Source organism: Arcobacter sp. F155 (assembly GCF_004116455.1).
Taxonomy (GTDB): Bacteria; Campylobacterota; Campylobacteria; order Campylobacterales; family Arcobacteraceae; genus Halarcobacter.
In genome coordinates this window covers 1-57,671 of the sequence record NZ_PDJU01000003.1, presented here as the reverse complement: position 1 = coordinate 57,671, position 57,671 = coordinate 1, and the positions used below count along the sequence as shown (strand labels likewise).

The window sequence follows — 57,671 nt, the reverse complement described above, 5'->3', positions numbered from 1 at the left end:
AATGGCATTTCTTCTCTGTAATTATACTTCTAGGAGTTGCTTATACTCTAAAAGAAGATGGTCACGTAAGAGTTGACTTAGTATATGATAGATTTAGCCCACAAAGAAAGGCAATGGTTAATATGGTAGGTGCTGTATTATTCATTTTACCAATTGCTATTTTAGTAGGACTTAGTTCAATTAACAATGCTTATGAAGCATATTTATCAATGGAGCAAAGTGGCGATCCAGGTGGTCTTCCATATAGATGGATTGTAAAAGGGCTTATTCCTTTATCTTTCTTTTTATTGATTATTACAACAATTGGATTCTTTATTAGAAATCTAAATATTTATAAAGGGTTACACCCAATGGATGAATATAATTTAAAAGGTGAGATTGAAAATCTAAAATGTGATTTAAGTGAGAAAAAACATCATGTTGTAGATATTGACCCTTTTGAGAATGAGGACAAAAAAGGAGATTCTAAATGATTGGTATAGTAATGTTCTTTACTGCACTGTTTATGCTAATTATTGGATTTCCAGTAGCATTTACATTTGCAGCAGTTTCAGTATTTTTTGGTATCTTCGCAGGGTTCTATGAAATCTTTGCTTATGCAGAAGAAGGTACAGCTATAGCGCAACTTATCTCTGAGGGATGGGTTGAAGGTATAGCAATGTTTGATTATATGCCTTTTAGAATCTACTCTATTCAGCAAAGTACTATTTTAATGGCAATTCCAATGTTCATCTTTATGGGAATTGTTTTACAAAAAACAGGACTTGCAGAAAAATTATTAGAATCTATGGGATTCTTATTTGGAGAGATTAGAGGTGGTGTTGCTATCTCTACAGTATTAGTTGGTACTTTACTTGCAGCTTCAACAGGTGTTGTTGGTGCTTCAGTTGTTGCGATGGGTGTTATTTCCCTTCCTGTAATGCTTAAGTATAAATATAATACAGAATTAGCTACAGGTACAATCTGTGCCTCAGGTACACTTGGACAGATTATTCCTCCTTCAATTGTATTAATTATTTTAGGGGATGTATTCCAAGTTCCAGTTGGTGACCTGTTTAAAGCAGCAGTTGGTCCTGGACTTACTTTAGTAGCAGCATATATTCTATTTATTCTTGTAGTTTCATATGTGAAAAAAGATTTTGCTCCTGCAATTCCAGCAGACCCAAGTAGAGGGGATAAGAAAAAACAAGTTGTAAGAGCTTTAATTGATATTATTCCATCATTAACTCTTATTATCTTAGTTCTTGGTTCTATTTTTGCAGGTATTGCAACTCCTACTGAATCAGCAGCTGTTGGATGTATTGGTGCAATTTTACTTGCAGTTTTATATAGAACATTTGCAGTTAGTATGGTAAAAGAAGCAGCTTTAGAGTCTGTTAAAGTAACTTCAATGGTATTTGGTATCTTAATTGGTGCAACAGCATTCTCTATGGTATTCTCTTATACTGGTGGAGAAGAGATTGTTGAGCATGTAATGATGAGTTTACCAGGTGATGGAAAATGGGGATTCATTATCTTTACAATGTTAGCAATCTTAGTTTTAGGATTCTTCATTGACTTTATTGAGATTTCTTATATTATTGTTCCAATTCTACTTCCAGTAGCAATGGCACTTGATATTAACCCTGTATGGTTCGCAATTTTAATTGCAATGAACTTACAAACATCGTTCTTAACACCACCATTTGGGTTCTCTCTGTTCTACTTAAAAGGGTGTGCACCAGCATCAGTTAGAACAGCACAAATCTACAGAGGGGTGTTACCATTTATTGTTATACAGGTAATTGTTCTATGTATCGTAGCATTCTATCCAGAATTCTTTGGAATGTCTGCAGATATGTAGTATAATACTATTTAAAAAAGGAGTACATCATGTCAAGCTTTTTAAAGCTATTAACTAATCTAGTTTTTAAAACAAAAGATAGGATGTACTCTTTTATTGATGACCCACAACAAAGAATATATACTGTCCCACGCCTTGAATAGCATTTAATTATAAATTTAACAAAGAAAAATTTATAAGGAAACAAAAATGTTAGAAGGAAAATACCAAGATTTTTATAATGAAGTATCAAAAGTAATTGATGCTAAAAACCTATTTACAGATAAGTTACATACATTAGCATATGGAACGGATGCCTCTTTTTATAGATTAATTCCAAAAATTGTAATCAAAACAGATAATGCAAAAGAAGTTGAAGAGATACTAAAACTATCAAATGCTATGGAATTAAGTGTTACTTTTAGAGCAGCAGGAACTTCACTTTCAGGTCAGGCTATCAGTGATTCTATTTTAATTGTTACATCAAGAAACTTTAGGGATTTTAGAATCTCTGATGATAAAAGTGCTATTACTTTACAACCTGCACTTACTGGACAAGAAGTAAACAATCTACTAGCTCCTTATGGTAAAAAGATTGGACCAGATCCTGCAAGTATCAATGCCGCTATGATTGGTGGAATTGCTGCAAATAATGCTTCAGGTATGTGTTGTGGAATTTCACAAAACTCATATAAAACTTTAAAATCAATGAAGTTAATCTTTGCAGATGGTACAAAACTAGATACAGCTTGCGAAGAATCAAAACAAGCCTTTAGAGTTTCTCACAAAGATTTAGTAGAAGGTTTAGAAAAAATTGCCAATGAAACAAAAAGTGATGAAGAGTTATCTGCTTTAATTGCAAAAAAGTTTAAAATCAAAAATACATGTGGTTACTCAATAAATGCATTAATTGATTTTGATGATGTATTTGAAATTTTAGAGCACTTAATCATTGGAAGTGAAGGAACTTTAGCCTTTATTGAAGAGATTACTTATGAAACAGTTGAAGATTTAAAAGATAAAGCAAGTGCACTTATTTATTTTAAAGATGTAAAAGAAGCATGTAATGCGGTTACTAAAATCAAACTTGCACGTGAAGCAAAAACTATTACTGTAGATGCGGTTGAGCTTATGGATAGAGCTGGACTTGCAAGTATTGAAAATGACCCAGCTATGCCAGAATATATCAAAGATTTTGATGAGAATGTAACTGCACTTTTAATTGAGACAAGAGCAATAAATGATGAGTCATTAAATGTTCAAATTAAAGAGCTTGAAGAACTTCTTGAAGAGTTCTCGGTTGTTAGAGGTATTTACTTTACAAAAGATGTAGCGGAATACACTCTTTACTGGAAGATTAGAAAAGGTCTTTTCCCAGCAGTTGGAGCTGTAAGGGAAGTTGGAACAACTGTTATTATTGAAGATGTTGCATATCCTATTGAAGTATTAGCTGAAGCTACATTGGAACTACAAGCACTATTTAAAAAACATGGTTATAGTGAAGCTTTAATCTTTGGTCATGCTTTAGAAGGAAACTTTCACTTTGTATTTACTCAAGACTTCTCAATTGAATCTGAAGTTAAAAGATATGATGAGTTTATGAATGATGTTGTTTCTTCTGTTGCAGTTAAGTATCAAGGAAGTTTAAAAGCTGAGCATGGTACAGGTAGAAATATGGCTGCATTTATTGAAGTAGAGTGGGGTAAAACTGCTTATTCTATGATGAAAAGAATTAAAGAAGTATTTGACCCAAAAGGACTTTTAAATCCAGGTGTTATCATAAATGATGATGCAGAAGCACACTTAAAAAACCTAAAAGCAATGCCTGCAACAAATGAGTTAGTTGATACTTGTATTGAGTGTGGATTCTGTGAGCCTACTTGTCCTTCAAATGATATTACTTTAACTCCTAGACAAAGAATTGTAATAAACAGAGAGATTTCAAAGCTCGAAAGAGAAGGAAATCATGAAGAAGCAAAAGAGTATAAAGACCTTTATCAATATGATGGAATAGAGACTTGTGCAACTTGTTCTTTATGTTCTACTGCATGTCCCGTTAAGATTGATACGGGAAGTTTAACTAAGTATTTAAGAACAGAGCAGTTGAGTCCAAGGGCTGATAAAATTGCTTCTTTTGTAGCAAATAATTTCTCTACAACCTTAAAGGGGATGAAGTTTGGATTAGGTGGAGCAAATCTACTTCATAAGATGATTGGAACACCAAGTATGGAAGGTTTCACTTCTTCTATGAGAGACTTAACAAAAGGAAACTTACCAAAATGGAGTGCAAGTCTGCCAAGACCAACTTCAATAGATACTAACTTTGAACAAAAACTTGTAGATAAAAAAGTTGTATATTTCCCTTCTTGTATAAATAGAACAATGGGAAGAGATAGTAAAACAACAGTTGAAGAAGAACTATTTGATGTAACAGTTAGGCTACTTCAAAAAGCTGGATACCAAATACTATTCCCTGAAAATATGGATGGTTTATGTTGTGGTATGCCATTCTCTTCAAAAGGTTTCAATAAACAAGCAAAACTAAAAAGTGATGAGCTAGAGCATGCTTTACAAGAAGTTAGTAACTTTGGAGAGTATCCAGTTCTTTGTGATACTAGTCCTTGTACAAAAAAGATGCTTGAGAGTTTTGATGGAAAAATGAAAATTTATGAGCCAATAGAATTTACTTTAGATGTACTAAAAGAGAATCTTGATTTTACTCAAATGGATGAACCAATAACTATTCATACTACTTGTTCTTCAAGAAAAATGGGATTACATGAAAAGTTTATAGAACTAGCAAAAATGTGTTCAACAAATGTAATAGTTCCAGAAAATGTTAAGTGTTGTGGTTTTGCAGGAGATAGAGGATTTAACTTCCCTGAACTTAACCAATCTGCACTTAGATTTTTAAAAGATGATGTAAAAGAGGCAAAATATGCTTTCTCTACTTCTAAAACTTGTGAAATAGGACTTAGTGAAACATCAGGTTTAGATTATAACTCTATTTTCTATTTAATTGATAAGTGTACTATTTCAAAAAATAAATAATCTTCTTTTATAACAAAACAGATATTTACTATTAATTTGGTAAAATATCTGTTTTTATATCAAATAAAAGTTTGATAGTTACAAAAAGGATTAAAATTATGACTAAACTACTTCTTGTTTTCTTAACGTTAACTACAATGTCTTTTGCTCAACTAGTAGACGCAATTGCATTAACTGTGAATGATGAACCAATTACTCTTTATGATATTGAAAAGAGAAAAGCTCAAGCTAACCTTCCTAAAGATAAAGCTGTAGCGCAACTTATTGATGAGGTTTTATTTGATCAATTAGTTGAAGAACACAATATCACAGCAGATATTTTTGATGTAAACAACTACTTAGAAAAGATTGCAGCATCAAATGGTATGGATTTATATACTTTTAAATCTTTAATTAAACAAAAATACCAAGACTATAATGCATATGAAGAGCAAACTAGACAGCAAATTATTAGACAAAAACTTACAAGAAAACTTGTTAGAGGAAATATTAAAATTGCAAATGAAGATGATTTAAGAATTTTTTATGATAACAATAAAAATCTTTTTTCTACAGCTTCAACTGTAAGAGCAGTTCAATACTCTTCAGTAGATAATGCAGCTTTAAAAAAGGCTATTAGCAACCCAATGGTAAATGTAAAAGATGTTAAAAAAGCAGCTATTGAATTAAACCAAGCTAATTTAAACCCTCAGTTAAAGTATATTTTAAACGAGACAAAAGTTAATCAATTTACTCCTGTTTTCACATCAAATAAGCAATATATTTCTTTATTAATTAAAGATAAGGGAAATCAACAAACTTTAGCTTTTGAAGATGTAAAAGATAGAATTTTTAACATGATTATGCAAGATAGAGAAAAGAAATATTTAAAAGACTATTTTGAGAAATTAAAACTATCTGCAGATATTAAAATAGTAAGATAAAAGGAAATAGATGTTTGAAGTAATTATTGGATTAGAAGTACACGTTCAATTAAATACAAATAGTAAACTGTTTTGTTCTTGTGCAACAAGCTTTGGAGAAGAACCAAATACAAACGTATGTCCAACTTGTTTAGGACTTCCAGGAGCTCTTCCTGTATTAAATAAAGAAGCAGTGCATAAAGCAATTATGCTAGGAACTGCTTTAAAATCACAAATAAATAAAAAATCTATATTTAATAGAAAAAATTACTTCTACCCAGACTTACCAAATGGATACCAAATTTCTCAATTCGAAGTTCCTGTTGTAGGACTTGGTGAATTAGTAATTGACTTTGAAGATGGAACAAGTAAAACTATTGGTGTAACAAGAGCTCACTTAGAGAATGATGCAGGGAAAAGTATCCATGCAGGAAGTGTTTCTCATGTGGATTTAAATAGAGCTGGAACACCACTTCTTGAAATCGTTTCTGAACCAGATATGAGAACATCTGAAGAAGCAATTTTATATCTTAAAAAGCTTCACTCAATTGTAAGATATCTTGGAATTTCAGATGCAAATATGCAAGAAGGTTCATTTAGAGCAGATGTTAACGTATCTATTAGACCAAAGGGTGATGATAAGTTATATACAAGATGTGAAATCAAAAATATGAACTCATTTAAATTCATTGAAAAAGCAATTAAATATGAAGTAAATAGACATATTGAAGCTTGGGAAGATGGAGTTCACGATACAGAGATTGTTCAAGAAACAAGACTATTTGACCCAGAAAAAGGTGAAACTAGATCTATGAGAGGTAAAGAAGATGCTGCTGATTATAGATATTTCCCAGACCCAGACCTTTTACCAGTAGTTATTACTGATGAAATGATGGAAAAATATTCACAAATCCCAGAACTTCCAGATGAGAAAAAACAAAGATTTGTAAATGACTTTGGTATCAAAGAGTATGATGCTTCAGTTATTACTGCAAATTTAGAGACTGCAAACTTCTTTGATGAGATGATGAAAGAAGGAATTACAGGTAAAAATGCAGCAACATGGTTAACTGTTGAATTACCAGCAAGATTTACTGAAGGAATGACTTTAGAAAATTCACCAGTAGATGCTAAGAAACTTGCAGGTGTTGTAAAAGCTATTGAAGATGGAACTATCTCTGGAAAAGCTGCAAAAGAAGTACTTGATTTTTTAATGGAAAAACCTGAAAGTGAAATTGATGCAGTTATTGATGAACTTGGATTAAAACAAGTATCTGATGATGGTGCTATTTTAGAAATCATTGATGGAATATTAGCAGCAAATGAAGATAAAGTAGAGCAGTACAGAGGTGGAAAAGAGAAACTATTTGGATTCTTTGTTGGTCAAACAATGAAAGCATCTAAAGGTAGTGCAAATCCACAAAAAGTAAATGAACTTTTAAAACAAAGATTAGGGTAATAAATGGCTGAAAAATCTATTGCAGTAATTGGAGCAGGTAAGTGGGGACAAGCTCTTCACTTCGCTCTTAGTCAAAACCAAAAATGCTTAATAACTTCAAGAACAAAAAGAGATATTGACAATTTTGTAGATTTACAAACTGCACTAGAGTGTGAATACTTAGTTATTGCTATTCCTGCTCAAGAAGTAAGAGAGTGGTTACAAGAAAACTTTGTATTCTCTGGGCAAAAAATACTTGTAGCAGCTAAAGGTATTGAAGCTAGTACCGGAGAGTTTTTAAATGAAATCTATGAAGAGTTTGTACCAAGTAAAAATATAGGTTTTATCTCTGGTCCATCTTTTGCTAGTGAAGTTATACAAGCTTTACCAGCAGCTATTGTAATAAACTCAAAATCAAAAAAACTTTATGAAAAGTTTGCTCCTATGTTCCCAAGATTTTTAAAGACTTATTACTCAGAAGATGTAATAGGTGCTGAAATTTGTGGAGCATATAAAAATGTACTTGCAATAGCAAGTGGGATTTGTCAAGGTTTAAAACTTGGAAATAATGCTAGAGCTTCACTTATCTCAAGAGGTCTTGTGGAGATGCAAAGATTTGGAAAAGAGTTTGGAGCTAAAAAAGATAGTTTCCTTGGTCTTAGTGGAGCAGGTGACCTATTTTTAACAGCAAGTAGTGAACTAAGTAGAAATTTCCGTGTAGGTCTTGGTCTAGCAAGCGGTAAAAGCTTAGAAACTATTTTAGAAGAGCTTGGAGAAGTAGCAGAGGGTGTTAAAACAGCGGAGGCTGTATTTAAACTTTCAAAGAAAAATAAAATATATACTCCAATTGCAAATGAGGTAAAACTTATTCTTGATGGTAAGAATCCTCACGAAAGTCTAAAGGACTTATTAAGAAGTTAGAAAATGAGTACAATTTCATTTTTTAACTTATCCCTTTCATTTATTCCCTTAGTTTTTGTATGGTACTTTTACTATAAATGGACAAAAGATAAATCTGATATTTTAGTTGCTAGTATAAGGATGATTATTCAGCTTATAACTATTGGATATCTTCTTGTTTTTATCTTCAAATCAGATGACTTAAACGTAGGTATATTTATAGTTTTATTTATGATTGTAGTTGCTTCTTGGATTACTCTTAGAAATACTAACGATAAAACTTTTAAACACTATTTTCAGATACTTTTAGCAGTGAGTGCTTCAGGTTTAATCAATCTTTTCTTAATAGTTGGATTCGTATTAGAGTTAGAAAAATTATACGAACCACGGTATGTAATACCACTTGCAGGAATGGTTTTTGCAAATACTATGAATGCTCTTTCTTTGGCTGTTGAACGCTTTGAAAAAGAGATAGAAAGAACAAACTTCATTGAGGCTAGACAAATAGCTTTTAAAGCCTGTATGATACCTCAAATAAACTCACTATTAGCAGTTGGATTAGTTGCTCTTCCTGGAATGATGACAGGACAAATCTTATCAGGGGTTGACCCTTTAATTGCTGTTAGATATCAAATAATGATTATGGCAATGACACTTTCAAGTGCAGGAATAAGTGCGGTAGTTTATTTTTTATTAAAAGCAAAACTATTTAATAGGTAGTTTTAGTATAAATTTTGCTCCTAAAGAAGTGTTTATAGCTAAGATTTTACCTTCAAGTTTTTTCTCTGTAATTATTTTTGCAAGTGATAAACCTACACCACTTCCTTGATGTAATTTTGTTGAGTAACTAGAGCTAAAAATTGTTTCTACACAATTTACACCATTTCCAGAGTCTTCAATCTCTATATAAATTAGACCACTTATAGTTTTAATAGATATTTTGATAAACCTTTGTTTATCAAGGTTTTTTAGTTCATAAATTGCATTTTCAAGTATTACCATAATAACATTAGATAAAGAACCTTTATAGGTTTTTATTTCAATATCTTCAAACTCTTTTTTAACTTCAATATTATGTTTTAGTAAATAATCACTCAATAAAGAGATCAAAACATTTAATTGCTTAGATAGGGAAAAACTTTCTTTTCCATGAGGATTTAAAAATAGGGTATCTACACTATGGTTTACTTCATTTATATATTCAAGAGTTGTTTTTATCTTTGGTAGAGTTTCTTCTATAGTTGAAGGAAGGTTTTTTTTATCAAGCATTGATGTTGCTTCAATCAAATTTATTTGGCTACCTAATTGAGAGATAGGTCTTTTAATTTGATGAATTATATATGAGATAGTTCTTCCTGCATTTGTAAATCTTGATTGCTCTAAAAGTTGTTGTTCTATTTCTACTTTTTCATTTTCAACCATATTCATTTTTGCATTAAGAGCTAAAGAGATAAAAATCACTTCTAATAGAAGTCCTATTGGTAATATAATCCAAGAGTATTGATATGATTCTATTGTTCCTATTACTTCTAAAGTATAGTAATTAAAACATACAATATATATGGCTTGACCTATAAGAAAATACAAGGAATAGTTTTTCTCTTTTTTAAACTCAAATATTGAGATTAAAAAGATAAAAAGAAAAGACAATAGAGCAAATGTATCTATTCTTGATGTAGTATAGTGGTATGTATTGTCATAAAAGCCAATACTTAAAAGAGACAATGAAAATATCTGAAATAAAATCAAGGCTCTAACTAGTCTATAAAGTCTTGAGTCTTTTCTTTCATTAAAAAACTTGATAATAAATAGTAGAATAAAAATTATATAAAGGTAAGCAAAATACCAAGTTGAAATAGTAACTAAATATAGATTTATACCTAAGTCTAATTGATATATAACTCCATTTAATGTTAAAAGATAAAGTCCAGAAAATAGAGTGGATAATACATAAAATAAAAAAGCACTATTTTTTGTCATAAAGTATAAAATACTGTTGTAAATCATTAGAGAAATAAAGATTCCGTAAATAATACCCCAAATCATAGACTCTATGGTTTCTACTCTGAAAAAGTTATGGGGAGTAAATATTTCCCATTGATTTGTAACTGCCCCTATACTTTGATACTTTATATATATTTCATAAGAAGAGTTTTTTTCAAAATTAAAATTAAAGATACTTTTTCTAGATAGAACTCTTTTTTCATTATAAGGTATTAAGTCACCTAAAAAAAAGCTATCTAGTACTTTTTTATTTTTTATTATATAGACATCAATATAATCTATTCCAGGTCTTAAATTTCTAAAAAATAGCTCTTTATTTCTATTGGTATTATTTACTAAATTAAATTTTGTCCATATATAGTTTGGAGTTTTTGCAAAATTTGATTTTTTTGTATTGGAAAATTCCTTTTTTTGTACACTCTTTATAGATAAGTTTTCAGGAGTGGAAAATACTTTTTTTGTACTTTTATATAAGGTCTTTTCAAAGTCATTATTTATGACAATTGTATCTGAAAAAGAAAACTGAATAAGACAAGATAGAACTATTATAAATCTAATCATATATTTATGGAATAACCTAAATTCCGATGTGCAGTAATCAAGTCAATAGGAAGTTTCTTTCTTAATCTATAGACAATATTTTTGACACTATTTTTAGAGATTTCTTCATTTTTATTACTTAGAAAGCCTATGATAGTATCAAACTCTATGATTTGGTTTTTATAATCACATAGAAGTTCAAGTAATTTTGATTCATATAGACTTAATTCAAGTTTATTATTATCAATTAATAAGCACTTTTTCTTTTTACAATATGTGATTGTTTCTGTAATTTTAAATTTTAGTCTATTTGTTTTTTCAAGCTTTTCTATTGAAATATTTATTTGTTCTAAGAGTTTATCAAAGGCAATAGGTTTTTCTAAAAAGTTTGTAAGCTCTAAAGGAATACATTTTTGTAGTTTTTCGATATCCATAAAACTTGAAAGTATAATTATTGGAATATCGTCTTTTTCTTCTCTTATTTTTTTACTTAACTCATAACCATCCATATTAGGCATTACATAGTCACTGATGATTATATCAACTTCGAGTTCTTTATAGTTTTTTAATGCTTCTACACCATCATTTGCTATAAATACTTGATTAAAGAGTAAGGATAGAGTTTTTTTTAGATTATTTTGTATCTCAATATCATCTTCAACAATTAAAATATTTAAATATTTCGTAATCTCTTTCAACTCTATCCTTTTTTAGCTGTGAAAATTTATCTTAAATTTAGTAAATACTCTATTAAAACACCCACCCAGCTTGAAGTAAGAATCTATTAGAGTAGTCTCTTTGAGAAGTAACATCATGCTTGATATTCTGAGCTAAATGAGCATTAACAAACATATCTTTAAATGAACCATAATATCCTAAACCAAATGATTGTAAAGTTCTAGGAGCATCATTTGTAGTATCTTGACTCATAAATGCTCTACCTACATCATAAAACACAGATACAGAAGAGTTTAACTCTTTATAGTTAGGAAGCGTATAAAACAGTTCTGTATTAAATATAAATCCATTCTCAGCACTCTCTTCACCATCAGGATAATATTTAACTCCATAAGCTCCACCAAGACTTAAATCTTGACTTCCATCTAAGTTTTTATCTCCTAGTGCATATTGAGCTTGGAAAGAGTTTTCCCATCTAATTTTAGGAGTTAATTCAAAGTCTTGACCTAACTCTAAATTTAACTTTGTAAATCTACCATTTGTATTAGCACCATTTTCATCACTTTTTCTATCTTCATCACTATTAAATTTTAAACTACCAGTTGTTAAAGATAATGAAGCTCTTGATTGAGAGTTCTTATTAAATACTATTTTATCTTCAGTATAATCAACACCTACAGTTAATACTTTAGAACTTTTCTTTGTATGTATATCTGCTTCTTGAATCTCATCTTTCATCTTATTAAATGAAACTTCTGCAAAAAGATTTATATTTTTAAGTCTAGATCTTATATATGGATACTCTGTTCTAAAAGTAATAGAATCAGAACTTCCTAATGCATCTAAATTCTCATAAGTACTTCCAAGTTCATAAGTAGTTTTAGAAATACTAAGTTCTCCTCTTAGTCCTTTTTCATTCATTGGAAAGTTATAGGCTACTCTTCCATTAATAAGTCCAATCTCTTCTGATGTAAGACCTGAGAATGTTAGTTTATCTCCTATGTTAAACGGTGAATTAATATCAGCTCCTGCCATGATTCTATGTTTACCTGTATATTGAGAACCATAGTTGTCACCTAATACATATCCACTATATTTTTTAGTAGCTTCAGTTCCAATGATAAAATCACTAGTTCCTACTTCTTTTCCTGGTTTAACTTCTGCTTTATTTACAACAATACCTGGTGTGTCATTAATAATAAGCATAGCTCTTTCTAAAGTATTTGTAGAAACGATATTTTCATCTTTGATAGCATCTAAATTTCCTTGAACAATTTCATCTTTAACTAATGAATTATTCTCTAAGGTAAATGCTCCATAGTTTCCTTCAATTACATTTATTTTTAAAACACCTTCTTGTGAAAAGATATTTTGTTTTGGAATATATGCTCTTGCTACAAAGTATCCTTCTTGTCTATATGCTTTAGTGATTAAAGTAGCTGCTTCTTGCATATCTTTAAAGCTTAACTCTTTGTTTTCATAAGAAGAGATTAGTTCTTTTAACTTCTCATTTGAAAGCTTTTTATTTCCTTCTACTTCAATTGTTTTAATTAATACTTTTTTACTATCATCAAACTGTTTTAATGGTTCTTCTACTTTGTTATCTAAAGAAGGAAGCTCAGCTTCTTTCTCTTTCTTTATTTTTGGAGGTTGTACTTGTTTTAAGGCATCACCAATGTTTGGAACATTGGCTGCACTTAAAGATAGTGATGTGATAATTGATAATGCTATAATATTTTTTGTTTTCATTCTTACTTTCCTATATTTCGTCATCTGCTACATAGAACTCTTGTTCAACACCAGTTGGTAAAGATACTCCACCATTTACTAATACAATTTGTGAACTTCTTGATAATGGAACTTTTACATCACCTACTGTTTCACCTGTAACTTCTTGTTGCATCTGTTTTGCTTCACTAAGTGTTACTCTTTTTGTTGCTTGACCTTCAATTGGTTTTGAAACAATTTGTTTGTTTTCTCCAACACTAAATGATACGTTTACATTTTTACCACTGTTGTTTGGTGTCGTAGTAACTTTTGGAGCTGTTGGTACTTTTACTGCTTCTTTATTTACGATTGTTGTGATTACTTTGTCTATTTCTTTGTTTGGCGTTTCTGTCTCAACTTCTGGTTTATCAATTGTTGGCTTTGAAGTAACTTTTGTACCAATTAACCAGATAGGTTTAGTATCTCCATCTTTTCCAACTTGCCATGATAAAATAGGTGTTCCTTTTTCAAGGGTTGAGTCTTCTACTATTGACCACTCATATTTTGAACCATCTTTAAATGTATTTATATTTTGAAGTTGGGCTGTTGTTTTTCCATAAGCCAACTCATCATATAAGTTTTTATTTACTATTTTATCATAGTATGATGAGTATGCTTTAGGAGCATCTACAAAGTTACCTATAAGTCCCCCAATATTATATTTTTCAGTTGCAGTACCTATTACTTTCCCTTTTGCATAAGAGTTCATTACTATTCCATCATAGAAGTCGCCTACTAATCCTCCAACATCACTTCTCCCTGAAACATTATTTAGTGTATACGAGTCATTTATCTCTCCTAATACAAACCCAACAAGTCCACCTACACCATATACGCCAGAAACATTTCCTGAAGCATAGGAGTTTCTAATAGCTGAAAATTCTAGTTTACCTACAAGTCCTCCTACTTCATTTTCACCTGATACATTAGTATTCGCAAATGAGTTTAGAATCTGAGTATCAGAAGCACTTCCTACAAGTCCTCCTACTTCATCTCCACTTGCATCATTTGCATTTTCTTCAAATAAGGCTTTTACACTACCACCTTGAACTGAAGAGTTTACAATTCTTGAATAACTTACTCCTCCTACTAATCCACCAACAATATATGAACCTGTTACATCAACATTTTTTACATGAGAATTTAATATTGTATAGTCAGATTCCCAAAGTGCACCAACTAATCCTCCAACATTTCTTACTCCTGTTACTGAACCATTTTGTGCTATAACATTTTCAATATGTGAATTTGGATTTGCTTGTCCTATTAAAGAACCAGTAAAGAAATCACCTGTAATGTTAAAATTATCTAGTACTAAATTTTTTATTGTTCCATTTGACACAAATGCAAATAAACCTGTCCACTTTGCATTTGGTGTATTTATATATAAATTAGAAATAGTATGATTGTTTCCATTAAAGATACCATTAAACCCACTGAAGCCATCACTATTTATAGCAATTGGATTCCAACCAGCACCATTATTCCAATTTATTGTATCACTAGCATCAATATTGCTTCCAAGTTCATATTTTCCATTTAGTGCTGTATTCATCCATTGTAATTGATGAATATTGTTAATTACAACTTTTCCATTTTCTCCAAAATTAACATCAAAACTACTATCAGATACATCAAAATATACTCCACCATTGGTAGTGTTTGTATTTTTAATTTCTGCATTTACATTTACAGAGTTTGCTTGTAGTGTTAATTTACTTTGAGTATCCCAAGAAAGATCAGTATTTACATTTATCTGATTTCCACCATTTATAAGAGTATCTCCTGATTTAGAATAGATATTCTTATCTATATTAATACCAGAACCTTTACCTTCTGATATTAAATTTATATCTCCCTGTGCAACTAGTCCATCATAAGTATTGGTATTATAATCAAAGCTTCCAACGGTAAAAATTCCACTATTTGTAAAGTTAAACTCCCCAGCAATGTTCGAAGCAACAATATTTTCAATGATATGACCATATCCCATTTCAAAATCATTTAAATAAACATTATTTGCGTCAAAGATAAAAAGTGTTTTAGCATGTAAAGAACTATGTAGATTTACTTTAATACTTCCTGTTTCAGAAGCATTTATAATAATATTTCCATTTTGTGAATTAAGGTCTGACTTATTACTCATATATAAAGCTTCACTATTGGTTCCACTTCCCTTTAGTCCTTCAATATAGATATCTCCATCTTGAGCTGAAACGATTCCTCTTCCTTCAATTCCATCTCCAAAGTGTCCATCACCAATTGCTACAGCATCAGAACCACCTTTTGCTATACCATAGATGCTGATATTTCCATTTCCAGATGTTTCTACCCTAGAATTTCCAGCAATACTTACACCTCTTGCACTACTAATACTGTCAGATGTACCTCCTTTTCCTCTAATAGAAATATCTCCACCATTGGCACTAATATCTCCATTTATAATAGCACCTCTAAATAAAGAGTAATTTTCACTTGATGAAGTATAAGACCCTAAAGCATAACCATTTAGAGCATCTTGTCCCCCACCAATGATTACATCTCCACCATTTGTAGAGATACTAGAACCTTGAGGAAGCCATACTGAACCAACTCTTCCATCAGTTGCTTCATTATTTCCTCCAGCTCTTGCCCACAGTGTTACATCAAGTGCTGCACTTGTACTTGAGATACTTCCTTTAGTTGTAGGTGTAAAAGAGTCACCAAAGATAATATTTCTATAAGCTTTTAAAGTAAGACTACTATCATTTGTTCCAGTATATTCAATATTTCCAGTTACAAAAATATCTCCACCACCATCAGTATTTTCATTATTAGTTGTATCTGGAGTATTGTTTGCATCGGTTTCAATTGTTACATTACCATTATTAAGTTGTATCTCTATAGCATCAGCAAGAGCTTGGTCTATAGTAATATCAACAGGGTCAATTAACCATTCTCCTGCTTCTATTTTTGCATCATTAAAAGTAAAATCTTTCCCTGAAGTTTCTACAAATCCTTCTTTAGCTCTAATAGTTCCACCAATCTTAGCTTGACCACCATGGGCAAATAGTTCTACAAATCCAGTAACACCATCTAATGAATTAGCTTCTATAATACCTTCATTATTTACTACACCTTTTAATAGTTCATCTACTGCATTTGTTGTTAAATAGATTTCTCCACTATCAGCATATATAGCACCTTTATTTTCAACTAGTGAATCAAGTACTCCTTTATTTACTGTTAAGTCTACTATTGAGTTACCATTTAGATTAATACTTACTTCATTGGCACCTATTAGTCTAACACTTCCTTTAACAGCTTTTATTGTTCCTTCATTTGAAACTGTATTTGCTAAAAGAGTTGCATATCCACTATCAGAAATATCAATTTCTCCAAGGTTGATTACAGATTCAGTTGAGTTACCTTTGAAGTTATAGTTACCGCTATTAAAGTCATTATCAGAAAGATTTTTTGTAGTTGCTAGAAGACCAGCTGTATTAATCTTAGCATTCTTACCAAATAAAACACCATTTGAATTTAATATCCAAACTTGCCCATTAGCATTTAGTGCTCCATTGATAATAGATTTTTCATTTCCTATTACTCTGTTTAAAGCAATACTATTTACATTTGGTTGTTTGAAGTTTACTATTTCATCTTTAGCAATATTAAACTTATCCCAGTTTATAGTTACTTTATTTGTATTTTGAATGATATTTGTAGTATTACCACTCGAAGAGATATTTGCACTACCAGAAGTTACAACACCTCCTGATGGAGCTGCAAAAGATAAAGTAGTAGTTCCAAGTAAAGCACTTACTACTAAGCTTATCTTCCCACCTTTTAGGATTCTAAATCGTGAGCTAAAATCACATAGTCGTTTCATTATTCTTTCCCTTGTTAATTGAATGTTCAAATATTCTGACAAGTGAAAGTCAAATGAAAGTCATAATTAAATAATTTTCTTAATTTTTATTTTAGAATTGTCAAGAAAGTTTATCTGAAATAATTTGATTAGAGAAAGTAGAGTCTCTTCATTGATAACTTTTTTTAAAATAAGTTCTATTTCATATGATAATATTTATCTATTATCTCTGTCCAGTTCTCTTCCCATCCTTTTTGATGAGTAAACTCTTTTAAAATAGTATGTTTTATATTCGAAGTATCTTTAAAATAAAAGTTGTAGGAGTTGAAAATAGAGCTATCAATAATAGTGTCTTTTCCTCCGATTAAGTGAACTTGTTTTATTTTCTCTAAACTTTTAGCAAACTGTGGTGGATTTAAAGAACCATATAAAGAGCTTATATTATGTTTTTGTGTCCAGTATTTGTGGTCTATATTCCCTGCAACTGTTAATAAAAAGCTTATATCCTCTCTTTTAGCACTTATAAGTGTGGCAATTGCTCCTCCTCCTGAATATCCTATAAGTTCAAACTCTTTATTTAAAAACTTTTCTTTTAATAAATCTAAGGTGCTTAAATAAGAACTTAACACTTCTTTTGAGTATCTATGTGAAGTCCAGTGTTTTTTTTCACATCTAATGTCATTTGTATATTGACAAGGGCGTGCTAAGTAGATTTTACAAGAGCTTGTATCCTTTAAAAAGAGCTTCATAGCTAGAGGGTTTATAGGAGTAGGGTTATTAGAAACTCTTGTTCTACTTACCCATGATAAACCATCTCCTTCGATATACACTCTTAAAGTATTGCAAGAAGAAGCTTTTTGTAAAGAGTATAAAGAGAAGCTATTTGTATGAAGTATCTCTTTTTTGATTTGTCTTTTTTTTATAAGTTCATTTGAAGTAGTTACTCTTTCTTCAACTGTAGCAATAGAAGAACAAGCAGAAAAAAATAAAACTACAAATAAAAATAGAGAGAAAGATTTCATTTATTTATCAAACTTCTCTTTATGAACTTCACCCCAAAGGTATAGTTGTTTTAATATAGGCTTTAAGCTCTCCCCATAAGGCGTTAAACTATATTCTACTTTTGGTGGAACTACAGGATATACTTCTCTATGGACAATATTATCTTTTTCTAGTTCTCTTAGTTTTTGTATTAACATCTTTTCTGTTGTTCTTGGAAGCATCTTTTGAAGCTCACTAAATCTTAGGGTATCTCGTCTTAAATACCATAAAATCAATATTTTCCATTTACCAGCAAGTACATCTAGTGCAGTTTCTACTGGACACTTTACAATATCTTTTTCTAATTCTTTAATTTTTTTATTCATTATAGATACCTTTATCTCGCTTAACTATCTTTTTAGATAGTACATTTCTTTTTAGTTAGTTCTTGTCTCTTTGTCTAATTTTAGCTAAAGTTTTAATATAAAACAAATATACAAGAATAGCAAAGGATAATTCATGAAAGCGTTCGTAGTAGAAAAAATAGAAGACAAAAAATTTTATTGTGGAATTCAAGATATTGAAGTTCCAACTTTAGAAGAAAATGAAGTATTAATTAAAGCAACGTACTCATCTTTAAACTATAAAGATGCCCTAAGTTCAGTTGGCAATCCTGGAGTTACAAGAGTATTTCCTCATGTAACTGGAATTGATGTAGCAGGAACTGTAGAAAAGTCAACAAGTTCAGATTTTGAAGTAGGGCAAAAAGTTCTTGTGACAGGATATGATTTAGGTATGAATACAGATGGTGGACATAGTGAATATGTAAGGGTACCAGCGTCATGGGTGGTTACTATTCCAGAGGGTATTTCTGATAGAGAAATTATGACTTATGGAACAGCAGGTTTAACAGCAGCATTAAGTGTAAATGAGCTTTTAAACAATGGAATTACAAGTGGGGAAGTACTTGTTACAGGAGCAACAGGTGGAGTTGGAAGTATTGCTGTTGCTATTTTAAGCAAGCTTGGATTTTGCGTAACTGCTATTTCTGGAAAAGAAGATAAGATTCCTTTCTTAAAAGATTTAGGGGCTAAAGAGGTTATTTTAAGAGCTGATTTCGACGTTGAAAACAAAAGACCAATGGGAAGTGAAAAGTATGATGGTGTAATTGATACTGTTGGTGGAAACATCTTAGCAGAAGCATTAAAAGTAGTAAAATATGATGGAGTAGCAACTTGTTGTGGATTAACTTCATCTCATGAATTACCTACAAATGTATTTCCATTTATTTTAAGAGGTGTAAGATTAGTTGGTATTGATTCTGTTGAGTGTAAAGTTGAGAAGAAAAGAGCTGCTTGGGAAAAGTTAGCTTCTGATTTTGCAATTGATACTTTAGAAGAGTTAACTACGCAAATCTCTTTAGATGAAGTAAAAGAAGCATATGAAAAACTATTAGCTGGAAAAGCAGTGGGAAGATACTTAGTTAAGATTTAATATTAAATTGTGTGGTTATTCAATCACACAATTTGCATCTTTTGTAATAGCTATATCATGCTCTTTTGCATACTCTTTTCCCCAATCATGTAACTCTTGTAAAATAGGGATAAGTTTTTCTCCATTTTTAGTTAGTTTATATTCAACTTTTGGGGGAATAACTGGATATGCTATTCTTTCAACAATACCAACTTCTTCCAGTTCTCTTAGTTGTTGAGTTAGCATCTTTTGGCTAATTTGTGGAATTAGTTTTTTTAATTCACCATTTCTTTTAACACCTTTTTTTAGTGCCCAAAGAACCATCGCTTTCCATTTTCCACCAATCATATCTGTTGCTAATTGAAAAAAACAGTTGTAGTTTTTTGCTTCCATAATCAAGCCTTTTATAGTGTTTATAGTTACCAAAAAGTGCCTATATTACTATTCGGTATATACTTGACAATTGTCAACTAATAAGTTAATATACAACAATTAAAATAAAAAAAAGGATAATTAAATGGGTAAATATATTGAATTAACAAATGATAATTTTGAAGCAACAGTAAACGAAGGTGTATCTTTAGTAGACTTCTGGGCTCCATGGTGTGGACCTTGTAGAATGCTTGCTCCTGTAATTGATGAATTAGCAGAAGATTTTGACGGTAAAGCTAACATTTGTAAAGTAAATACAGATGAGCAACAAGATTTAGCGGTTAAATATGGAGTTAGATCAATTCCTACAATTGTATTCATGAAAAATGGAGAAGTAGTTGATACTTTAGTTGGTGCACAATCTAAACAAGCATTAGCTGATAAATTAAACTCACTATAATATTAAATAACAATATTTAAAAGTAGCAGTGACTTGCTGCTACTTTAACTCCTCTTTTTCAAAAACTTTCATATTTAAAATAAGTATAATTAGATAAAATAACAAATCAAAAAATAATTAGGGAAAATTGATGCAACAATTTTTAGAAGAATCAAAAAAAGTTAGTAAAGAGATTGCTACACTTAGTGGTGAAGTAAAAAATAGAGTATTAAATGAGATGGCTGATGCTTTAATTGAAAATTGTGACTATATAGTAGGTTGCAATGAAAAAGATATGAGCGTTGGAAGACTTGGAAATCTTGATGAAGCTTTATTAGATAGACTTCTTCTTACTGGTGAGCGAGTTGAAGGTATGGCAAATGCTATTAGAGAAATAGCGACATTAAAAGAACCAGTTGGAAGAACTCTTGATGGATGGGTTACTGAAAATGGTTTAAATATTCAAAAAGTTTCTATTCCTATTGGAGTAATTGGTATTATTTATGAAAGCAGACCAAATGTTACTTCGGATACTGCAGCACTTTGTTTTAAAAGTGGAAATGTATGTGTATTAAAAGGTGGAAAAGAAGCTGAACACTCAAATAAAGCCATTGCAAATATTTTAAGACATGTATTAGCAAAAAATAAACTACCAGAACAAGCTATCTCATTACTTCCCGATTCAAGTAGAGAAGGGGTTGCAAACCTAATAAAACAAGATAAATATGTAGACTTAATAGTTCCAAGAGGTGGAGAAGCACTTATTAAGTATGTAAGTGAAAACTCAACTGTTCCAGTTGTAAAACACGATAAAGGACTTTGTCATATCTATTTAGATAGAGATGCGAATCACCAAAAAGCAATTGAGATTGCAATAAATGCAAAATGTTCAAGACCAGGTGTTTGTAATGCAATGGAGACTTTACTTATTCATAAAGATGTAGCGGCATATATTTTACCTCCACTACATGAAGCATATGAAAAGTATGGAACAGAGCTTAAAGGTTGTGATGCAACAAGAAAGTTTATAGATATTCAATGTGCTACCCATGATGATTATGATACTGAGTATTTAGCAAACAAACTAAATATCAAAATTGTAGATAGTGTAGATGATGCAATTTTACATATCTCAAAATATGGTTCTGGACACTCAGAAGCTATTATTAGTGAAAACTATTCTATTGTAAATAAGTTTTTAAATGAAGTAGATGCTGCTTGTGTATACGCAAATGCAAGTACAAGATTTACTGATGGTGGAGCTTTTGGACTTGGAGCTGAGGTTGGTATTTCAACAAATAAACTTCACTCAAGAGGACCAATGGGAATAAATGATTTAACAACATTTAAATATAAAGTTTATGGAACAGGACAGGTAAGATAGATGTCAAAAAAGATTTATTGTATTGCTTCATTTAAAGCAAAAGAGGGTAAAGAACAAGAGTTATTAGAGGTTTTACAAGGACTTGAACCACAAACAATAAGAGAAGATGGATGTATTCAATATATTGTTACAAAACATATAGAACATCCAAATGCAATGGGAAAATCATTTCCTATAGTATTTAATGAAATTTGGGAGTCAAAAGAGGCTTTTGAATTACACTGCAATAAACCATACATTGCAAACTTTTTTCAAACACATTGTGTAGATGAAGATGGTTTTGTAGAAGACTTTAATGTATGTGTTTATTCTGATGAAGTAAATTAGTTCTATCTTGAAGATAGAGCTAATTTAACTGCTAAAGCACCTAGCACAAAAGAAGTAAGAATATTTAAAATCTTAGAGATACTAGGGTTTTCCATTAGTTTACTGCTTAACATATTTCCTGCTATTCCTATTGAAGAAAAAACAACTACGGTTAAAGCCATAAATACTAAACCTAAAATAATCATTTGCATTGGTACATTTCCTAATTCAGGATTTACAAACTGAGGAAGAAAAGCTAAGAAAAAGATAGATACTTTAGGGTTTAGAACATTCATAAAAAAACCTTTTACATAAAGTTTTTTTAGTTCATTATTTGAATCTTGTACACTTAAATCTAATTTGTCATTTCTATGTCTAAATGCTTGATAAGCTATATAAAGTAAATATGCTGCACCAATGTATTTTACAAGATTAAAAGCCAATTCTGATGTTTGGAAAATAACTGATATACCAAAAGCAGCAGCTGAGGTGTGAATAATAATCCCAGAACAAAGTCCAAGAGTTGTAACTATTGCAGCTTTTTTACTTTTTGTCATACCTTGTGTTAAAACATAAATATTATCAGGCCCTGGTGCTAAACATAAAAGAAATGAAGCAGCTATAAACATATATAAAGATGTAAAATCTATCATTATTTTTCTCCTTTAAAGAAAAGATTATATAAAAAACTTACTTTATACCACCAAATGAACACCTTTTCATAATAGACTTCTTTTATAAACTGTAGGAGGTTTGATTTGAACTATTCAAAAAGAAGATATTTAACATATCTAATAATTACTATACTGGTATTTGTAATACCTTTTATTAAAATAAATGGTAACCATTTATTACTTTTATCTTTTGATAAAATGCAATTTCACTTTTTAGGTTTAGTGTTTAATATGAATGAGCTTTATGTTATGCCATTTTTATTAATGCTTCTATTTATTGGAATTTTTGCTATGACAGCTATGTTTGGTAGGGTTTGGTGTGGATGGGCCTGTCCTCAAACTATCTTTAGAGTTATTTATAGAGATTTAATTGAGTCAAAAATTTTAGGTCTAAGAAGAATTAAAAACAAACAAAAAGATATTGACTATTCTAAAACATCAACAAAGATAAAAAAATATATCTCTTTAACTATTTGGGGTATTTTATCATTAGTTGCATCTATGAACTTCATGTGGTATTTTGTTCCACCAGAAGACTTCTTTAGATACGTAATGGATCCACATGAACACTTCTTTATGATAATGTTTGTAGTAAGTACAGCTCTATTTTTAATATATGATATTGTTTTTATGAAAGAGCATTTCTGTACTTATGTATGCCCCTATTCAAGAATTCAATCAGCACTTTATGATGATGATACAAAACAAGTTGTTTATAATACAAATAGAGGTGGAGACATTTATGAAAATGGTGCTAAATCTATATTTGATGTTAAACAATGGGCTGGAAATCAAGAGTGTACTACTTGTGAAGCTTGTGTAAAAATTTGTCCTACTCATATTGATATTAGAAAAGGTTTACAAGTTGAGTGTATCAACTGTTTAGAGTGTTCTGATGCTTGTTCAACAGTTATGGGAAAACTTGGTAAAAAATCACTGATTGACTGGGGAAGTACAAACACAGTAATCAATAAGAAAAGGTCACCACTTTTTGCAATGAAAAATATTGTTTATATGGTATCCCTTTTAGCTTGTTTACTGTTAGCTGTATTCTTTGCTGGTGAAAAAGAAGATTTCTTAGTAAATGTAAATAAAACAACAAAACTATATGGTATTAAAGAAGGGACAGTTACAAATAACTATCTTTTAACAATTCATAATACAAATAAAAAAGAGTATACATTTGGTGTAGAAGTTCTTGACCCAAGATTTGAAGTGAAAAGATATAGAGCACTTAAATTAGAGCCAAAACAAAGACTTAAAACAGTATTGATTTTAAATACTACTAGAAAGTTAGCTTCAACAAATAGAAAAGACACTCCTTATAAAGCAAAGATTAGAATCTTCGCTAAAGAGAATAAAGAAGTAAGTGTTATAAGAGAAGTATCTTTTATGTACCCAAGAAGGGACTTACTTAAATAGCCTTTTCAATAAGAAGGGAGAAACAACTTCCTTCTTTTGAAGGTTTTAATTCAATCTTTCCATTAAAACTCTTTTCCATAATAAGTTTAGATAAATAAAGTCCTAATCCTGTGCCTTCTTCTTTTGTTGTAAAGTATGGCTCAAATAGTTTTTCTTGACTTCGTTTATTAATCCCTTTTCCATTATCTTTTATATTGATTATTACATCTGCTGAAGTTGAGTCAACATTAATCTCAATAAGAGGTTTTTCAATATCTTTTAAAGCATCACTTGCATTTGTAACAAGTGAAAGAATAACTTGTGAAAGTTCATTTTTACTTCCAAAAATTTGTACATTTTCATCTTTTAAAAAGTTAAGTGTATATTTGATATTTCTTTTTTTCAAATCTTCATTCAAAATAGACATAGTATTTGAAATAGCATCTTTAACTAAGAACTTTTCTTTCTGTTTTGAAGGAGTATAAAACTCTTTAAACTCTTCAACTGTATGTGAAAGAAACTCCAATTGCTCTTTTGCTTGAGAGTATTTTTTATGGAAATACTTTTCATCTAGTTTTTCATTTTCATATCGTTTTTTTATATTCATCAAAATATACGAAAGATTATTAAGTGGTTGTCTAAATTGATGGGCAATATTTGCTAGCATTTCTCCACTTTTTGCCATTTTTGATTGCTGTAAAAGCATATTTTCAAAGTTTTCATTTTTTTGTTCAAGACGATTATATCTATGAGAAACAGAGAAGGTAAATAAAATAGCTTCTATAGCAAAAGCAATAAGAACGATATCTAAAAGGTGATTTTGTTCATAATAGTCTTTAAAGTCAAAAACAAAAAGAGTAAAACAAAATATTGACCAACCAGCAGTATAAATAAGTGTTGGTCCAACATTTTTAATATTGAAAATCACAGAGATAAAAAGTATGGCATAAATGATTGTAAAAGGTAAATACTCAAAAAGAATATAGTGGTAAAAGGCTGTTAGAATAACTATATTTAAAAGCAAAGTATTTATTATCAAGTCTTTATGGCTTTTTGAGTTTGGAATAAATTTCCCCTCATAAAAGTTTATGGCAAAAACAAGGGCTAGTAAAGTTGCAAATAGTAAAGAAATCTGTTCCATAAAATGAGGAATATCAAATAAAGAACTATAAGAAACTATATAAATAAGAGAAAAGACCTGCATCAAACAATATGAGATATAAAATATCTCTTTTGAGTAGATATATCTAATAAAAGTATAGGCAATTGTCATAATAACAATACCAAAAGTTATTCCATAAAGAAGGATTACCGTTAAACTATCTAGGCTCAATTTTATAACCTGTTCCAGAAAGATTTATGATTAAATCTTTAGGTATTTTATTTTTAAGGTTTTTAATAACAGTTTTTAAAGCATCTTTACTCATAACACTATCTTGCCAAACATAGTTTTCTATCTCTTCATAGGTTACAAATCTATTTAGGTTTTTACAAAGTAGATATAAAAGGTCTTGCTCTTTTTTCCTAATTTTAACTATCTCTTTGTTCATAAGTAATACTTGATTAAAGGTATCAAAAGTAGTGTTTTCATCCAGTTTTATAATATTTGAATTAGAATTTCTTAATGTATCAACACATATTTCAAGGGCTTTATCAAGTTCATGTTCACAAATAGGTTTTGTAAGGTATTTTACAAGTTGTAGTTCAATAGCTTCAAAAAGATACTCTTTTGTTGAAAAAGCAGAAAGAATAATAACCTGTGTCTCTTTATCCTTTTGTCTTATTCTTTTTACAAACTCCAAACCATTTAATTTTGGCATTTGAATATCAGTAATAACAATATGTGGTTTATGTTTGTCATATATCTTTAAAGCACTTAAAGCATCACTTGCTTCATAAACTTCATCAAAGTAGTTTTCTAGGTACTCAACACCGTTTTCTCTAGCAATCTCATCATCTTCAACATATAATATTTTTATGTTTTTTGTCAGTTCTTTTTGCATTTAATATTATATCTCTTAATTTCTTTACTACACAATAATTGTTATAATTCTCAAAATTTTTTCAAGGTTAATCATGGTAAATAAATCAATCTTTAGAGAGTATGATATTAGAGGAATAGTTGGTAGTGAATTAAACAAAGAGTCTGTAAAACTTATTGGATACTTTTTTGGTAAGAAAGTTTTCGAAAAATTTGGTGAAAACTCTTATGTTGCAATAGGTTATGATGCAAGAACTCACTCACCTGAACTTTTCTCTTATTTAGCAAGTGGATTAAATGCTTCTGGATGTAAAGTACTAAATATGCATATGGTAGCAACGGGAATAAACTACTTTGCAAACTATCAAACTTTTAATATTGAAAACAATGATATAACACCAAGTGCTTCTATTATGATAACTGGAAGTCATAATCCAAGTGAATATAATGGATTTAAAATTACTTTTGATAAAAAACCTTTCTTTGCTGAAGATATTTACTCTTTAGGTGATGAAATTATTGCTTCAAATATAGAGATTGATGACAATGATAAAGCCTATGAAATTGATGTTAAATCTTTATATGTTGATTATATGTTAAAAGAGTTTTCTCACTTAAAAGGAATGAAAGAAAAAATCATTATTGACTGCGGTAATGGCGTAGCTGACACCGTTTTGACACTTCTTTTAGATAAACTACAATTGAATTATGAAGGTTTATATTGCGAACCAGATGGAACATTCCCAAATCATCACCCAGACCCAAGTGTTGAAAAGAACCTAGTAGATATTAAAAAGAGACTAGAAGGTGATTTTGAATATGGGTTTGCCTACGATGGAGATGCAGATAGAATTGCATTTTTAACGAAAAAGCATAATGTAAAAGGTGACATTATGGCTTTATTATTCTCAAAAGATATTGAGAATCCTATTGTTGTAGGTGAAGTAAAATGTACTCAAGTAATGTATGACCTTATAAATCAAAGAGGTGAAGCTCATATGTATAAAACTGGGCATTCAAACTTAAAGGTAAAACTAAAAGAGGTAAATGCTCATTTAGCAGCTGAGGTTTCTGGACATATCTTCTTTAATGATAGATATTATGGTTTTGATGATGCAATTTATGCAACATTTAGAACTTTAGAGCTTATCAAAAATGGAATGGATATTGATAAAGAAATAGAGAGCTTACCACAAACATACTCTACTGAAGAGATTAAAGTTGAAACAACAGAGGATGAGAAGTTTATCCTAATAGATAAATTAAAAACTCTATTACAAAATCCACCTGCAGGTTTCCCAAAAATCAGAGATATCATTGATGTAGATGGTGTTAGAGTGATTTTTGATAAGGGTTGGGGATTAGTAAGAGCATCAAATACTACTCCTGTACTTGTAACAAGATTTGAATCAACTGATAAAAATGAAGCAAAAGAGTATGAAAGACAATTAAATAACTTAATAAGAGAAGCGAAAGATGAACTTAGTAGCACTGCAAACTAAAACAAGTGACGATTTTAAAAAGAATTTAAAAAAATTAAAAGAACAGATTCAATCATGTGAAGATGGTTCTTTTATTTTAGCTCCTGAAGTATGCTTAACAGGTTTTGCATATGAAAGAATGGACGAAGCAGCAGAATTTGCTCAAAAGGCTATAAAGAAGCTAAAAAAATACTCTGAGAATAAAATTATTGCAATAACACTTATTGAAAAAGAGGATATAGAGTTTTATAATACTCTGTATATTTTTCATAATAAAAAAATAGTACATACTCAATCAAAACACAAACTATTTCCTTTAGGTGATGAACCTGATTATTTCACTAAAGGGAAATTAGAAAACATGAAAATAGTTGATATAGATGGACTTAAAGTAGCCACTTTAATCTGTTTTGAGGTTAGATTTCCAGAATTTTGGTTAAAAGTTCAAGGCGCAGATTTAATTTTAAACCCATCTATGTGGGGAGTGAAAAGAAAAGCTCACTTTGAAACTATGACAAAAGCTCTTGCTGTAGCTAATCAATGTTATGTATTAACTGCAAATGGTGCAGATGATAATATGGCAAAGGGAAGTGGAATTATTACTCCATGGGGAGATGAATACAGAAATGACTCAAAAGATAAAATTGAGCATGAGATGGATTTATCAGAGATTAAAAAAATCAGAAAATACATAGATATAGGACTAAGGAAAAAATGAGTAAATCAATAATCTTTGTTTGTTTAGGAAATATTTGTAGGTCACCCCTTGCAGAAGGTGCAGCAAAACAATATATCAAAGACAAAGGTCTTGATATCTATGTAGAAAGTGCAGGAACAGGGAGTTGGCATATTGGTGAACCTCCTTGTGAAAACTCCATAAAAGTTGCACATCAAAATGGTCTTGATATTTCACAACAAAGAGCAAGACAAGTAAAAACAGAAGATTTTGAAAAGTTTGATTATGTAATTGGACTTGATGATTCAAATGTTCAAAACCTAAAAAACCTTGGTTGCAAAAATGTTTTAAAACTAGGTGACTATGGTTATGATGGAAAAGATGTTCCTGACCCATACTTCTTTGACGGTTTTGAAGGCTTTGACAAAGTCTTTTCAATGATAAATACTTGCACAAAGAACTTCATAGATACAATCAAAAATTAATATAAAAGCTAAATTTTACAAAAAAGTTTAGCTTTTTTCTTCTTTCTCATAAAAAAATCAAAATTACAATTAAAAAAAATTATTAAATAAAGGCTCAAAAAAAGCCTCTTTCTATTAAGGCAAAATCACTTTAAGAAATTTTTAAGTATTTTTCTCAAATTTGGATTTATAATTCCAATATAGAATAAGGAACTTGATTACGGAAAGCTAAGTAAAGCACTTTAGAGTGCACTTTTGATTTCCTTTTTGGTGTACTTGAAATCTCTAAGTACGTTTAAATAAAAAGTCTTATTAAATAGGAGACATATAAATGTTAAAGAAAATTGCTTTTTTAGCTTTTTTATCAATTGCAATGTTAAATGCAAATACAGATTTTGAACAAACAATTGAAGATAAATATGCTTCATGTGAAAAACAATATGATGAATGTATTACTCAATGTGAAGAGAAAAACGGTTCTTTTGAAGAGTGTAATTCGAAATGTGAAACTAAATTATATGCTTGTCAAGCACAAGTAGAAGAGGCTTTAGAGGCTACAATCGAAAAAGAAGAGCCTACAAACTAATATTTAGGATGCCTTATTCTATGCAATTTTAAAAGGCATAAAAATGAGATTTCGAAAATTATCTATTGAGAAGTCAACAAAATTGATTGAAGATGTTGAGAATTATATTTCTTTTCTAGATACATTAAAACAGTTAATTAGAGTACCATCAGTAATAGGGTATGAACACTCATTTTTCTTATATTTAAAACGAGAACTAGATGAGTTAGGAATAAAAACAGAGTATTATGATGGTTTATTAGTTGCGCAAGGTGATGAACCAACAGCAGGGATGCTAAGTGCACATATAGATAGACATGGTTTAGTTTGTACAGGACCAAATGAGTTTCAATTTGCTGCTTTTCAAAGTAAAAACAGAATTGACTTAAAAGGGAACTCTGTTTCAGAACAAACATATCAAGCTATCTCATCTAGGTTTATAAATCAGCAGGTTCAAGCATATGAACCTTGGTCGGGAAGTTATCTAGGAATTGGACAGATAACAGAAGTTTATATGAATGAGCAAATTGACAACCTTATGTTTAAAATAAAAGGTTTAGAACATTTGCTTCCAGGAACACCAGTTGCTTTTGTAGATAAGTTAGAAATAGACTCACAATTAATAAGTGCGCAGTTGGACAATGTAATCTCTGCAGCAATAATAATTTATCTATATCAAAATGGTTACCAAGGTACAGCTTTCTTTACTGCACAAGAAGAGGCAGGGAGAAGTTGGAGATTTGTATATGATTGGTTTAAGAAGAATGAATTAACAACTTCTGAACTATTAGTTTTGGATACAAGTCCATATAATACAAGAGAAGAAGCAGAAGTTCAAGATGTAGTTTTAAGAAATAGAGATGCAAATGCAAGGTTTAAATCTCCATTATTAAGGCTTTTAAAGAACTTTTGTCATAAGAATAATATTGCCTTCTCTTGTAAGGATAATTTTATTCAAGAGATAAATAAGTCTTTAAGCCAAGAGAATCTTCCTTTATTATCTTTAGGAAGTACAGAGCTTGGGAGAATAGTAAAAGAGTCAAAAGGTTCAATACAGGGAACAACTCTACAGTTACCTACAACTGGTTACCATACAGTTGAGGAAACAACAACTGTAAAGTCTGTAAAAAGTGTATTGTATGTATTAAAAAATTTATTAATAAAAGAAAATGAAAACAAAAACTAATAAAACTCTTGTAAAAGAGTATTACGAAGAACTTTGGAATAAACAAAACAAAGAGTATATTGATATTTTATTTCATGAAAATATTGAATTTCATGGGTCTTTAAATATTGATACAAAAGGTAAAAAAGAGTTTGAAGAGTATATGGATAAGGTTTTAACTGGAATTCCTAATCTCTATCATGGCATTGAAACAATGGTTGAAGAGAACAATTGTATTGCTGTAAAAGCAGTTTACAATGGGACTCATAAAGGACAACTATTTGAGTTTGAAGCAAGTAATAATAGAATCAAATACAATGGGGCTTCTTTTTTTAAATTTGAAGATAACAAGATAATTAGTATTTGGGTGTTAGGTGATTTAACTGCACTTTATAAACAGTTAAAAAAGTAGATTAAATTTGGTGTATTCACAAAAGTGAGTACTTAATACTAACAAGAAAACTTAGGTTTTATTAATGGTAGTTTGCTGTGATTATGAGGAAAAAAAGTGGCAAGTTATTATGAAGAGTTCATTGAAAGATATGAATTTGAAAACCCTTTAAATAGGGTGGTTTATGAGATTGTTGATTGTATTAAACTGCGAAAAGATTATCTTGGAGCAGCTGGTTTAATATCACAGAATAAGGTAACTTTAGAAGATATTACATTAAGAACAGTAAGGTTATCGCTTAATGATTTTATTACTTTAGCAGATACGCTAATTTCAAGGAAATAAAATGCTTGAGTCTTATATTTATGAATTAAGAGCCAATGATATAAAAGAAGAAGATATCCAAAAGGTTCTAGAAAGTGTTAAAAATAGGCTATCTGAAGAGAATGTTGATACAGAGCTTGTAAAGTTAGGTTATCAAAAAGTTTTCACAGTTGATTATGATGCTTATGATGAGTTTTATAATTATGATTTAGATGATGAGTCTTAACTCATCATCTGAAGAGAGAAGTGTTATCTTATTTTTGGGTTTTTAGATAAGTTTTTAGCTTCAACTAGCCAGTTTTCATCTTCAATTTGTTTATGTTCAAGTTTTAGGTGTTCTTCAATCCACTTGCAGTTTTTTGGTGTCCACTCTGCAATTTGATCAAAATGGAAAATCCCAATTTCATTTAGTTTTACTTCTAGATTTCTATCTATTCCTTCAATCTCTTGTAAAGAGTCCTTTCCCATAGGTCTAGGGGCACTCCTAATTAGAGGCTTATTGTAGATATTACTTTGAGCCCCAACATGGGAAACTGTATTTGCACTATAAATAGAGCTTTGATTTTTTTCACCAATAAGTTTTCCAACAATTAGACCAATGAAAAAACCTATTAATGCCGCAATTACTAAACATAAAACTATTTGAGATGCTATTTCTACCATGTTATTCCTCTATAATGTTGAACTCTACTCTTCTATTTACTTTTGAGTAGCCATTTGGATTATTTTCTACAATAGGAATGTTTTCACCATATCCTCTTGCTTTTATTTTATTTTTATCAAAACCATAAGCAATCATTTGCTTTTTAACTGCAACTGCACGGCTTACAGAAACTCCAAGATTATACTTTTTAGAACCAGCAGCATCTGTATGTCCCGCAACTTCTATTTTTATATTTGGATAATTCTTTAAAATCTTTACTACTGTACTAATTGTATTTAAACTCTTTTTAGTAATTTGATTACTTGATGTTCTAAAAGTAATTGGATATTTTGTTACGTAATCTCTAATTCTAATTTGTAAAAGTTGAGTATTGATTGACATCTCTTGAATAGGCTTTTCATTGCCTGTTCTTTTATATTTTTTATCAGTAGTAATTAAAGGCTCATCTTCTGTTTTCTCTTCATTTTCTTCAACTACTTTTTCAGCAGTTTCTTCAGTTGTTGTTTTTAATTCATTTTTTATTTGATTTTCTGAACTCTCAGTTTTAGAGCTTGTATTTAACTCTTGATCTTTTTTTTCTGTAGTATCTACAGTTTCTATTTCTTTAGACTCTGTTTCTTTTATAGGTTCTAAAGTAGCTGTTTCTTCAATTTCTTCAACTTTTTTGGATTCTGTGTTTAAGTTTAGAGTTTTAGGTTCTTGTTGTGTTTCTATTCCTGCATTTTTAGCTAGTTTTTCAAGGTGTGTATTTACACATAAAACGATTAAAATAATTAATGCTAGACATAAAAAAAATATTTTTTTTGCTGGACTCATTCGCTATCTTTTATTTGATTTAATTTAAATTCTAATTATTTTATCTTATTTTTAATCAAAAGTTTTTGAAACATGCCTATTTTTTCAATATTTACCGATATTATTTAATTAAAAAATCTAAGGTTTGATTATAAATAAAAGCAATATACTTTATTAAAATGCAAAGGAATTGTTATGAAAGTTTTAATATTAATGGTTTTAATGATAAGTTCTTTGGTTGCCTTACCCGATGAGTTTGATAGAGAAACTTACAATAAAGGGGAAAAGGTCTTTGAAAATAAATGTAGTGAATGTCATGTGAAATCCATGGATATTCAACTACTTATGAAAAACTTTATAGAAGAGGATAATAAACTTCTAAACCTAAAAGCTCCCACTGGAAATGAGATCTCTTTTAGATTAAAAAGTCAGATTGGAAGTAGGGATGATATAGAGTTTCAGCTTTTAGAAGCAATGGATTTTGTAAAAGATTACTTATATAATCCAGATAGAACTAAAACAATCTGTTTAGAAGGTGTAATTAGACACTTTGAAACAATGCCTAGTATGAAAGGGAAAGTTTCAGAAGAAGAGATTGAGGATGTGACTTTCTTTTTATATTTTTTAGAAGGCTTTAATGGAGTTAATAAGTACTACCATAAAGAAGATGAGTTTTAAAACTTCTCTTCTTTTTTGTTTAATTTGAAAATAAAAGTACTTCCTTCATTTTCAGTGGATTTTACATCTACTTTTATATTATAAGCTTTACAGATTTGGTGAACAATATTTAGTCCAACTCCAAAGCCACCTTGTTCTTTAGTAGCTCTGTAGTATCTTTTGAAAATATCTTTTAGTCTATCTTTTTTTATACCTATTCCACTATCTTCTACTTTTAGAATGTTCTCTTTTAGTGTAATATTTATAGTTCCACCAATTTTGTTGTATTTAATAGCATTTGATACGATATTATTGAACATTCTTATGAAACTCTCTTTATCTATTTTATAAGTAGTCCTTTCTAAATCATGGGTTATTTTAAGACCTTTTTTACTTGCAAAGGCTTCAAAGTATTTCAATTGCTCAAGAATAGTGGTATCTAGTTGTAAAATTGTTGGCTCTATAACTCTTTTATTCTCTTGTAGAAATAGATAAACCAAGTCTTTATATATTTCTGAAATTCTTTTTGCACTTAGGTTGATTCTTTCCATATTTCTTTCTGTAAGTGCAGCATTTTTACCAGTAGACATCAAAATAGCTGTAATAGGAGTATTTAGCTCATGGGTTGTATCTTTAATAAAGGTATTTAGTTTTCTTCTTTCATTAATAATTGGGCTAATAAATAGATTTGCTAAGTAGTAACCAACAAGTGAAATAAGAGAAAAAATCACTACAAAATAAAAAACCATATCTTCAAGAAGTTCTGTTCTAATTTTTTTAAAACTATTTTCTTGAATAGCAATATGAAAAACTCCAAGGTGACCACGAGGAGTACTATCAACTAAAATATAATCACCTTTGATTTTTTGAATAGGAGCATTTATATCCACATCTATGTCAATATTTCCAGCTAATTTCTGGTGTTGTTTATCATATAAGGCATATTTATATTGAATTGTATCTGATATTTTAGATGTATCAATTGCAAGGTTTGACATGTCTGCATAGATTATATTTGCTGATATTTTTGAGGCTATATTTTGCATATTTGAAGATACTAAATCATAGTATAGTTTGTATTCTATTTTATAAAACTGCCAGAATATAATAGTTAGAAGAATAAAAGAAGAGCCTAGGTATAAACCTAGGAATCTAAAAAATGTAGTCTTCTCATTTCTTGTTAAATCTATAACCAACCCCTTTTATTGTCTCAATATACTCTTCTCCTACAATCTTTCTTATATTTTTTATATATGTTCTTATAGTTGAAGATGTAGGTGCAGACTCATATGACCAGATATTTGATGATAGTTCATCTTGAGAAACACATCTATTAGTGTTTTTTAACAGATATTTCAAAACTTGTGCTTCTTTTAGTGGTAACTTTGTTTTAATTCCATCATAATCAATATAGTTTAGTTTTGTATTAAAATTAATACCTTCTCCAATAACTAACTCATCTGAATCAAGATGAAGAAGTCTTTTTATATTGTTTATTCTAAGTTCAAGCTCTTTTAGTTCAAATGGCTTTTTTAAATAATCATCAGCTCCTACATTAAAGCCTTCTTCAATATCCTCAATAGAGTTTAAAGAGGTAATAAAAATAGCAGGAGTAGTAATAGACTCATCCCTTAAACTTTTTAGAAAGTCAAAGCCTGTAATACTTGGTACATTAACATCAAGTATTAATAAATCAAATTGTTCATCATACATAATCTCACTTGCTTTCATCCCATCATAGACGCAAGTAACGTCATATCCTAAATCTTGTAAGAACTCTTCGATTATTTCATTTAATATTAAATCATCTTCTAGTAGTAAAATTTTCATAAGCAAAGTATATCATACATTGAAAAAATAAATCTACACAGGTGCTACACAATAACTTAACAAAACTTTATTAAAATTTCAGAAGATATTCAAAAAGGAGACTAACATGAAGTCATTAACAAAAATCTTATTATCATCGGCACTTGCACTTTCTCTTGCAAATGCAACACCTCATACACTTGATAAGGTTCACTCTGATGTAGGTTTTTCAGTAAAACACTTAATGATTACAAACGTAAAAGGTAATTTTACTGATTATGATGGAAAGATTGATTTTGACCATGATACAAAAACTTTTAATGCTTTAGAAGCAAAAATTAAAGCAACATCAATTGATACTGGTATTGTAAAAAGAGATAATCACTTAAGAAGTGATGACTTTTTTGCAGCTGAAAAATATCCAGAGATTACATTTAAAATGAAGTCTTATAAAAAAGATGGAGATGAAGGTGTAATGGTTGGTGATCTTACAATGAGAGGGATTACAAAAGAAGTAGAACTTGATGTTGAAGATATTGCTACAGTAAAAGATTTTGATGGAAACAATAGAGTAGGGTTTACATTAGAGGGTAAAGTAAATAGAATGGACTTTGGACTAAAATGGAACAAAGCTTTAGAGTTTGGTGGGGTTGCAGTTAGTGAAACTGTAAAACTAATTGTTGAAGTTCAAGCTGTTGAGAAATAATTTTATACTTTTAAGTAATTTTAAAAATAAGTAAATATAATCATTATACTAAAAAAGGGGATAAAGATGAAAAATAAAGCAAAATTAAAATTAGCTGGTGTACTTTTAGGTGCAGCACTATCAAGTACAGGAGCATACGCAGGTAATGGTTCTTGTGGAGCTGGAAAATGTGGTGGTGAAGCTAAAAAAATGGAAAAAAAGGGTGCTTGCGGAGCTGGTAAATGCGGTTCAAATGATGAAATGTCAGGTAATGCAGGTAAAAAAGCTTCTGGAGCTTGTGGAGCTGGTAAATGTGGTGCAAACGACAAAGGCCAAGAAATGAAACAGCAAAACATGATGAAAAAAGAAGCTAAACAAAAAGTTAAAGGTTCTTGTGGCGCTGGTAAGTGCGGGTGAAATGGTGAAGACAAGTAGATGATAAACATTAAAGGGTGTGGCTTAGGCCTAAGAAGTGACTTTTTACTAGATGTTGAAAGTAGTGATTTCCAACCAGATTGGTGGGAAGTTACTCCTGAAAACTGGATGCATATGCCTAAGGTTTATGAAAAGGCTTTTGAAGAAGCTGTATTTTCGAGACCAACAGTCGCACACGGTTTATCTTTGTCTATTGGATCTGTTGATGGATTAAATAAAAAATTCATCAAACAGATGAAAACTTTTCTAGATAGATATGAAATAGAATATTATTCTGAACATCTTTCTTTCTCTTCTATGAATGGTAAGCAATCTTATGAATTATTACCTGTTCCAATGACTAAAAAAATGGTTCAAATCATTAGTGATAGAGTAAAAGAAGTTGAGGATATTATTCAAAGAAACTTGATTCTTGAAAATGCAACTTACTACTATGTTCCTTATGCAGAGATGCGAGAAGTTGATTTTATAAACGAGGTTTTAGAAAAGTCTGGTGCTAAAATGCTTCTTGATGTAAATAATGTATTTGTTAACTCTGTAAACCACTCTTTTAAAGCTAGAAAATTTATTGATGAAATTGACAAAAGTAAAATTGCATATATGCATATGGCAGGACATTATAATGATGAAGAACTGGGTTTAAAAATAGATTCTCATGGTATGCCTATTGCAAGTGGTGCATGGAAGCTTTTAGAATATACTTTAAAACAAGTCAGCGCTCCTGTTATGATAGAAAGAGATAATAATATTCCTCCATTAAGTGAGTTAGAAAAAGAGTATATTCAAATGAGTGATATAGTGAGAAAGACACAAAATGCCTAAGAAGATACTAGAAAAAGATATTCAAGAAAGGTTCTTAGATAACCTTTTAACACAAACTGATGAGGTAAAAAACTCTTCCGTAGCTGTTTATCAAAAGCTTGTTTATATGAGATACCATGAAGTTATAAAAAACTCTTTTCCTCTTTTTATTGATTTAGTAGATGAAGAAACTTTAGTGTCTTCAATAAAAGCTTTTATGAAAGATACTCCAGAGACTCCCTTTGTATGGCAAATGGCAAATGACTATAGAAACTTTGTAAAGAAAAACAAACTTTTTGATGATAAAAAATATATCTATGAACTTCTTTATTATGATTGGATAGAAATAGAACTTTATATGAAAGAGTATAAAGAGAAAAAAAAGAAGAAGTTTTCTTATAAAAATAGTTATAAATTAAGTAAAAGTGCTAGAATCAAAAGATTTAAATATGATTTGATAAATAAAGATTTCACTTCAAAAAGAGAAAACTTTTTAGTGATATACTATAATTTTGAGACAGATGATATAGTCTATAGAGAGATAAACCCAATTATTTACTACTTGTTAAAAAGCTTAAATAAAAAGCAGACTATAGGAAATACTTTAAAGAAACTATGCAAGGAAAATGATATAGACTTTAAAGAAGCAAAAGAGGCTTTAATAGAACCTCTTTCTGAGTTAAATAGTAACGGAGTTTTTTTCTTTAATCAATATAAGTAACATTTATAAAACTTTAATCCATAAGATAGTTATTATTACTTATGGAAAATGAACCTTTATACTTAAAAATACTAAATAATCTTCCTCAAACAATAGTATTGATTGTCCAAGATAATATGATAATAAACTCTTATGGTGAGCTCTCTCGTGAGATTAATAATACTAAATTAAGTAAACACTTTAGTAAAGTTACTTATAACAAGTTGATGTTATTAAAGTTAAAGAAAATTGATAGTTTAATTATTTGTTGGAATAAAAAAGATTATGAAGTTTCTTGCAATGATGAAATTTATTACTTCAAAGATGTTACTAAATATAGAAATATGCACTTACAGTTAAAGAAAAGTCTTAGGGACTTAAGGTCAAAAAAAGAAGAACTACGAGCTGTTTTTGATTTAGCAGGAAATGGAATATCAATTTTGAATAAAGAAGGTATGTTTCTTTATGCAAATAAGTTTTTTCAGACAATGATGGAGTATACAATGGAAGAGTTATATTCTGAGTCATGTATCTCTTTATCTTCTCCTGAATATTCAGAACCTAGTAAAACAGCAGTACAAAAAGCAATAGAAGAAGGTATCGTTGAAAGATTTAGAAAAATATGTGTAACTAAATCAGGAAAAGAAATTAATGCTAGTATGTCTTTAAGTTATATAAAAAGTACAAATGAAATAGTAATGATTACTTCAGATATAACAGAAGATATAAAATATCAAGATGATTTAAAAAGAAGAATAAATCAAGAAGTTAAAAAAAGAACGCAACAATATGAAATAATGTGTCATCAATCAAGATTAGCTTCTATGGGTGAAATGATTGAAGCAATTGCTCATCAGTGGAGACAACCTTTAAATAGTCTAGGAATTATAATTCAAGGACTAAGGCATTTATCAAATAGTGAAAGTTTTGACTTTGATTTATTAAATGAGATTGAAAATGAAATGATTGAAAAAATAAACTATATGTCTGAAACTATTGATGATTTTAGTAATTTCTTTAAAACCTCTAAAGAAAAAAAATATTTTAATATATTAAATAGTGTAAAAGATACTATTAAGTTAGTAGATATACAGTTAAAGAATGAAAATATTACTCTTAATATAAATATTGAAGATGGTGTTAATTTAGAGTTTTATGGTTTAGAAAATGAGTTTAGACAAGCTTTATTAAATATAATAGATAACTCTATTGGTGTGATTGTTTCTAAAAAACAACATAATGGTTTTGTTAATATAGACCTTATACAAAATGAAGAGTTTCTTGAACTTAGTATTTCAGATAATGCTGGTGGAATCTCTAAAAAAAACTTACAAGAAATATTCAAACCTTATTTTACTACAAAAAAAGATGGAAATGGCATAGGATTATATATGTCAAAAATGATTATTGAGAAAAATATGAAAGGAACTCTATCTGTTAGAAATAGTCAAAGTGGTGCAGTATTTACTATTTCTTTAAAATCAGAAGAGCACATAAATAATGGAAAAATTACATATTAAACTACAACCTTTAACTTTACTAATTGTGGAAGATGATGAAAGTACTTTAAAGTGGTTAGAAAGAATACTTCAAATCTATTTTAAAGATGTAAAAGTTGCAAATAATGCAATGGATGCCCTTGAGATATTTAATAAAGAGAAAATAGATGTTGTAATAGCAGATATTCAAATTCCAGAGGTTGATGGATTACATTTTTTACAAAAAATTGCTACTGTTAATCCACACTGTATTCGAATAGTTATGACGGCTTTTAATAATCAAATTTACTTAAATAGAGCAATTGATGCAGAAGTAAACTTCTATTTTAAAAAGCCAATTGACATAGATGAATTATTAGTTTCTATATCTTTAAGTGTAAAAGATAAACCTAAATTAGCTAATAGAATAAAACTAAAAAATGATTATATATATGACTTTGTGCAAAAAATTATAATTAATGAAAATTCGAAGACAAACTTAACAAAAAAAGAGTCATTATTATTTGAGTTTTTATATGAAAATAAGAATAGCATTGTAAGTTTAGAGCAAATTGAAAATGTAGTGTGGGAAGAACCGGCAACAAATGATGCTATTAGAATGGTAGTTTCAAGTCTAAGAAAAAAACTTTATAAAGATTCAATAGAAAACATTAAAGGCTTTGGGTACAAACTCTCTTTAGTATAAATCTTATATAAATCTTATACTTCTCTTATTCTTTTCTTCTCTTCTTTTGTTAGACTTTCCTATAAAAGGAGTTTCAATGAAGAAAAAAATTCTTATTGTTGGTGGTGGTACAGCTGGTACTATGACAGCAAATAATTTAGCAAAAAAATTGATGCATGAAATTGATAGAGATGAAATTGAAATAACAATGATTTCAAATTCTAAATATCACTATTATAGACCTGGTGCTATGTATGTGGCTTTTCATAAAGCTTCTGGGCAGGAGTTCATAAGAGAACAAAGAACTCTTTTGATGCCTGAAGTAAAGTTCTTGGTTGATGAAGCTGTAGAGATAAACACTAATGATGATTATGTAAAAGGTAAAAGTGGAACTGTATATAATTATGATTTTGTTATTCTTGCAACAGGTTGTGAAGTAGCAGTTGATAGAATCCCTGGGTTAAAAGAGGGAGGAGACTGGTTTTACTCTTATGATGGAGCAAAAAAGCTAGCTAAAAAGTTTGCAGCACTAAAAAAAGGAAGAGTTTTAGTAACAGTTAATTTCCCTAAAACACCTGATGTTCCTCACCAATGTGGTATTGCTCCTATTGAAACTACAATTATGTTACATGATCATTTAAAAGAGCAGGGATTAAGAGATGATATAGAAATTGTATATACTTATCCTAAAGTAGCTCAAGCAGTTACAGATGGTCTTTTCTTACAAGGGCCTACATCAAAAGTTTTACCTACAATCTTTGATGGTATAGGTGTAAAGTATAAAACTAGTTTTACACTAAATAAAGTTGACCCAGATAAAAAAATTGCATATTCTGAAGAGGGTGAAGAGATTGAGTTTGATATATTAATGTCAACTCCTCCTTTTATTGCAACTAAGTTTATTAGAGAATCAGGTTTATCTAAAGCAGTAGATGATGAGGGATGGTTACCAACTGATAAAAAGACTCTTAAAGTTAAAGGCTATGATAATATTTATACTTTAGGGGATACTGTTGATTTACCAGTTTCTAAAGCAGGTGGAACAATACATAATCAAACAGATGTAGTTGCAGATAATATTGCTTCTGAAATAAGATATGGATATCCAACTGAAAGTTATGATGGAAAAGTTATTGCAATTGCTCAAATGGGATTATCTTGTGGTATGCCTTTGTGGTATGACTATAAAGAGGATGTACAGCCTACACCTTGTAGTAAATTAGGTAGTTTTGTTAGAAAAGGTTTTAACATGGGTATTTATTGGGCAGCAGCTCGAGGAATGGTATAGGAGAAATTATGAGTGAAAAAGTAGAAGTTTTAAAAACGAAAGAAATGCAAGAGCTTGAAGAAAAGTTTGCAATGTTAGTTCAAACAGGAAGAATTGATAATATTATTGATTTATTAGCAGTTGTTTCAGATAATATTGAAATGACAACTGCTCCAATGGTTGATAAGATGGTAGGAACAATTGATAACTTGGCAACTGCAGGATTTGTTACAGAAAATGCTGTTAGATATGCAAATAGGGAAATGAAGAAAAATGAAGTACCGTCTTTATTTGGATTACTTAAGTTATTAAAAGATGAAGAGACAAGAAAAGGTTTAGCCTTTGTTCTTCATCTAACAAAAGGGATAGGAAAACAAGTTTAACTATTAATATAAACTTTCTATTTAATAGGAAGTTTATATTTTAATAATCTTTGCGTATAAATATATGCAAAGATTGCTGCAGAATAAATCATAACTAATACACCCATCCAAAGATAAATATACTCCAAGGCTAGCCAAATCACAAGAACATAAGCAATAGCATATTTAGCTATGATTTGTCGATATAAAGCTATGTATAAAATCATCTTAGGTTTTTTAATTCCCTGTAGAGTTGACACACAGATAAATAGAACTACATAAGCATAGAAAATTAGTACTTCAACTACTAGATAGTCATATCCAAAGCCAATTACAATTGGGTCAGAATCAAACTGTGAAACAATCATCTTTCCAAAGATATATAAAAAAACTATTCCAAAAGTAGCTATTATAAAACCATATTTTAAAGCTTTATTAACTGTTTCTTGAACCCTATCATATTTTCTTGCTCCATAATTATTTGATACTAATGATAATACAGCAGAACTAAGCCCAAGTGCTGGTAAAAGCATAATTTGTTCAACTCTAAAACCTATTCCATATCCTGCAACAGCTTTTACTCCATACAAAGATACAAAGTACATTAAAATAAGTGAACCTATAGACATAATAAGCATATTCATTGAAGAAGGAATACCTTGTGTTATCATCTCTTTATATACTTTTTTGTGGGGAAAAAAATAGTTTATTTTTTCAAAGTGCACAAGTTTAGTATCCATAACTTTTTTAAGAAGATAAAGAGCATTTATTAGTTGTATTAAAACTGTGGAAAGAGCTATTCCTTTTATTCCCATAGCTGGAATAAACAAAAATCCATATATAAATAAAGGGTTTAAAACTAAGTTTGCAAAGAATCCAAAGATTAAAGTATTTCTATATGATTTTGTATCTCCCCTTGAAACAAGTATTGCATTTAATGCAAAGTTTGTCATAAAGAAGATTGTTCCAGCTAGGATTATATTTATATAGTCTAAAGCCATATCCATATAAGCTCCACTAGCTCCTAAGAGTGTGAATAGATATGGAGACATTAAAAAGCCAACAAGAGTTAAAACAAGAGCTACAAGCTGCATAAAGAAGATTCCCTTATGAGCATATAGTGAAGCCAAAAACCTTTTTGATCTTCCACTTGCATTTCCTATTAAAGCTGTAATTGCTGATGAAAAACCGTAACCAAGCCCAATTATTGTAAAAAATATCATAAACGAAAGTGAAAGTGCGGAGATAGCTTGGGTTGAAATTAATCCAGCATAAAAAGTATCTACAACATTGTACATAGTATTAAAAAACATACCTGTACTTGCTGGAATAGTAATTTGTTTTAAAAGAGTTGAAATATCATCATTAATTAAGTGTGAGTTTTGTTTCAAGTTTTAGCCTAATATATAATTTTAAGCCATATTATCGAAGATAAGTTTTAAAGAGGTTAGAATTGAGGATTAATCCTCAATTCTAATCATAGCAGGTTTTTCTGCTACTACACTTGCATCTTCAAGTGCTTTAAGTGCTTCATTTATATCTTTTTCTACACAAGTATGAGTAGAAAGAAGTAGGTGAGCACAAGAGTTATCAAGTGGCTTTTGAATCATTTTTTCTACAGAAATATTTTTATCTGCAAAGATATTAGAAACTTTAGCTAAAACACCTGTTTTATCTTCAATTTTAAGTCTTAGATAGTATTTTGTTTGAATCTCATCTTTTGGCATTAATGTTAAGTTTTCTCCATGAGAAGACTCAAATCCTAGCATTGGAGAACCTTTTCCACGTCTTGCAATATCAACAATATTTGCAATTACAGCTGAAGCAGTTGCATCTCCACCTGCTCCTGGTCCATAATACATAGTTTCACCAACTTTATCACCAATCACAGAAACACCGTTCATTACACCATCAACTTTTGCAATCATTTCATTGTTTGGAATAAGTACAGGATGAACTCTCAGTTCAATTTTTGTTCCAACTTTTTTAGCGATTGTTAAAAGTTTGATTGAGTAGTTAAACTCATTTGCAAATTCAATATCTGCTGGTGCAATATTTTGAATACCTTCAATTAAAATATCTTCTGGTTTTGCATCAATTCCATATGCAATTGAACCTAAGATAAGAAGTTTATGAGCAGCATCAAAACCACCAACATCAAATGTTGGGTCAGCTTCTGCATATCCTAACTCTTGCGATTCAGCAAGAATAGTATCGTAATCAACACCTTCACCAATCATTTTTGTTAGCATATAGTTACAAGTACCATTCATGATACCTCTAATGGATTCAATATGGTTTGCAGTTAATCCATCTCTTAGTGCATTAATAATTGGAATACCACCAGCTACAGCAGCTTCATATTCAAATGGAGTATCACCTGCTAAGTCTTGTAGTTCATATCTGTGATAAGCAAGTAATGCTTTATTTGCAGTAACCACTGCTTTACCTTTTGCTAAAGCTTTTTTGATTACTTCATAAGGCTTTTCAACTCCACCCATAAGCTCAACAATAATATCAATTGAATCATCATTTAAGATTTCATCAACATTATCTGTTAGTTTAATTGATACATCTCTATCTTTATTTAGATTGTTTACTAAACCAACTACTGGTTCTAGTTCAACACCTGCACGTGCAGTTATGATATCTTTATTGTCTTTTAGTATATTTGCAACACTTGCACCAACTGTTCCAACACCTAATATACCTATTTTCATTCTTCTTCCTATAACGTATTTAAATATTTCTTTATATTTTTTGCAGCTTGTCTAATTCTTTTTTCATTTTCAATTAAAGCTATTCTAACATATCCATCACCATAGTGACCAAATCCAATACCTGGACTTACTGCTACTTTTGCTTCAGTTAAAAGTTGTTTAGAGAACTCCATACTTCCAAGATGTTGTGCTTTTTCTGGGATTTTTGCCCAGATAAACATTGATGCATTAGGAACATCCATATCCCAACCTGCATCTTTAAATGCCTCAACCATAACATCTCTTCTTTTTCTATATTTTTCAATATGTTCAGCTACACACTCTTGTGGACCATCAAGTGCAACAGTAGCTGCAACTTGAATAGGAGTAAACATTCCATAGTCAAGCCAAGATTTGATTCTTTTAAGAGCTCCAATTAATTTTTCATTTCCAACCATGAAACCAACTCTCCATCCTGCCATATTGTACGACTTAGAAAGAGTAAATGACTCAACAGCAACGTCAAGTGCACCTTCAGCTTGGAAAATAGATGGAGTTTTATATCCATCAAATGTGATATCTGCATAAGCAATATCAGAGATGATATAAAATCTCTCCTTCTTAGCTAAATCAACTAATCTTTGGTAAAACTCTGGTCTAACTGTTGCACAAGTTGGGTTATGTGGAAAGTTAACTAATACATATTTTACTTTTGGAATTGATTCATTTAATGTCTTTTGTAATCTTTCAAAGAATAGTTCTTCATCAACTCTAAAGTCTCTTCCAAATGGTAACTCAAAATTGTGGATACCAGCACCTGCTAACATAAATGCATAAGAGTGAATTGGATATGTTGGATCTGGAACAACTGCAACATCACCAACATTTACAATTGCTTGAACTAGGTGAACATAACCTTCTTTACTTCCCATTGTTGCACAAGCATGTTTATTTGGGTCTAAATAATCAACCCCATATTTTCTTTTATACCAGTTACAAATAGCTAGTCTTAATTTATAAATACCAGCACTTGCAGAGTAACCATGATTTTTTGGTTTATCTGCTGTTTCTTTTAACTTATCTGTTATATGCTGAGGAGCTGGGCCATCTGGATTACCCATTGAAAAATCTATAATATCTTCACCAGCTCTTCTTGCTTCCATTTTAATATTGTTAACCTCTGCAAACACGTAGTTTGGAAGTCTTCTCATTCTTTCAAATTCTATCTCTGGAAACATTTTTTATTTCTCCTTAATTGTTACACTTAATCCTCGCTTGATATTAGCAAGGGTAAAAAGATCATCTATTTTCATATATCTTGTATATTGTGGTACTTCCACTTCTAAATTTTGATGTCTTTGTTCTTTTTTTATAACTTCTACAATTGTTAAATGTCTGTCATAAAAAACAATGTGCGGAAACCATCTATTACCAAACTTTGATTTTATTAATATTTTATTTGCACTAGAAACTTTTAAAAAGTATGGTCTAAGTGGCTTTTTCAAATCAATCTGTTCACCTGATACTAAATCTTTTGCATCATTGAACGTTGACAGGGATGTATCTACATCATATATCCAAGTTAGTTGTCCCTCTTTTATGATATCAGTTGGTTTTGAATTGTGCTTTCCAAACTCTTTTGATAACATAAGAGGGTCAATGGCGGCTTCCGTTTTTAGGTTTATTGTCCACTCTAGTGTACCTTCTTGTGTATATAGAAGTTTTTTTGTGAAGTAGTGATAATATCCTAAAGATTTTAGTGAATCAGAAACTATTTTAAGTGACTTAATTGGGTCATGGTTTATATTAAAAGTGATTGTTAAGTTTTCAGGTTTTGCAAAACCTAGGTGAAGTAAACCATTTTCTTGAAGTTTATTTAATAAATCAACATACTTTATATTTCCATTTACATCATAAAAATCATTTTGTTTTGAAAAAAGGTAGTTAATTAAACCCTTATTTTCAATATATTTTTGATTTCCAATTAGATGAATAATCTTTTCATCAAGATTATTTGCATTTAAAACAATAGCACATGTAAAAATTAGTAATAGTTTCTTTATCATCACTTTTCTCTTATTTCATTAAGTTATAAATTAATATTCCACCTGCAACAGAAACATTTAGGGAGTCAAAACTATTTGACATTTCAATAGAAACTTTATTGTCAAGTTTTTTAACAACTTTATTTGAAAGTCCAAAACCTTCACTTCCTAAAAATAGGGCAGTTTTTTCATTTTCATTTTTAAACTCTTTTAGGTTTTCTCCATCCATAGATGCACCCATTAGAGTAAAATTGTTTTGTTTTAGTTCATTTACTACATCTAAAACATTTTGTGTTTGGCAAAATGGCATGTCAAATAAAGCACCGCTACTAGTTCGTGCAATACCTTCATAGTTTAGTTGTTTTACATTTGAAGCAATAATTGCATCAACACCAAGTGAATAAGCTGTTCTACAAATAGCTCCGATATTTCCTACATCTGTTAATCCATCAAGAACTACAATAAACTTAGAGTTTTTAATCTCTTTTAATCCAGTTGTTTGGAAATCTTTAAGTCTTAAGAAGAAACCTTGATGATTTCCTCCACGTGCCATACTTTGTGCTTTTTTATTATCAAGCTTGATAATTTGTTTATCAAGTTTTGCAAATCTTTTAAAAAGTTTTGGTTCTAGTTCTTTTGAGAACATTACCTCTTCAATAAGGTCGGGGTGTTTATCTAGTACGTAAAGTACTACTTGTTTGCCATATATAATCATGGCTAGATTTTATCTAAAAGTTGTTGATAAATCTCTTTTACAGTTTTTCCTGTCATTTTTGCAAGAAGTTTGGCTTTTACTTTAGGTGCAATATCAAGATTTTCAATATCTTTTACATCAAGACTTGCTCCCACAGTTTCAGTAGGTTCAATAACAATTACCCATTCACCTCTAATATTCTCTTTAGTAAATTTTTCATAAATATTTAGTGCAGAGTCTTTGTAAGTTTTTTGATGAAGTTTTGTTATCTCTTTTGCTAAAAAGACAGTTCTATTTTCATCTATATTTTTTATCTCTTCTAAAGTCTTTAAAAGTCTATGGGGTGACTCATAAAGAATTGATAAAATAGGGCTTTGCATTACCTTTGTTAGTTTTTCACTTCGCTCTTTTCCTTTGTGCGCTAAAAAACCAAAAAAAGTAAATTCGGTATTTAAAAAACCACTCATCGCAAAAGCTGTTAAAACTGCATTTGCTCCTGGAAGTACGTCATATTCTAAATTATTGTTAATACAGTATTGAACTAGTGTAGCTCCTGGGTCTGAAACACAAGGCATACCAGCATCACTAACATAAACAATATTTTTATTGAAATCTTCAGGTGTTAAGGTTTTTAAAACTTGATTTTCATTGTGTGAATGGAAAGATTTTAAATCTTTGTAGTTAAACTCTAAGTTTTCTCTTTCACTTAGAAGTTGAAGAAGTTTTTTTGTGACTCTTGTATCTTCACAAAAAATTAATTCCGCCTCCGAAAGAGCTGTTAAAGCTCTTTTAGAGATATCATCAAGATTTCCTATTGGAGTCGGAACTAAAGTAAGCAATTTATAGCAACAATTATTTTTGTGCGTATTTAGCTTTGAATTTCTCTACTCTACCAGCAGCATCAACAATTTTTTGCTCACCAGTGAAGAATGGGTGACAAGCAGAACAAATGTCAATTCTCATTGACTCAACGTTTGACTTAGTTTCAAATGTGTTTCCACAAGCACAACTTACTGTACAATCTTTGTAATCTGGGTGAATTTCTTTTTTCACTTCAAATTTCCTTATTTTGATAAATGTTCAATAAAAGGTCGAGTCTTTGTCGCCCTTTATCAAACTCTGAATTTGAGATTGGATTATAGCGAAAAATACTTAATGATATCTGAATTTAAGTTTTCTATAATATTTGAAGTTTTATTTTTAAACTGTCCCTTATTGAAGGTGTTTTGACGCTTTGCAAGTTTTGCTGTGTTTAAAGAAATTTTCTCTTCAAGCTCTTTTTTTGTAAGTTTTCCATCTAAAAAATCTAAGGTTTCTACTATTCCAATTGAAGCCATACAGTTTGGAGCTCTTCTATAATTTTTTTCTAAATATATTACTTCGTCAATAATTCCTTCTTTCATCATCAAAGAAGTTCGCAGGTTTATTCTTTTTTTTAAATCTTCTCTTTCCCAAACAATTTCAAAAATCTCTAAATCTTTTGCAAGGGGAACTTTAGGGTTCTTTTCAAAATATTCACTTGGAGACATATTTGATTGTTTATAAATAGAGTAAGCTTTTTCTATTCTATACTTATCGTTTTGTGCAATTTTTTCCATATAAGCTTTATCTAATGAGTATAAAAGTTCATAGGCTTCATCTAGTGGAATATCAAGTTTAATATCTTGCTCAATACCAGTTGAAAGTCCTTCAACTAGAGCTTTTAAATAAAAACCAGTACCTCCGACGATAATAAGGTTTTTGTCGTTTTCTTTTGCAAAATCTTTGGCTTTTTTGTAGCAGTCAAAAAACTGTGTTACATCAAAGTTTTCATTTGGATAAACTTCATCAATTCCAAAATGAATAATATCACCTCTCTCTTCTTTTGTTGGTTTAGCTGATGCGATATCAATCTCTTTGTAAACAGATAAAGAATCAAGGGATAAAATTATTGAGTTTGTTTGTTGTGCTATTTCTAAAGATAGTCCAGTTTTTCCTGAGGCAGTTGAGCCAATAATTGCAATTTCTTTCATAAAAAGATTTTATCAAAAGAAGACTAAATTATATTTTGATATAATCCCAAAATGAATAAAATAAAGAAACTTTTAAATGACTTTAATGAACTAGTAATGTTCAAACACTCAATTTTCTCATTGCCATTTATTTTTATAGCAATGATTGTTGCATCAGTTCAAACAAATGGCTCTGCTTGGTTTGGTTTTAAACTCCTAATTTTAGGTGTCTTAGCAGCAGTTACAGCTAGAAACTTTGCAATGGGCTTTAATAGATATATGGATAGAGATATAGATGCTTTAAATCCAAGAACTGAAAATAGACCAAATGTTGATGGAAGAGTAAGTCCAACAGCAATGCTTATTTTTAATATTGCAAATGCTTTAGGATTTATAGCCGTTGCATATTTTGTAAATGATTTAGCCTTTTATTTAGCAGTTCCAATTTTAGCAATCATTGGTTCATACTCTTACTTTAAAAGATTTTCATATTTAGCCCATGTGATTTTAGGAATCTCACTTGCTCTTGCTCCAATTGCTGGGGTTGTAGCAGTTAGTGAAACTATTACTTTATGGTCAGTTTTATTAAGTATTGGGGTTATGTTTTGGGTTGCTGGATTTGATCTTTTATACTCATTACAAGATATGGAAGTAGATAAAAAACTAGGGCTTCATTCTATTCCAAGTAAGTTTGGTGCAAAAAACACTATGCTTATTTCAAGAGTATTTCACTTACTTACAGTAGTATTTTGGCTTCTATTTGCAATTAGTTCTGATAGTGGATTATTTACTTATCTTGCAGTATTAGCAGGGGCAATTATGCTTTCGTATGAACACTATTTAGTAAATAAAGACTTTACAAAAATTGATAAAGCTTTTTTCACTGTAAATGGTTACCTTGGAATTGTATTTTTCTTCTTAGTTTTAATAGATGCAATAATATAATTGTGTTACATTTAAGATATACTTAAAAATGATATAACTCATAATGTACTATAATTAGGGAATTAAATAAATTAGGGAAATAATATGGAAAATAAACTAAAAGAGATTACATATCTAACTTTAAAACAGTTAAAAAAAGAGAATATTATTCTTCCCTCAAAGTATTCAAAACTCTTTGAAGAAAATGCCAAAAATCTAGATTTTGATTTAGATGATGAATTATTAGTCTTCAAAGATTTAAAACAAGATTGTGATGCAGTTGATAAAGTAGTACAAAAGACTAGTGAAAATTTAACTTCATTACATGACTCTACAAAAAAAGCAAAAGAAGCTATTGTAAGTAATGATATTAATACTCTTCAAACAATCAATGAAGAGCTTGAAAGAATGCAAAAGCAAATTGACTTTTTACAAAAAGAGTTGTTTTCTGATGTTTTAACAGATTCATACAATAGAAAATGGTTTATGGATAACTACCTGAAAGATGATAGTTTCCTTCATGATGGCTTTATGGCATTTTTAGATTTAAATAACTTTAAAATCATAAATGATACATATGGTCATATAATAGGTGATCAAGTATTAAAATACTTAGTAAACTTCTTAAAAGCAGAATTAAATTTACCAGGAGTAGATATTGTAAGGTATGCTGGAGATGAGTTTATTGTACTATTTAATAAAGATAACTCAACAGTTTTAAACCCTGATAAAAAGATGGCTAAAGCCCAAGAAAAACTAGCTGAACAAAGACTAAAATCTTCTAAAATCAAATCTCTTAGATTTTCATTCTCATATGGATTAGTTCCATTTAAAAAGGGTGATGAGTTTGAAACTTTACTTGATAAAGTAGATGAATTGATGTATATAAATAAAAGAGAGATGAAAAAGAAGCACTAGAAATTTCTAGTGCCTAAGTTTTATTTTTTTACAAAAAGTGTTTGAGTAGGGTAAGCAAACTCACAATTGTTTTTATCAACTAGTTCACTAATCTTCATAATTACATCCTCTTTTACTCTTAACCACTCTTCCCAATCTGGACTTCTAGTAAAGCAGTAAACTAAGATATTAACCGAGCTATTATCAAACTCATCAATATAAACTAAAAGTGTTCTTTTTACACCTTGAAGGTCTTCTCTTTTAGCAGATTCAAATCTTCTTGTTCTTCCTACTATTGAGTTGTTTATTGTTGCAATATCAGGATGATTTATAAGCATTTCTCTAATATCTTCTTTTAGGTTTTTCACATCACTCATCGAACTTTCATAAGTTACTCCAATAGACATTTTGATTCTTCTACCAATCTTTCTTTTTGAGTAGTTCTTAATATGAGTTGTTGCTAATTCAGAATTTGGAATAGTAATCATTGCATTATCAAAAGTTCTAACTCTTGTAGTTCTCATTCTAATATCAACTACTGTTCCTTCAACATCATTTGCAATAATCCAATCTCCTTGTGAAAAAGAGTTATCAGTCATAATATTTAATGAACCAAAAAAGTTAGCTAAAGTATCTTTAGATGCTAAAGCAATTGCGATACCACCTACACCAAGAGAGGCTGCTATAGCTTTTATATCAATACCAAGTTGTGTGAAAAGAAATAAAATTACAAGTAAGATTAAAACCACTTTTGTGATTCTTAAAATAAATGCAATCATCTCTCTTCTTACATTTGGATACTTTTCAACAAGATTTTCTGCATAGTTAGAAATCCAGTTATCAAGTAAAGCGTAAACGGCCCAAGTTAAGATACCAATATAAATTGTATTTATCCATGGAACTATAGTATTTATAGCTTCAGTATCTTTTATTAAAGCATATAAAGAGATATGAATAGATAGTGTGTAAAGTGCAAAGATAAGTGGTTTTTCAATAGAGTCTTTGATGAAAAGTTCCATTTCATCTTCTTCTTTATCACTTCTTTTCATAAATATTTTATTTATAAATGTTGTAAATAAAAATATTAGTTTTGTATTGATTATTCTAAAGAATCCCATTACAAAGATTACAAATAAAACTTCTCCAATTGAGAATTTAAAATAATAAGATGTAAATTGAGAAATATTTGAAATCATAGGCTGAGAATCAATTTTTGAGATTACATAGTCAATATTAAAGTTATCAATAAAAAAGTAGCTTTCTCTGTATTCATCCATATTTCCTAGAAGATATTTTAGAACAAAGTGTTGTTTATTTTTTTGTTTCTTTAAAGTAGTGTAACTATCAATAAGCTCTAATGATACTTGGTTGCCTTTATCTTTTTTAGCTTTTTCATAAATCTCTTTATATTTTATAATTGAGTTTGTCTCCAATAAAGAGATATTCTCTTTTAGAATTCTTTTAAAATAGTCTTTATCTTTATATGAGTTTTTTGCTTGGATTATCTCTTTTAGAGTTTTTTCATACTCCCTTTTTTCTTGTAGAATTTGAAGGTTTATTTCATCTCTTTTAACAGCTACAAAGTTTCCTTCTCTTTGATTTATAGCAATTTTATTTAGCAGATAGTTTATTTGTTTATCGTATTCTCTTTCATTGATAGGAAGACTTAGATATTTCTCTTTTTTTATATTTGCAACTACTTTTAGTGCTACAAGCATTTGTTCATCTAAGTGTTCATCTACACTCTTTTTTATGTCATTGTCCTGTGCAAAAACTAAAAATGGTAAAAATAGTAAAATAAAAAGTTTAAAAACTGTAATTTTATAATTCATAAATGCCCTTTCTAAAGCTAATTATAGGGATTATAGTAAAAATAAACTTACCTTTGATATAAGATAAGATAGTCTTAATGACAAAATTTGTAAAATACGTTTCTCAAAACTAACGCGTCTGTGGCTCAACTGGATAGAGCTCCCGGTTTCGGCCCGGGTGGTTGTGGGTTCGAATCCTACCAGGCGTGCCATTTTGATAAAATTTTCAAAAAAAATCACTTCCTTATTTTAATGAAATCTCAAAAAAATAATTATTTAAAATAGCTTTCTTCCAATGCTTTTAAAATTAGTAACATAGTAACAATAAATAAACTAGTTTTTAAACTTAATTTTAAATTTATAAGTGTCTCACAAATGTCTCAAAAGTAATCAAAATATGATATAATAATGCCTATAAAATATTATGGGGATTATAATGTATAAGAATCTTTCTTCAAAAGCAAAACTTTTAATTAATATGCTTTTAGCACAAATAGGGTTTGCTGTTATTACTACAACAGCAATTATTACGTCAAATGACTTAGTAGCAATCTTAATTGTTAACTTGTTTTTTGCAATTATTGTTGGATATTTAAACTTTGCTGCAATGAAAAGAATCACAGGTGGAATTGAAAGATTCAAAAGATATATGGATGATATCATGGATTTTGTTTTTATGAGAACAAATAGAATCCAAAAAGCACAATATATGAAAAACGATGAGATAGGTCTTATTCTTACAGAGATGAATTCATATGTTGACAAAATTGATGTTATTAGAAAAGAGGACATGAAGGTTCTTGGTGAAGTTGTTTTAACAATGGACAAGGTTTCAAGAGGTACTTATAAATGTAGAATTCATAGTGAATCAAAAAACTTTATGATTAAAGCCCTAAGAGATACTATCAATACAATGCTTGATACAACTGAAGGAAATATGAATCAATTAAAAAGCTCTTTAGAAAAGTATGCAAATGATGATTATAGAGAAAAAATAGATATATCTCCTAAACTAAGTGAAGACATGCTAAAGGTTATGGAGTCAATTAATATTCTAGGTGAAAACTTATCAAGAAATGCAAAGAAAAACCTTGAAAATGGACAAAAGTTAGAAGAGAATTCTATTAGTATGAATAACTCAGTAAAAAATGTTGCCCATAAAGCAAATGAACAAGCAGCTTCTTTAGAAGAAACAGCTGCAGCATTAGAAGAGATTACATCTATTACAAGAGGTAATGCGAACAATGCAGTACAAATGGCAAATCTAGGTGGTACAGTTCAAAAGTCTGTTGAAAACGGACAAACACTTGCCTCAAAAACTGCAAAATCAATGGATGAGATTAATGAAGAGGTTGCTTCTATTAATGAAGCAATTACTGTAATTGACCAAATTGCTTTCCAAACAAATATTCTTTCACTAAACGCAGCAGTAGAAGCAGCAACAGCAGGTGAAGCAGGTAAAGGTTTCGCAGTAGTTGCACAAGAAGTAAGAAACCTTGCATCAAGGTCAGCAGAAGCAGCAAAAGAGATTAAGACTATTGTAGAAAATGCAAGAAACAAAACTGTTGAAGGTAAAGAGATATCAGATAGTATGATAAAAGGCTATGAAGAGTTAAATACTCATATTTCTGAAACTTTAGAAATCATCTCAGATGTTTCAAGTGCTTCAAAAGAGCAGATGACTGGAATAGAACAAATCAACGATACTGTTTCAATGTTAGATAGAGTAACTCAAGAAAATGCAAGTGAAGCAAACAATGTCGCACAAGTAGCAAACAATACTTTATCTATGGCAAATGATTTAGTTGACGAAGCAAAACAGAAGCAGTTTAACTAAAGGCTAAATATGTCTCAAGAGAAGATTTTAAATGAATATACTTTTTTAGTTAGTGAGACTGATGAAAAAGGAATAATCAGATTTGCAAATGATGCATTTTGTGAAATGGCTGAGTATAGTTTTGAAGAACTAATAGGACAGCCTCACAATATAGTAAGGCATAAAGATATGCCAAAAATTGCATTTAAATCTCTTTGGGACACAGTTCAAAAAGGTAAGACTTGGACTGGATATGTGAAAAATGCCACAAAAAGTGGAGGGTATTATTGGGTTTTTGCAACAGTATATCCTTTTGAGAGTTGTGATGGTACAAAGGGTTATATGTCGTGTAGAAGAAAAGCTTCAAAAGAAGAGATTGATGAGCATGAAGCTTTATACAAAAAGTGGTTAGAAGAAGAAAGATAATAAAGTGATATCATGATTGATAAAAATGAAAATAGAATTTTAAATATAATAAAATATTCACCTATTATTTTTATTTTTTTAATTGCCATTTTTATTGGATATTTTATAAAAGTAGAACATGACCAAAATATAAAATCAGAAAAAGAGCAGATACAAAAAGACTTCGTAGAACAAGAGAGAGAAAGAGTAGAGTTTATTACAAACAAAGCTTATGACTTCATAAAGAAAAAAGATAAATCAAAAACAAAAATTTTAAAACAAACACTTAAAAGTCATGTAACAAATGCACATAGTATTGCTATGTCTATATATGAAAATAATAAAGCAACAAAATCAAAAGAAGAGATTACTAAACTGATAAAAGAAGCACTTCGAGAGATACGTTTTTTAAATGGAAGAGGTTACTTTTTTATTTATAAAATGAATGGTGTAAATATTTTAAACTCTGCTTTTCCTAAATTAGAAGGCAAAGACTTATGGCACTATGTTGATGCAAAAGGAACTTTTCTTCTTCAAGAGATGAATAAACGTCTAAAAGAAAAAAAAGAGGTTTTTTATGAATGGTATTGGAATAAACCAAATGAAGGGGAAAAAGACTTCTTAAAAGTAGGGTTCTTTAAAAAGTTTGGACCTTATGATTGGTTTATTGGTACTGGTGAGTATATGAATGACTTTACAAAAGAGGTAAAAAAAGAAGCATTAGAAATAGTTCAAAATCTAAAGTATAAAAATGATGGATATATTTTTGCCATTGATAATAGTGGAAAGATTATTAGTACAGCTCACAAAAAGATGATAGGTGTGAATATCCATGATAGTTATATAAATAGAGAGTTATCTAAAAAGTTTAAACTTTTTGTAGATTCAAATAGAAATGGAGATTTTTTTAACTATAAGATATATAAAACAATTGATGATATGCATCCTAAAAATAAAACTGCATATATGAAGAAGTTTGATAATTGGGATTGGGTTATTGGTTCTGGTTTTAATATGGAAGATGCAGACTCAATTATTGAAAGAAGACAAAAGATTTTAGAAAATAAATATGACAAGTATTTAAAAAACCTCGTGATATTAAGTACGGCATTTTTAGTTGTAGTACTTATTTTGTCTTATTTTATGTCTAAATATTTAGAAAGAAGATTTTTATCTTATAAAACTGCATTAAAAAATAAAAACAAAAATTTAATAAGAGCTCAAAAAGTTGCAAAATTAGGTGACTGGAAACTTGACCTTGATACAAAAGAAATCTATTGGTCAGATGAGGTTTACAGAATATTTGGAGTTGACAAAGATAAAAAAGTAGATTTAGATTTTATGAAAACTCTTATGGACAAAGAGTGCACAGACTATTTTGTAAAATCAATTAATAGTTCAATCTCAAAAAATAAAAAACATAGTTGTATTTATAAAATTAGAAAAAATGATAATGGTAAATCTGTATGGATTGATTGCAAAGGTGAAATAGATAAGCACAATAATATTCTTATAGGAACAATTCAAGATATTACTATTAGAAAGAAACTTGAGTTAGAAAAAGAACAACATGAAAAGATTCTTTATCAACAGTCAAAAATGGCTGCTATGGGTGAGATGTTAAATAATATTGCTCACCAATGGAGACAACCTTTATCTACTATTTCAACAGCAGCAACAGGAATAAAACTACAAAAAGATATGGATATTTTAAAAGATGAAGATTTAACCCATGCAATGGATAATATTAATAAATCTGCACAATATTTATCTCAAACGATTGAAGATTTTAGAAACTTTTTTAATCCTAAAAATAGCAGTTTTAAAGAGATAAGTTTAGAAGAGTCTATTGAAAAATCTTTAGCTTTACTTGAAGCTCAATTTAAAGCTAAAAGTATAACTATCGTAAAAAATATTGAAGAGATTAGACTATATACATTGGAAAATGAGTTTATTCAAGTATTAATAAATATTTTAAACAACTCAAGGGATGCCTTACTTGAAAATACTATTGATAATAAACTAATAATTATAAATTCAAAAGTTGATAACGAAAGAGTTACTATAGAGATTCTTGATAGTGCAAATGGAATTGATGAAAAAATTATTACAAGAGTTTTTGAACCATATTTCACTACAAAATATAAAGGTCAAGGAACAGGAATCGGTCTTTATATGTCTCAAGAAATAGTTACAAAACTATTAAAAGGAAACATAGTAGTTTCAAATAAGAAGTTTAAATATGAAAATAAATATTACAAAGGAGCTAGTTTCAAAATAGAGTTAAGTATAAATTCTAAAAAGTAAAGTTTTTTTAACCAAAGTTTATAAAACTATTAATTAGAATTGATATCAAATAACAAAAATAATATACCAATAGTCCTTCTCTTTTAGTATTATTGGAAAAAATAAAAAAGGATAGAGATGTTCGGTGCTATTTCAAATAAAGATTTAGAAAACATAGATAAATATTTTATGCAATTTATTGATTTTATTTCTTACAACAAAAGTGAATTTGATTATATTGAGTCAACAGGAAATAAAAAAGTTGATGAAATGCTTAAAAGATGGAATGAAAAGATAAAAGAGGTTGATAAAAGAACAAAAGAAGATATGAGAGTTATTGGAGAGATAGTTCTTACTACAGATAAAGTTGAGCAAGGTAAGTTCAAATGTAGAATTAATTCTGAAAGTTCTAATCCAACAATCGTGACATTAAAAAATACTCTTAATAAAATGCTTGATAGTTTAGATGATGCTACTACAAGAATCTTAAGAGTGATGTCAAGTTATACAAATGATGACTATAGTGATAGTGTAAAAGTGTATGAGCAGTATACTGATGAGATGAGAGAATTGATGCTTAGTATCAACAAACTAGGAGAGGCATTAGGTAATAACGCAAAAGCGAACCTAAATAATGGACAAACACTAGAACATAACTCAGCAACAATGACAGCATCAATGAATAACCTAGCAGCAAAAGCAAATGAACAAGCAGCTTCATTAGAAGAAACAGCAG

The 57,671-nt window shown here is 29.6% G+C and carries 57 protein-coding genes, 1 tRNA gene and 1 pseudogene (1 of these 59 running past the window's edge); 36 read left to right on the top strand and 23 right to left on the bottom strand.

Annotation, left to right across the window (positions count from 1 at the left end; genetic code table 11):
- The 7 genes from CRV03_RS04845 to CRV03_RS04815 form a co-directional block, all read left to right on the top strand.
- Positions 1-473: the 3' portion of a TRAP transporter small permease subunit gene (locus CRV03_RS04845; protein WP_258239006.1), read on the top strand. It extends 154 nt beyond the left edge of the window; the window shows 473 of its 627 coding nt (coding positions 155-627); its start codon lies beyond the left edge, outside the window; the stop codon is at positions 471-473.
- Positions 470-1,843, top strand: coding sequence for a TRAP transporter large permease subunit (locus CRV03_RS04840; protein WP_129084023.1), 1,374 nt, complete (start codon positions 470-472; stop codon positions 1,841-1,843). Before CRV03_RS04845 ends, CRV03_RS04840 begins: the two co-directional genes overlap by 4 nt.
- Positions 1,844-2,032: 189 nt before the next feature.
- On the top strand, positions 2,033-4,873 hold the full coding sequence (locus CRV03_RS04835; RefSeq protein WP_129084022.1) for an FAD-binding and (Fe-S)-binding domain-containing protein: 2,841 nt from the start codon (positions 2,033-2,035) through the stop codon (positions 4,871-4,873).
- 98 nt (positions 4,874-4,971) lie between these two features.
- Entirely contained in the window at positions 4,972-5,796 is an 825-nt protein-coding gene (locus tag CRV03_RS04830) for a peptidylprolyl isomerase (RefSeq protein WP_129084021.1), read from the top strand.
- Positions 5,797-5,806: 10 nt separating this feature from the next.
- On the top strand, positions 5,807-7,234 hold the full coding sequence (gene gatB / locus CRV03_RS04825; protein WP_129084020.1) for an Asp-tRNA(Asn)/Glu-tRNA(Gln) amidotransferase subunit GatB: 1,428 nt from the start codon (positions 5,807-5,809) through the stop codon (positions 7,232-7,234).
- Positions 7,235-7,237: 3 nt separating this feature from the next.
- Entirely contained in the window at positions 7,238-8,134 is an 897-nt protein-coding gene (locus CRV03_RS04820; RefSeq protein WP_129084019.1) for an NAD(P)H-dependent glycerol-3-phosphate dehydrogenase, read from the top strand.
- A gap of 3 nt (positions 8,135-8,137) precedes the next feature.
- Positions 8,138-8,833, top strand: coding sequence for an ABC transporter permease (locus CRV03_RS04815; RefSeq protein WP_129084018.1), 696 nt, complete (start codon positions 8,138-8,140; stop codon positions 8,831-8,833).
- Here the strand turns inward: CRV03_RS04815 and CRV03_RS04810 are convergent.
- The 6 genes from CRV03_RS04810 to CRV03_RS04785 form a co-directional block, all read right to left on the bottom strand.
- On the bottom strand, positions 8,819-10,678 hold the full coding sequence (locus CRV03_RS04810) for a 7TM diverse intracellular signaling domain-containing protein (protein WP_129084017.1): 1,860 nt from the start codon (positions 10,676-10,678) through the stop codon (positions 8,819-8,821). The two genes, CRV03_RS04815 and CRV03_RS04810, sit on opposite strands and share 15 nt — an antisense overlap.
- Positions 10,675-11,355 carry a response regulator transcription factor gene (locus tag CRV03_RS04805; protein WP_129084016.1) on the bottom strand — a complete coding sequence of 227 codons (681 nt, stop codon included), beginning with the start codon at positions 11,353-11,355 and terminating at the stop codon, positions 10,675-10,677. Before CRV03_RS04805 ends, CRV03_RS04810 begins: the two co-directional genes overlap by 4 nt.
- 52 nt (positions 11,356-11,407) lie before the next feature.
- Entirely contained in the window at positions 11,408-13,084 is a 1,677-nt protein-coding gene (locus CRV03_RS04800) for a ShlB/FhaC/HecB family hemolysin secretion/activation protein (protein WP_129084015.1), read from the bottom strand.
- Between the two features lie 10 nt (positions 13,085-13,094).
- Positions 13,095-16,973 carry a filamentous hemagglutinin N-terminal domain-containing protein gene (locus CRV03_RS04795; RefSeq protein ID WP_129084014.1) on the bottom strand — a complete coding sequence of 1,293 codons (3,879 nt, stop codon included), beginning with the start codon at positions 16,971-16,973 and terminating at the stop codon, positions 13,095-13,097.
- 176 nt (positions 16,974-17,149) lie between these two features.
- Positions 17,150-17,974: an alpha/beta hydrolase gene (locus CRV03_RS04790; RefSeq protein ID WP_129084013.1), complete on the bottom strand. Its 825-nt coding sequence runs from the start codon at positions 17,972-17,974 to the stop codon at positions 17,150-17,152.
- Entirely contained in the window at positions 17,975-18,319 is a 345-nt protein-coding gene (locus CRV03_RS04785; protein ID WP_129084012.1) for a helix-turn-helix domain-containing protein, read from the bottom strand.
- 133 nt (positions 18,320-18,452) lie between these two features.
- Between CRV03_RS04785 and CRV03_RS04780 the strand changes: the two genes are divergently transcribed.
- Positions 18,453-19,427 carry a YhdH/YhfP family quinone oxidoreductase gene (locus tag CRV03_RS04780; RefSeq protein ID WP_129084011.1) on the top strand — a complete coding sequence of 325 codons (975 nt, stop codon included), beginning with the start codon at positions 18,453-18,455 and terminating at the stop codon, positions 19,425-19,427.
- A 15-nt stretch (positions 19,428-19,442) separates the two neighbouring features.
- Here CRV03_RS04780 and CRV03_RS04775 read toward each other — a convergent pair whose 3' ends face one another.
- Entirely contained in the window at positions 19,443-19,799 is a 357-nt protein-coding gene (locus tag CRV03_RS04775) for a helix-turn-helix domain-containing protein (RefSeq protein ID WP_129084010.1), read from the bottom strand.
- Positions 19,800-19,923: 124 nt separating this feature from the next.
- Between CRV03_RS04775 and trxA the strand changes: the two genes are divergently transcribed.
- From trxA to CRV03_RS04760, 3 genes are all read left to right on the top strand, one after another.
- Positions 19,924-20,238, top strand: coding sequence for a thioredoxin (trxA, locus tag CRV03_RS04770; RefSeq protein ID WP_129084009.1), 315 nt, complete (start codon positions 19,924-19,926; stop codon positions 20,236-20,238).
- Positions 20,239-20,368: 130 nt separating this feature from the next.
- Entirely contained in the window at positions 20,369-21,601 is a 1,233-nt protein-coding gene (locus CRV03_RS04765) for a glutamate-5-semialdehyde dehydrogenase (protein ID WP_129084008.1), read from the top strand.
- Positions 21,602-21,928: a putative quinol monooxygenase gene (locus CRV03_RS04760; RefSeq protein ID WP_129084007.1), complete on the top strand. Its 327-nt coding sequence runs from the start codon at positions 21,602-21,604 to the stop codon at positions 21,926-21,928.
- A gap of 2 nt (positions 21,929-21,930) precedes the next feature.
- On the opposite strand, the gene CRV03_RS04755 is transcribed toward CRV03_RS04760, so the two are convergent.
- Complete coding sequence (locus CRV03_RS04755) at positions 21,931-22,560, bottom strand: LysE family translocator (RefSeq protein WP_129084006.1); 630 nt, start codon at positions 22,558-22,560, stop codon at positions 21,931-21,933.
- A 105-nt stretch (positions 22,561-22,665) separates the two neighbouring features.
- Between CRV03_RS04755 and ccoG the strand changes: the two genes are divergently transcribed.
- Entirely contained in the window at positions 22,666-24,003 is a 1,338-nt protein-coding gene (gene ccoG, locus CRV03_RS04750; RefSeq protein ID WP_129084005.1) for a cytochrome c oxidase accessory protein CcoG, read from the top strand.
- Here the strand turns inward: ccoG and CRV03_RS04745 are convergent.
- Both CRV03_RS04745 and CRV03_RS04740 read right to left on the bottom strand, forming a co-directional pair.
- Positions 23,996-25,315, bottom strand: coding sequence for a sensor histidine kinase (locus CRV03_RS04745; RefSeq protein WP_129084004.1), 1,320 nt, complete (start codon positions 25,313-25,315; stop codon positions 23,996-23,998). The two genes, ccoG and CRV03_RS04745, sit on opposite strands and share 8 nt — an antisense overlap.
- Complete coding sequence (locus CRV03_RS04740; protein ID WP_129084003.1) at positions 25,302-25,985, bottom strand: response regulator transcription factor; 684 nt, start codon at positions 25,983-25,985, stop codon at positions 25,302-25,304. Before CRV03_RS04740 ends, CRV03_RS04745 begins: the two co-directional genes overlap by 14 nt.
- Before the next feature lie 73 nt (positions 25,986-26,058).
- Here CRV03_RS04740 and CRV03_RS04735 point away from each other — a divergent pair, with 73 nt between their 5' ends.
- The 8 genes from CRV03_RS04735 to CRV03_RS04700 all read left to right on the top strand — a co-directional run bounded on the left by CRV03_RS04735 (position 26,059) and on the right by CRV03_RS04700 (position 31,255).
- Positions 26,059-27,465 (top strand): phosphomannomutase/phosphoglucomutase, encoded by a 1,407-nt coding sequence (locus CRV03_RS04735; protein ID WP_129084002.1) that lies wholly within the window; start codon positions 26,059-26,061, stop codon positions 27,463-27,465.
- Positions 27,440-28,162: a carbon-nitrogen hydrolase family protein gene (locus CRV03_RS04730; RefSeq protein ID WP_129084001.1), complete on the top strand. Its 723-nt coding sequence runs from the start codon at positions 27,440-27,442 to the stop codon at positions 28,160-28,162. Before CRV03_RS04735 ends, CRV03_RS04730 begins: the two co-directional genes overlap by 26 nt.
- A complete protein-coding gene (locus tag CRV03_RS04725; RefSeq protein WP_129084000.1) occupies positions 28,159-28,605 on the top strand; it encodes a low molecular weight protein-tyrosine-phosphatase in 447 nt (148 codons plus the stop codon). The genes CRV03_RS04730 and CRV03_RS04725 overlap by 4 nt, the downstream gene beginning before the upstream one ends.
- Positions 28,606-28,915: 310 nt before the next feature.
- Positions 28,916-29,170, top strand: coding sequence for a hypothetical protein (locus CRV03_RS04720; RefSeq protein WP_129083999.1), 255 nt, complete (start codon positions 28,916-28,918; stop codon positions 29,168-29,170).
- 43 nt (positions 29,171-29,213) lie between these two features.
- Entirely contained in the window at positions 29,214-30,335 is a 1,122-nt protein-coding gene (locus CRV03_RS04715) for a peptidase M42 (RefSeq protein WP_129083998.1), read from the top strand.
- Positions 30,319-30,726, top strand: a complete 408-nt coding sequence (locus CRV03_RS04710; RefSeq protein WP_129083997.1) for an ester cyclase — start codon at positions 30,319-30,321, stop codon at positions 30,724-30,726. Before CRV03_RS04715 ends, CRV03_RS04710 begins: the two co-directional genes overlap by 17 nt.
- Before the next feature lie 96 nt (positions 30,727-30,822).
- Complete coding sequence (locus CRV03_RS04705; protein ID WP_129083996.1) at positions 30,823-31,050, top strand: hypothetical protein; 228 nt, start codon at positions 30,823-30,825, stop codon at positions 31,048-31,050.
- A gap of 1 nt (position 31,051) precedes the next feature.
- Positions 31,052-31,255, top strand: coding sequence for a hypothetical protein (locus tag CRV03_RS04700; protein WP_129083995.1), 204 nt, complete (start codon positions 31,052-31,054; stop codon positions 31,253-31,255).
- A gap of 23 nt (positions 31,256-31,278) precedes the next feature.
- On the opposite strand, the gene CRV03_RS04695 is transcribed toward CRV03_RS04700, so the two are convergent.
- A complete protein-coding gene (locus CRV03_RS04695; RefSeq protein WP_129083994.1) occupies positions 31,279-31,692 on the bottom strand; it encodes a hypothetical protein in 414 nt (137 codons plus the stop codon).
- A 1-nt stretch (position 31,693) separates the two neighbouring features.
- Positions 31,694-32,509, bottom strand: a complete 816-nt coding sequence (locus CRV03_RS04690; protein ID WP_129083993.1) for an OmpA family protein — start codon at positions 32,507-32,509, stop codon at positions 31,694-31,696.
- A gap of 174 nt (positions 32,510-32,683) precedes the next feature.
- Between CRV03_RS04690 and CRV03_RS04685 the strand changes: the two genes are divergently transcribed.
- On the top strand, positions 32,684-33,166 hold the full coding sequence (locus tag CRV03_RS04685) for a hypothetical protein (RefSeq protein ID WP_129083992.1): 483 nt from the start codon (positions 32,684-32,686) through the stop codon (positions 33,164-33,166).
- Here CRV03_RS04685 and CRV03_RS04680 read toward each other — a convergent pair.
- Complete coding sequence (locus tag CRV03_RS04680; RefSeq protein ID WP_129083991.1) at positions 33,163-34,341, bottom strand: cell wall metabolism sensor histidine kinase WalK; 1,179 nt, start codon at positions 34,339-34,341, stop codon at positions 33,163-33,165. The two genes, CRV03_RS04685 and CRV03_RS04680, sit on opposite strands and share 4 nt — an antisense overlap.
- Positions 34,316-34,975 carry a response regulator transcription factor gene (locus tag CRV03_RS04675; protein ID WP_129083990.1) on the bottom strand — a complete coding sequence of 220 codons (660 nt, stop codon included), beginning with the start codon at positions 34,973-34,975 and terminating at the stop codon, positions 34,316-34,318. The genes CRV03_RS04680 and CRV03_RS04675 overlap by 26 nt, the downstream gene beginning before the upstream one ends.
- 106 nt (positions 34,976-35,081) lie before the next feature.
- Between CRV03_RS04675 and CRV03_RS04670 the strand changes: the two genes are divergently transcribed.
- The 8 genes from CRV03_RS04670 to CRV03_RS04635 all read left to right on the top strand — a co-directional run bounded on the left by CRV03_RS04670 (position 35,082) and on the right by CRV03_RS04635 (position 41,388).
- The gene (locus tag CRV03_RS04670; protein WP_129083989.1) at positions 35,082-35,660 is read left to right on the top strand and encodes a YceI family protein; all 579 of its coding nucleotides are present in this window, start codon (positions 35,082-35,084) and stop codon (positions 35,658-35,660) included.
- A 66-nt stretch (positions 35,661-35,726) separates the two neighbouring features.
- Entirely contained in the window at positions 35,727-36,056 is a 330-nt protein-coding gene (locus CRV03_RS04665) for a hypothetical protein (RefSeq protein WP_129083988.1), read from the top strand.
- Between the two features lie 18 nt (positions 36,057-36,074).
- Complete coding sequence (locus CRV03_RS04660) at positions 36,075-36,896, top strand: DUF692 domain-containing protein (RefSeq protein ID WP_129083987.1); 822 nt, start codon at positions 36,075-36,077, stop codon at positions 36,894-36,896.
- Positions 36,889-37,596, top strand: a complete 708-nt coding sequence (locus CRV03_RS04655) for a putative DNA-binding domain-containing protein (protein ID WP_129083986.1) — start codon at positions 36,889-36,891, stop codon at positions 37,594-37,596. The genes CRV03_RS04660 and CRV03_RS04655 overlap by 8 nt, the downstream gene beginning before the upstream one ends.
- Before the next feature lie 41 nt (positions 37,597-37,637).
- Positions 37,638-39,095, top strand: a complete 1,458-nt coding sequence (locus CRV03_RS04650; protein WP_258239005.1) for a PAS domain-containing sensor histidine kinase — start codon at positions 37,638-37,640, stop codon at positions 39,093-39,095.
- Entirely contained in the window at positions 39,076-39,759 is a 684-nt protein-coding gene (locus tag CRV03_RS04645) for a response regulator transcription factor (protein WP_129083985.1), read from the top strand. The genes CRV03_RS04650 and CRV03_RS04645 overlap by 20 nt, the downstream gene beginning before the upstream one ends.
- Positions 39,760-39,835: 76 nt before the next feature.
- Entirely contained in the window at positions 39,836-41,026 is a 1,191-nt protein-coding gene (locus CRV03_RS04640) for an NAD(P)/FAD-dependent oxidoreductase (RefSeq protein ID WP_129083984.1), read from the top strand.
- Positions 41,027-41,034: 8 nt separating this feature from the next.
- Positions 41,035-41,388, top strand: coding sequence for a DUF1641 domain-containing protein (locus CRV03_RS04635; RefSeq protein WP_129083983.1), 354 nt, complete (start codon positions 41,035-41,037; stop codon positions 41,386-41,388).
- A 17-nt stretch (positions 41,389-41,405) separates the two neighbouring features.
- Here CRV03_RS04635 and CRV03_RS04630 read toward each other — a convergent pair whose 3' ends face one another.
- From CRV03_RS04630 to miaA, 8 genes are all read right to left on the bottom strand, one after another.
- Positions 41,406-42,758 (bottom strand): MATE family efflux transporter, encoded by a 1,353-nt coding sequence (locus CRV03_RS04630; RefSeq protein ID WP_129083982.1) that lies wholly within the window; start codon positions 42,756-42,758, stop codon positions 41,406-41,408.
- A gap of 69 nt (positions 42,759-42,827) precedes the next feature.
- A complete protein-coding gene (locus CRV03_RS04625) occupies positions 42,828-44,087 on the bottom strand; it encodes a homoserine dehydrogenase (RefSeq protein ID WP_129083981.1) in 1,260 nt (419 codons plus the stop codon).
- Positions 44,088-44,095: 8 nt separating this feature from the next.
- Positions 44,096-45,304: an LL-diaminopimelate aminotransferase gene (locus CRV03_RS04620; protein WP_129083980.1), complete on the bottom strand. Its 1,209-nt coding sequence runs from the start codon at positions 45,302-45,304 to the stop codon at positions 44,096-44,098.
- A 3-nt stretch (positions 45,305-45,307) separates the two neighbouring features.
- Positions 45,308-46,132 carry a hypothetical protein gene (locus tag CRV03_RS04615; RefSeq protein ID WP_129083979.1) on the bottom strand — a complete coding sequence of 275 codons (825 nt, stop codon included), beginning with the start codon at positions 46,130-46,132 and terminating at the stop codon, positions 45,308-45,310.
- A 10-nt stretch (positions 46,133-46,142) separates the two neighbouring features.
- Complete coding sequence (rlmB, locus tag CRV03_RS04610; protein WP_129083978.1) at positions 46,143-46,826, bottom strand: 23S rRNA (guanosine(2251)-2'-O)-methyltransferase RlmB; 684 nt, start codon at positions 46,824-46,826, stop codon at positions 46,143-46,145.
- A 2-nt stretch (positions 46,827-46,828) separates the two neighbouring features.
- The gene (rsmI, locus tag CRV03_RS04605; RefSeq protein WP_129083977.1) at positions 46,829-47,644 is read right to left on the bottom strand and encodes a 16S rRNA (cytidine(1402)-2'-O)-methyltransferase; all 816 of its coding nucleotides are present in this window, start codon (positions 47,642-47,644) and stop codon (positions 46,829-46,831) included.
- A gap of 13 nt (positions 47,645-47,657) precedes the next feature.
- Entirely contained in the window at positions 47,658-47,858 is a 201-nt protein-coding gene (gene rpmE / locus CRV03_RS04600; RefSeq protein WP_114838050.1) for a 50S ribosomal protein L31, read from the bottom strand.
- A gap of 83 nt (positions 47,859-47,941) precedes the next feature.
- Positions 47,942-48,817: a tRNA (adenosine(37)-N6)-dimethylallyltransferase MiaA gene (miaA, locus tag CRV03_RS04595; RefSeq protein ID WP_129083976.1), complete on the bottom strand. Its 876-nt coding sequence runs from the start codon at positions 48,815-48,817 to the stop codon at positions 47,942-47,944.
- Positions 48,818-48,868: 51 nt separating this feature from the next.
- Here miaA and mqnP point away from each other — a divergent pair, with 51 nt between their 5' ends.
- Positions 48,869-49,741, top strand: a complete 873-nt coding sequence (gene mqnP / locus CRV03_RS04590; protein ID WP_129083975.1) for a menaquinone biosynthesis prenyltransferase MqnP — start codon at positions 48,869-48,871, stop codon at positions 49,739-49,741.
- 84 nt (positions 49,742-49,825) lie between these two features.
- Positions 49,826-50,638 (top strand): GGDEF domain-containing protein, encoded by an 813-nt coding sequence (locus CRV03_RS04585; RefSeq protein ID WP_129083974.1) that lies wholly within the window; start codon positions 49,826-49,828, stop codon positions 50,636-50,638.
- 20 nt (positions 50,639-50,658) lie between these two features.
- On the opposite strand, the gene CRV03_RS04580 is transcribed toward CRV03_RS04585, so the two are convergent.
- Positions 50,659-52,449: a mechanosensitive ion channel family protein gene (locus CRV03_RS04580; protein WP_129083973.1), complete on the bottom strand. Its 1,791-nt coding sequence runs from the start codon at positions 52,447-52,449 to the stop codon at positions 50,659-50,661.
- Between the two features lie 114 nt (positions 52,450-52,563).
- Here CRV03_RS04580 and CRV03_RS04575 point away from each other — a divergent pair.
- The 5 genes and pseudogenes from CRV03_RS04575 to CRV03_RS04555 all read left to right on the top strand — a co-directional run.
- Positions 52,564-52,640 (top strand) — tRNA-Arg (locus CRV03_RS04575).
- Positions 52,641-52,864: 224 nt separating this feature from the next.
- Positions 52,865-54,265 carry a methyl-accepting chemotaxis protein gene (locus CRV03_RS04570; protein WP_129083972.1) on the top strand — a complete coding sequence of 467 codons (1,401 nt, stop codon included), beginning with the start codon at positions 52,865-52,867 and terminating at the stop codon, positions 54,263-54,265.
- 9 nt (positions 54,266-54,274) lie between these two features.
- Complete coding sequence (locus tag CRV03_RS04565) at positions 54,275-54,670, top strand: PAS domain-containing protein (RefSeq protein WP_129083971.1); 396 nt, start codon at positions 54,275-54,277, stop codon at positions 54,668-54,670.
- A gap of 12 nt (positions 54,671-54,682) precedes the next feature.
- Positions 54,683-56,956, top strand: a complete 2,274-nt coding sequence (locus CRV03_RS04560; protein ID WP_129083970.1) for a cache domain-containing protein — start codon at positions 54,683-54,685, stop codon at positions 56,954-56,956.
- 117 nt (positions 56,957-57,073) lie between these two features.
- A pseudogene (locus CRV03_RS04555) lies at positions 57,074-57,671 on the top strand (methyl-accepting chemotaxis protein); the annotation flags it as partial.

Excerpts from the sequence above, each read along its gene's own strand:
- CRV03_RS04840 (WP_129084023.1), top strand. The coding sequence starts at position 470 with ATGATTGGTATAGTAATGTTCTTTACTGCACTGTTTATGCTAATTATT.
- CRV03_RS04835 (WP_129084022.1), top strand. The coding sequence starts at position 2,033 with ATGTTAGAAGGAAAATACCAAGATTTTTATAATGAAGTATCAAAAGTA.
- CRV03_RS04830 (WP_129084021.1), top strand. The coding sequence starts at position 4,972 with ATGACTAAACTACTTCTTGTTTTCTTAACGTTAACTACAATGTCTTTT.
- gatB (WP_129084020.1), top strand. The coding sequence starts at position 5,807 with ATGTTTGAAGTAATTATTGGATTAGAAGTACACGTTCAATTAAATACA.
- CRV03_RS04820 (WP_129084019.1), top strand. The coding sequence starts at position 7,238 with ATGGCTGAAAAATCTATTGCAGTAATTGGAGCAGGTAAGTGGGGACAA.
- CRV03_RS04815 (WP_129084018.1), top strand. The coding sequence starts at position 8,138 with ATGAGTACAATTTCATTTTTTAACTTATCCCTTTCATTTATTCCCTTA.
- CRV03_RS04810 (WP_129084017.1), bottom strand. The coding sequence starts at position 10,678 with ATGATTAGATTTATAATAGTTCTATCTTGTCTTATTCAGTTTTCTTTT.
- CRV03_RS04800 (WP_129084015.1), bottom strand. The coding sequence starts at position 13,084 with ATGAAAACAAAAAATATTATAGCATTATCAATTATCACATCACTATCT.
- CRV03_RS04795 (WP_129084014.1), bottom strand. The coding sequence starts at position 16,973 with ATGAAACGACTATGTGATTTTAGCTCACGATTTAGAATCCTAAAAGGT.
- CRV03_RS04790 (WP_129084013.1), bottom strand. The coding sequence starts at position 17,974 with ATGAAATCTTTCTCTCTATTTTTATTTGTAGTTTTATTTTTTTCTGCT.
- CRV03_RS04785 (WP_129084012.1), bottom strand. The coding sequence starts at position 18,319 with ATGAATAAAAAAATTAAAGAATTAGAAAAAGATATTGTAAAGTGTCCA.
- CRV03_RS04780 (WP_129084011.1), top strand. The coding sequence starts at position 18,453 with ATGAAAGCGTTCGTAGTAGAAAAAATAGAAGACAAAAAATTTTATTGT.
- CRV03_RS04775 (WP_129084010.1), bottom strand. The coding sequence starts at position 19,799 with ATGGAAGCAAAAAACTACAACTGTTTTTTTCAATTAGCAACAGATATG.
- trxA (WP_129084009.1), top strand. The coding sequence starts at position 19,924 with ATGGGTAAATATATTGAATTAACAAATGATAATTTTGAAGCAACAGTA.
- CRV03_RS04765 (WP_129084008.1), top strand. The coding sequence starts at position 20,369 with ATGCAACAATTTTTAGAAGAATCAAAAAAAGTTAGTAAAGAGATTGCT.
- CRV03_RS04760 (WP_129084007.1), top strand. The coding sequence starts at position 21,602 with ATGTCAAAAAAGATTTATTGTATTGCTTCATTTAAAGCAAAAGAGGGT.
- CRV03_RS04755 (WP_129084006.1), bottom strand. The coding sequence starts at position 22,560 with ATGATAGATTTTACATCTTTATATATGTTTATAGCTGCTTCATTTCTT.
- CRV03_RS04740 (WP_129084003.1), bottom strand. The coding sequence starts at position 25,985 with ATGCAAAAAGAACTGACAAAAAACATAAAAATATTATATGTTGAAGAT.
- CRV03_RS04735 (WP_129084002.1), top strand. The coding sequence starts at position 26,059 with ATGGTAAATAAATCAATCTTTAGAGAGTATGATATTAGAGGAATAGTT.
- CRV03_RS04730 (WP_129084001.1), top strand. The coding sequence starts at position 27,440 with ATGAACTTAGTAGCACTGCAAACTAAAACAAGTGACGATTTTAAAAAG.
- CRV03_RS04725 (WP_129084000.1), top strand. The coding sequence starts at position 28,159 with ATGAGTAAATCAATAATCTTTGTTTGTTTAGGAAATATTTGTAGGTCA.
- CRV03_RS04720 (WP_129083999.1), top strand. The coding sequence starts at position 28,916 with ATGTTAAAGAAAATTGCTTTTTTAGCTTTTTTATCAATTGCAATGTTA.
- CRV03_RS04715 (WP_129083998.1), top strand. The coding sequence starts at position 29,214 with ATGAGATTTCGAAAATTATCTATTGAGAAGTCAACAAAATTGATTGAA.
- CRV03_RS04710 (WP_129083997.1), top strand. The coding sequence starts at position 30,319 with ATGAAAACAAAAACTAATAAAACTCTTGTAAAAGAGTATTACGAAGAA.
- CRV03_RS04700 (WP_129083995.1), top strand. The coding sequence starts at position 31,052 with ATGCTTGAGTCTTATATTTATGAATTAAGAGCCAATGATATAAAAGAA.
- CRV03_RS04695 (WP_129083994.1), bottom strand. The coding sequence starts at position 31,692 with ATGGTAGAAATAGCATCTCAAATAGTTTTATGTTTAGTAATTGCGGCA.
- CRV03_RS04690 (WP_129083993.1), bottom strand. The coding sequence starts at position 32,509 with ATGAGTCCAGCAAAAAAAATATTTTTTTTATGTCTAGCATTAATTATT.
- CRV03_RS04685 (WP_129083992.1), top strand. The coding sequence starts at position 32,684 with ATGAAAGTTTTAATATTAATGGTTTTAATGATAAGTTCTTTGGTTGCC.
- CRV03_RS04675 (WP_129083990.1), bottom strand. The coding sequence starts at position 34,975 with ATGAAAATTTTACTACTAGAAGATGATTTAATATTAAATGAAATAATC.
- CRV03_RS04670 (WP_129083989.1), top strand. The coding sequence starts at position 35,082 with ATGAAGTCATTAACAAAAATCTTATTATCATCGGCACTTGCACTTTCT.
- CRV03_RS04665 (WP_129083988.1), top strand. The coding sequence starts at position 35,727 with ATGAAAAATAAAGCAAAATTAAAATTAGCTGGTGTACTTTTAGGTGCA.
- CRV03_RS04660 (WP_129083987.1), top strand. The coding sequence starts at position 36,075 with ATGATAAACATTAAAGGGTGTGGCTTAGGCCTAAGAAGTGACTTTTTA.
- CRV03_RS04655 (WP_129083986.1), top strand. The coding sequence starts at position 36,889 with ATGCCTAAGAAGATACTAGAAAAAGATATTCAAGAAAGGTTCTTAGAT.
- CRV03_RS04650 (WP_258239005.1), top strand. The coding sequence starts at position 37,638 with ATGGAAAATGAACCTTTATACTTAAAAATACTAAATAATCTTCCTCAA.
- CRV03_RS04645 (WP_129083985.1), top strand. The coding sequence starts at position 39,076 with ATGGAAAAATTACATATTAAACTACAACCTTTAACTTTACTAATTGTG.
- CRV03_RS04640 (WP_129083984.1), top strand. The coding sequence starts at position 39,836 with ATGAAGAAAAAAATTCTTATTGTTGGTGGTGGTACAGCTGGTACTATG.
- CRV03_RS04635 (WP_129083983.1), top strand. The coding sequence starts at position 41,035 with ATGAGTGAAAAAGTAGAAGTTTTAAAAACGAAAGAAATGCAAGAGCTT.
- CRV03_RS04625 (WP_129083981.1), bottom strand. The coding sequence starts at position 44,087 with ATGAAAATAGGTATATTAGGTGTTGGAACAGTTGGTGCAAGTGTTGCA.
- CRV03_RS04620 (WP_129083980.1), bottom strand. The coding sequence starts at position 45,304 with ATGTTTCCAGAGATAGAATTTGAAAGAATGAGAAGACTTCCAAACTAC.
- CRV03_RS04615 (WP_129083979.1), bottom strand. The coding sequence starts at position 46,132 with ATGATAAAGAAACTATTACTAATTTTTACATGTGCTATTGTTTTAAAT.
- rlmB (WP_129083978.1), bottom strand. The coding sequence starts at position 46,826 with ATGATTATATATGGCAAACAAGTAGTACTTTACGTACTAGATAAACAC.
- miaA (WP_129083976.1), bottom strand. The coding sequence starts at position 48,817 with ATGAAAGAAATTGCAATTATTGGCTCAACTGCCTCAGGAAAAACTGGA.
- mqnP (WP_129083975.1), top strand. The coding sequence starts at position 48,869 with ATGAATAAAATAAAGAAACTTTTAAATGACTTTAATGAACTAGTAATG.
- CRV03_RS04585 (WP_129083974.1), top strand. The coding sequence starts at position 49,826 with ATGGAAAATAAACTAAAAGAGATTACATATCTAACTTTAAAACAGTTA.
- CRV03_RS04580 (WP_129083973.1), bottom strand. The coding sequence starts at position 52,449 with ATGAATTATAAAATTACAGTTTTTAAACTTTTTATTTTACTATTTTTA.
- CRV03_RS04570 (WP_129083972.1), top strand. The coding sequence starts at position 52,865 with ATGTATAAGAATCTTTCTTCAAAAGCAAAACTTTTAATTAATATGCTT.
- CRV03_RS04565 (WP_129083971.1), top strand. The coding sequence starts at position 54,275 with ATGTCTCAAGAGAAGATTTTAAATGAATATACTTTTTTAGTTAGTGAG.
- CRV03_RS04560 (WP_129083970.1), top strand. The coding sequence starts at position 54,683 with ATGATTGATAAAAATGAAAATAGAATTTTAAATATAATAAAATATTCA.